Below are 54,534 nucleotides of genomic sequence, written 5' to 3'. Positions count from 1 at the left end.
GGTGAAGCGCAGCCGGATGCCGGGGGCCTCCTCGTGGAGGTGGCGGGCGAGGGCGGTGCCGAACACGGAGACCGCGTAGTCGGAGGCGACGAGCGTGAACTCGCGGTTCTCCTGCGCGGGGTCGAAGGTGGCCTGGCTGGCGAAGAGGCGCTCCAGCACGTCGTAGGCGGTGGAGGTGCGGTCGAGCAGCACCTGGCCGAGCGCGGTCAGCTCGTAGTGGCCGCCGACGCGGGCCAATAGGTCGTCGTCGAAGTGGCGGCGCAGCCGGGCGAGCGCGGCGCTCATGGCGGGCTGGCTCAGTCCGACGCGGTGTCCGGCGCGGGTGACGTTGCGCTCTTCCAACAGGGCCCGCAGGGCGACGACGAGGTTGAGGTCCAGGCGGGCCAGATTCACGGGCTTTCCTTGCTGTACGGCGTCGAGTCCGGGGCGGGCGGCGCTGACCAGGGGAAATCCACCCGACAGATACTTCTCATCCACAGAATCTATTTCCCTGATCACTGGTGGCGGGTCCAGATTAGTACCACCGCAATCAGGAGGACATGTCCGTGAATCCCGCTCCCCCGTCCGCGCCGTTCGCCGGCCCCTTCGCCCTCGCCACGCTCTCCTCTCCGGGCGGACCGGAGTTCCCCGCGCTGATCACCCCCGGCGAGCTGGTCGTGGACCTGCGTATCGCCCTGGACGACGTACAGTTGACGACCCGTCGCCTCCTGGAGGACTGGGCCGCGCTGCTGCCGCGGCTGCGCTCCCTGGCCGCCGACAGCACCGTCGCACGCGAGCCGCTCGCACGCTTCCAGGTGCACGCGCCGGTCGAGCCGCGCCAGGTGTTCCAGTCCGGTGCCAACTACCGCCGGCACGTGATCGACCTGCACGTCGCGCACAGGGCGCCCGGCGACGACCGCCCCGAGGACGTGCGGCGCGCGGAGGCGGCCGAGATCATGGACCGGCGTGCCGCGGAGGATCTGCCGTACGTGTTCATCGGACTGCCGAGCGCGATCACCGGCCCGTACGACGACGTGGTGCTGCCCTCCTGGGCCGAGAAGCCGGACTGGGAGCTGGAGTTGACGGCCGTGATCGGCAGGCCCGCGCACGGTGTGTCCGTCGAGGAGGCCCTGGAGTACGTCGCCGGATACACCATCGCCAACGACCTCACCGACCGTGCCACCGTCTTCCGCCGGGACATGCCGCAGATCGGCACCGACTGGCTGCGCAGCAAGAACGCGCCCGGTTTCACCCCGCTCGGCCCGTGGATCGTGCCCGCCGAAGCGGTCGCCGACCCGGACGGCCTCCGGCTCACCCTGAAGCTCAACGGCGAGACCATGCAGGACGAGTCCACCAAGGACATGATCTTCAACGTGGCACGGATGGTGTCCTACGCCTCCCAGAGCGCCCAGCTGCTCCCCGGCGACCTGGTGTTGACGGGCTCCCCCGCCGGGAACGGCATGCACTGGGGCCGACTGCTGCGCGACGGTGACGTCATGGACGGCTCCATCACCGGGCTCGGCGCGCAGCGCACCCGGTGTGTGGCGGGGGTGGCGTCGTGATTCCCGAGCAGCCGCCGCTGGACCGCACCGACCCCGAGGGCGCGATCGCCCGCGCCGCCAAGTCGTACTCCAACTGGGGCCGTTGGGGCGAGGACGACCGGCTCGGCACGCTGAACTTCCTCGACGAGGCCAAGCGCCGCGAGGGCGCCGCACTCGTGCGACGGGGTGTCAGCTTCTCGCTCGCCCAGAGCTTCGACATGAACGGCCCGCAGAAGGGCTGGCGGCGGCGCACCAACCCCGTGCACACCATGCTCGACACCGGCACCGACGCGGCCCTCGCCAACCAGGGCTTCCCGCACGGCATGGGCGGCGCCGACGACGTGATCGCCATGCCGCTGCAGTGCTCCACCCAGTGGGACGGCCTGGGCCACATCTTCGACCACGGCAAGGCGTGGAACGGCCGCCCGGCCGAGAAGGTCGTCACCTCCGAAGGCGACTTTGTCACCGGCATCGAGCACATGGCCCCGTACGTGGCCGGGCGCGGTGTCCTGCTCGACGTCGGCCTGGTCATCGGCGTCGACGGCGAGCTGCCCGACGCGTTCGCCGTGACCGAGGAACACCTCACCGCCACGGCCGAGGCCCACGGGGTGAGCGTCGGACGCGGTGACATCGTCGTCGTGCGCACCGGGCAGCTCGCCCGCGCCCGCCGCGAGGGCTGGAACGACTACGCGGGCGGTCCGGCCCCCGGCCTGTCCTTCACCGCGGCCGGCTGGCTGCACCGCACCGAGATCGCCGCGATCGCCACCGACACCTGGGGCTTCGAGGTGCGGCCCAACGAGTTCGACCACGCCTTCCAGCCGCTGCACCAGGTCGCGATCCCCAACATGGGCCTGCTCATCGGCGAGATGTGGGACCCGGACGCGCTCGCCGCGCACTGCGCGGCGGACGGCGTGTACGAGTTCTGGCTCACCGCCGCGCCCCTGCCCGTCACCGGCGCCGTCGGCTCCCCGGTCAATCCCGTGGCCGTCAAATAACCATCAAGTAGCCGACAAGCAGCCGACGCAGCACAGGAGTTGTTCATGAGTACCCCCAGCATTCCCCGCTCGGTCCTCGTCGTCGGCGGCGGCGCGGCCGGCAACGCCGCGACGATCCTGCTGCGCCGCGCCGGGATCGCGGTCGACCTGATCGAGGCCAAGGACGACTGGAACGCCACCGCGGGCTCCGGCATCACCCTTCAGGGCAACGCGCTGCGCGTGCTGCGCGAACTCGGTGTGTGGGAGCAGGTGGAGCGGTCCGGCTACGGCTTCGACGCGGTCGGCATCACCGCCCCCGACGGCACCGTCCTGCACGTCAGCGAGGACCTGCGCACCGGCGGCGACGAACTGCCCGCCACCGTCGGCATGCAGCGCCCGCGGCTCCAGCGGATCCTGATCGACGCGGTCCGGGCCGGCGGCGCCACCGTCCGGCTCGGTGTCCGGGCCGAGTCCCTCGACCAGGACGACACCGGCGTCTCCGTGCGCTTCAGCGACGGCACCGAGGGCCGCTACGACCTGGTGATCGCCGCCGACGGCCTGGGCTCCGCCACGCGTGCCGCGATCGGCGTCACCGACCGGCCCGAGCCCACCGGCATGGCCATCTGGCGCGTCGCCGCCCCGCGCCCGACCGGCCTGACCCGCACCGACCTCGCCTACGGCGGACCGGCCTACATCGCCGGCTACTGCCCGACCGGCGAGTCCACCCTCTACGCCTACGTCGTCGAGGCCAACCGCGACCGGACCACCATCCCGGCGCACTCCTACGCCGACGAGATGCGCTCGCTCGCGAAGCACTACGGCGGCCACTGGCCGGAGATCACCGCACACATCACCGACCCGGCGCAGGTCAACTACACCTGGTTCGACCGGATGCTGGTCGAGGGGTCCTGGCACCGCGGCCGGGTCGTCCTGGTCGGCGACGCCGCGCACTGCTGCCCGCCTACGCTCGCGCAAGGCGCGGCCCAGTCGATGGAGGACGCCTGGGTGCTCAGCCAGATGCTGTCCGCCACCGACACCTGGGACGACGCGCTGTTCCAGGCGTACTACGAGCGGCGCGTCGCGCGGGTGCGCCCGGTCGTGGAGGCGTCCGTTCAGATCGGCCAGTGGCAGCTCGACGGGGCCCGCGACGCCGATGTGCCCGGCCTCATGGGCCGCACGATGACGATGCTGCGGGAGCTGCCGTGACCGATGTGTCCGCAGCGTCTGCCAGGTCCACCGTGCCTGCCGTGCCGGCGAGCCCCACCGTGGACGTGCACGCCCATGTCCTGCTGCCCGAGATCGAGGCACTGGTGGACGGCCTGCCGGGCCACGCCGAGGCGAAGGCCCTGGACGCCCGCCGCAACGGTCCCGAGGCACTGAAGGTCAGTGGCCGGATGATCGGTGATCGGTTCGCCCGCCTCACCGATGTGTCCGCCCGGCTGGCCGCGATGGACGCCCAGGGCGTGGACGTCCAACTGGTCAGCCCGTCCCCGTCCCACTACCACTACTGGGCCGACGAGGTGACCGCGGAGAAGGCCCACCGACTCGCCAACGAGGCGACGGCCGCGCACTGTTCGGCCGCACCCGACCGGCTCCGCGGCCTGGGCCTCGTACCGCTCCAGCATCCCGAGCAGACGGTGCGCGCGCTCGACCACGCCCTCGATCAAGGGCTGCTCGGGATCGAGATCTCCAGTCACGCACCGGGCCGCGAGCTGTCCGACCCGGCGTACGAACCGCTGTGGTCACGGGCCGAGGAGAGCGGCGCGCTCGTCTTCCTGCACCCCTTCGGCTGCACCCTCGACGAGCGCCTCGACCGGTGGTACCTGTCCAACTCCGTGGGCCAGCCCGCCGAGAACGCCGTCGCGCTCTCGCACCTGATCTTCTCCGGCGTCCTCGACCGCCACCCCGGCCTGCGGATCATCGCGGCGCACGGCGGCGGCTATCTGCCCACCCACATCGGCCGCGCCGACCACGCGTGGCGGGCGCGCACGGACGCCCACGCGTGCGCGCGGGAACCGAGCGCGTACCTGCGCCGCCTGTACTTCGACTCGCTCGTCCACGACCCGTACGCACTAGGGGAGTTGGTGCGGGTCGCAGGCGCGGAACGCGTGCTGCTCGGCTCCGACTTCCCCTTCGACATGGGCGCCGAGGACCCGGTCGGCGCGCTGCGCGCGGCGGGCCTGTCCGACGCCGACCTCCGCGCCGTACGCGGCGGCACCGCGGCCGCCCTCCTCCGTCTCTGGAAGGACTGACCCCATGAGCCACCGTCTGCTCACCCACCTGCGGCACGTCGACCTCGCCGTGCCCGACTACGACAAGCAGCTCGACTTCTACTCCGGTGTCTGGGGCCTGACCAGGGTCGCCGAGGACTCCGGGATCTCCTTCCTGGCCGCCGAGGGCTCCCCCGAGCAGTACGTGGTGCGCCTGCGCGAGGCCGCGGAGAAGCGCCTTGACCTCGTCTCCTACGGGGCCGCCGACCCGGCGGCCGTGGACACGCTCGCCGAGCGACTCATCGCCGGTGGCGTTCAGTTGATCACCCAGCCGGGGAAGGTCGACACCCCCGGGGGCGGCTACGGCTTCCGCTTCTTCGACGTCGACGGGCGCACCATCGAGGTCTCCGCCGACGTCGAGGTCCGTCGGCACCGCAAGATCGAGGAGAAGGAGGCCATCCCGGTCAAGCTCTCCCACGTGGTCCTCAACTCCCCCGATCTGAACCGGACTCGGGAGTGGTACGAGCGCCACCTCGGCTTCGCCCTGTCGGACACCCTGTCGTCGCCGCACATGGGCGAGGTCATGCACTTCATGCGGATCTCCAACCAGCACCACTCGATGGCGATCGCGCAGGGCCCGCACACCGCGCTGCACCACGTCTCCTTCGAGATGCGCGGCCTCGACGAGTACATGCGGGGTTCGGGGCGTGTCATGCGCGCCGGGTACCAGAAGGTCTGGGGCCCTGGGCGGCACCTCGCCGGGGACAACACGTTCACGTACTTCCTCGATCCGCACGGCAACACCGTTGAGTACACGACCGAGTTGGAGCTGCTCGACGAGGACACCTGGCACCCGCACGTCTACGACTTCTCGCAGCCCGAGGTCACCGACCAGTGGGGCACCGCGAACGCGATGAACGAGCTCGTCGCCAAGGAGTCGTTCAACGACCCCGACCGCGGCGTTTTCATCGCCCCGCCGGTCTGATCCCACCCGATCCCCGGAGGCACCAGGAGCCCCGATGCGTTTTGCCACCTACTCCGCCTACTCCACCTACTCCGCGTACGAGCACGAACACCACACCGACGTGGGTGTCGTGGCCGCCGACGGCACCCTGTACCCGGTGCCCGGCGTCACGTCCCTCACCGACCTGATCCGCTGCTCGGGCGGCCTGCGGCCCCTCCTCGACGCCGGTACCGCCGCGCTCGACGGGCCGCCCGGCCCGCACCTCTCCCAGGTGCGGCTGCTGCCACCGCTCCAGCCGTCCTCCATACGGGACTTCGTGGCCTTCGAGGAACACGTGGAGGGTGTCCGGCGGTCCGTCGACGGGGCCAGTGGCGTCCCTGAGCAGTGGTACGCGGCGCCGACCTTCTACTTCTCCAACCCGTACGCCGTCTACGGGCCTGGCGACGACATCCCGATGCCACCCGGCTCCGCCGTCCTCGACTACGAACTCGAAGTCGCCGCCGTCATCGGCCACGAGGGGCGCGACCTCACTCCGGAAGAGGCCCGCGAACACATCATCGGCTACACCGTCTTCAACGACTGGTCGGCCCGCGACCTCCAGTCCGCCGAGATGAAGGTCGGCCTCGGCCCCTGCAAGGGCAAGGACACCGCGACCACGCTCGGCCCGTACCTGGTCACCGCCGACGAACTCGAACCGTACCGGGACGCGGACGGCATGCTGCGCCTGGCCCTGACGGCCGAGGTCAACGGCGAGACCATCGGCAAGGACCTGCTCTCCAACATGAGTTGGACCTTCGAGGAGATGGTCGCCTACGCCTCGCGCGGCACCGTCGTGCGCCCCGGCGACGTCCTCGGCTCCGGCACCTGCGGCAACGGCGGCTGCCTGGCCGAACTGTGGGGCCTGCGCGGCGAACAGACCCCGCCGCCGCTCAAGCCCGGAGACACCGTCACCCTCACGGTCGAGGCCGTCGGCACCCTCACCAACACCGTCGTCGAGGGCGCGACCCCGGCCCCACTCCCGGCCGCCCGCCGCCGCACACGCGCGCGTCCGTGACCCCGAAGCGCCTGGCGGGCAGGGTCGCGGTCGTCAACAACGCGGGCATCACCTGACGCGCCCGCGTCACAAGTCCGGGATCGAGCCCCGCCGGAAAGGCGTTCGTCACGCGTCCTGGTTCACCTGCGTGAGGTGGGTGTCCATGGCCACGCACATCTCCCCCAGCAAGTCCCGGAACCGGTCGAGGAGTTCGGGCGGGTAGCGGCCGATGACGGCGTCCATGGGCGCCGCCAAGGGGCGGAAGAACTCGTCGGCGCGCTCTTGGATGTGCGGGCTGCTGCGCAGGGTGACCACGCGTCGGTCGCTGTGTTCGCGGCTGCGGACGATGTGTCCGGCGTCCTCAAGGCGGTTGAGCAGTGACGTCGTGGCTCCCGACGACAGCAGGATGCGTTTGCTCAGGCGGGCCGGGGAGATCGGGGCGCCCCGCTCCTCGGCCGCGATGATCTCCAACAGGGCGGTCGCGTCGGTGGAGTACAGGCCGAGATGGGCGGCGAAGCTACGGCTGAGTTCCGCGTAGTGCCCGCCGTAGACCCTCAGAGCCTCCACCAACAGCTCGCGCCGCGCCGCCACGCCCTCCAGCGCCGACTCCTCCATCACCAACAGCCACCCTTTCCCTGCATCAGCGTCGCCGGACCCGCACTCGCACTCGCACTCGCACTCGCACTCGCACTCGCAGATCACCTTTGACAATCTACCCACACCTCAATACCTTCATGGTGGAATTACTTCGCCATGGAGGTATCAACATGCGGGACTCGTCAGTCACCAGGCGGTGGCTCGGACTGATCGCCATCGCCCTGGGCGTGGCGCTGATCGTCGTCGACACGACGATCGTCAACGTGATCACGCCATCGGTCGTCGAGGACCTGGGCGTCAACTCCTCGCAGGCGCAGTGGATCCAGGAGTCGTACGCGATCGTATTCGCCGCGCTGCTGCTGCTCACCGGCCGCCTGTCCGACATGCTCGGCGCCCGCCAGGTCTTCACCTGGGGCGTCGTGGTCTTCGGCGCCACCAGCGTGCTCGCCGGTCTCGCGCCGGGCGGCGGGCTGCTGATCCTGGCCCGCTTCCTGCAGGGCGCGGGCGCGGCGATGATCCTGCCGACCTCGCTGGCGCTGCTGAAGGCCAACTTCACCGGCAAGGCCCGCGGTCAGGCGTTCGCCGTCTGGGGCTCGACCATCGGGGCGGCCGCCGCGCTCGGCCCGCTGCTCGGCGGCTGGCTGTCCGAGCACGTCTCGTGGCGCTGGGCGTTCGGCATCAACGTGCCGCTGTCCGTACTGGTCGCGTTCGGTGTCGTGCGCTACCTGGCCCGCTCGCCCCGGACCAAGGGACTCATCGACGCGCCCGGCGCCGTGCTGTCCGTCATCGGTCTCGGCCTGCTCGCCTTCGGTCTCGTCGAGGGCCGCGTCTACGGCTGGGTGGCCACCGTCCACCCTCTCGACCTTCCCGGCTTCACCTGGGGCAGCGGGCCCTCGCCCGTCCTGGTCGCCCTGATCCTCGCCGCCCTCACGCTGGGCCTGTTCGTGCGCCGCCAGTCGACACTGACCCGCGGCGGCGACGCCTCCCTGGCGATGATGGACGTACGACTGTTCTCCATCGCCTCGTTCCGGGGCGGCAACATCGCCACCCTGATCATCGGTGTCGGCGAGTTCGGCATCGTCGCGGTGCTCCCGCTGTGGCTGCAGTTCACCCTCGGCTACAGCGCACTCCAGGCCGGGCTCGCCCTGGTGCCGGTGGCCATCGGCAGCTTCGTCGCCAGCGGTGCCAGTTTCGGGATGGCCGCCAAGGTGTCGCCGCTGATCCAGCTGCGCATCGGCCTCGCGCTCGAAGTCGTCGGCCTGGCAGGCGTCGCCCTCGTGGCCGCCCCCGACACCTCCTGGTGGGCCGTCTCAGCGATGCTCTTCCTCTACGGCATCGGCGTCGGCTTCGCGACCGCCCAGGTCACCAACGTCGTACTCGCCGACATCCCGGACGACAGCGGCGGCCAGGGCTCCGGCATCCAGAGCGCGTTCCGGCAGCTCGGCTCCGCGCTCGGCATCGCCGCGCTCACCACGGTCTTCTTCACGACCCTCAGTTCCAGGCTGCACGACAGCCTGGTCTCCTCCGGCCTGTCGGGCGCCGCCGCCGACAAGTTCAGCGGCGCCGTCACCGACAGCGCGGGCGCCGCGATCGGCCCGCTGTCCGGGAACCCGCACACGGCCCCGGTCGCCGACGCGGCCCGCTCGGCGATGTCCGACGGCATCACCGTGAGCGGGTACATCGCGGCGGGGTTCGTCGTTCTGGGCCTGCTCGCGTCCCTCCTCATCCCCGCGATGCCGCCACAGGCGCAGACCGGGACCGAGGACGCCGATGCCGACGTGGAACCGGCCCTGCCCTGACAGCGGCGGCCGCCCTCAACGTCCATGTGAACCCGGTCCGTTACCGCACCGACAAGCTGCAATCTGTTCAGCTGAACCGCGCCCATGACACGTGAAGTGACGTAAGTCCTGGGTGCACACTGGCTGCATGGCGGACGACGCGCGGCGGGGCGAAGCTGAGCACGCTGATGAAGAGCGTGCGCGACTGCACGCACGAGAGATCGGCGCCGACGAGCGGGACCGGACGGCGGACGGCCGCGACGAGGTGGCGGACCGGCGCGATGAGCTCGCCGATGATCGCCAGCGGCGTGCCGACCTCCGCGATCTGCGGGCGGACCAGCGGGACAAGTCGCTCGATATTCAGGGTGGTTGGCTGGACCAGCGCCACCCGGCGGGCGGCGTCGCCGACCTCGCCATCATTCAACGGGCGCTCACGACGATTGCCCGGAGTCGCGACCTGATCCGGGACAGTCAGGCCCGTCTGGACCGGGCCGAGGGTGCCGTGTCGCGGGCGAAGGCGCGTGCCCAGCGTGAACAGGAGGCCGTGGAGCGCGAGGTGAGCGCCACGGCCCGTCAGGTGGGCGATTCGGATATCCCCGGCGGCCTCGCCGCCGACGTGGAGCGGCTGCGGAAACTCGCGCTCATGTTGGTGACCGAACTGGGCGCGGCCCAGGACGCGTCGGCCGAACAGCACGAGCGGCTGGCCCACGGCAACTCACGCCACAAGGACTTCCATCGCGCCCACGCGGAACAGGCGCGCACCGAAGCCCGCCGAACACGCGAGGCCGCTCGACTCTTGAGCCCGGAGCCTTCAACCTCTGAGGACGAGGGCAGGGGCGGGGGCGCTGCCCCGTCGGACTGAGAGGCCGGCCGGGCACGCCCGCTACGGACACCCGGCCGAGAAACCGGAGGTTCCATGACCCAGCAGGCGACACCGCGGATCCACGGGCACTGCGACGCGCGGTTCGAAGGCGTCCGCGCCGCCTTTGACGACAACTTCCGTGAGCGCGGCGAACTGGGAGCCGCCGTCACCGTCCTCCTCGACGGCGAACCCGTCGTCGACCTGTGGGGCGGCTGGGCCGACGCCGCACGCACCCGCCCGTGGCAGCGGGACACCCTCGTCAACGTGTGGTCGACGACCAAGGGGGCCACGGCACTCTGCGCGCACATCCTGGCCGACCGGGGAGCGCTCGACCTGGACGCGCCGGTCGCCTCCTACTGGCCGGAGTTCGCCGCGGCGGGCAAGCGGAACGTCCTCGTACGCCATCTGCTGTCGCACCGCGCGGGCCTGGCGGGACTGCGCGAACCGCACACGCTGGCCGGGCTCTACGACTGGGAGTTGACCACCGAGCGCCTCGCGGCCACCGAGCCCTGGTGGGAGCCCGGCACCCGCTCCGGCTACCACGCCATGACCTACGGCTTCCTGGTCGGCGAGGTCGTACGGCGCATCACCGGACAGCTCCCCTCCGCGTTCCTTCGCCAAGAGGTCACCGGCCCGCTCGGCATCGACTTCTTCATCCGCCTCCCGCAGGAGGAGACCCGGCGGCCCGCCGAGCTGGTGCACCCGCCGGCCGCGTCCGGCAGCGAACAGGACGCCGCCTTCAGCCAGTTGCGGCCGGTCGCGATCGCCGCCCTCGCCAACCCGCTCACCGGCGCCGCCGACGCGAACACCGCCGAGTGGCGCGCCGCCGAGATCCCCGCCGCCGGTGGCCACGCGTCGGCCCGTGGAGTCGCCGCACTGTACGGGCTGCTCACCGGGCGCGAAGGAGCGGACGGCCGCCGGGTGTTGTCGGCTCGGGCCGCGGAGCGCGTGCGCGAGGGCCAGGGCAGCTGCCGGGACCTGGTGCTGGGCGCCGGTTTCGCGCACGACACCGAGATCGGCCTCGGTCTCTGGCTGAGCGGCGCGAACGGCTCGTACGGCCCCAACCCGCGGGCCTTCGGCCACGACGGCTTCGGCGGCTCCTTCGGCCTCGCCGACCCCGAAGCGGGCATCAGCATCGGCTACGTCATGAACCACATGGGCACACACATCGCGGACGACCCCCGGAAGATGGCCCTGGTCGACGCCGCGTACGAGGCGGGCGTGGCCTCCGCGTGAGAACCGCCCGACACGGCGGGGCGCCTGCGCCGCGGCGGCGTCAGCGTTCGGCGTCGGGTCCGAAGAGGGCGGCGAGCGCGCGGTCGACGACGGCCTCCACGTCCTCGTTGCCCGCCGGCACGAGCGCGTACGTACGCAGCAGGAAGCGGCGGAGGGCCGAGGTGTCGAACTGGAGCACGGCCATGCCCTGCGGCGCGTGCAGTTCGACGACGGTGCGCGCGCGGCCGCACGGCCACACGTGGACGTCCCCGGTCCCGGTCGGCACGCGCAGACCGTCGCCGAGGAGGGTGCGGGCGAAGGCCCACGTCACTTCGACCCCGTCGAGTGTGACCTCGGCGGGGAACGCCAGCTGGAGGGCGAGCGGATCGGCGGACCTGTAACGCAGGGTGACGGTGACGCTGCGCTCGGGGCCCTGACCCTCTGCGGTGATGAGTCGGGCGCGAGCGGACTGTTCGAGCGTGACGGGCAGTGTGGTCGGCATGGCAGGCCCCTTTCAGCACTGCGAGTTCCAGATGCCCGTTCGACGCGGCAGCGGGGCGCGGCATTACGGCGTTTCCGGAAAAGACCGTTGTGACCTGCGCCACCCACCCCTCCATAATCCGACATTTGTGAATTACGGTGTCAACTCCTCTTCAATCTCCTTGCCCGATCCGCAGTCGGGCGGAGCACCGCCGACGTCGGACGGAACGGAAGACCCCTGCCATGACCGACGGCCCCGCCGCCGCGCCGATACCCCCCGCCGCCACGGAAGGCGGCCTCAGCCCTGCCGCGTACGCGCGGATCTACGAGGCGGAACAGACTCGCCTCGTCGCGTACGCCCGCTCGCTGACCGGTAGCCCCTGGCTCGCCGACGATCTCGTCGCCGAGGCGCACTTCCGGGTCTGGCGGCGCCTCGCGGCCGGGCACGACATCGACAACGTGGCGGCGTATCTGACGACGACCGTGCGACACCTGGCCGCCTCGGCCGGGCGCGGTGCGGCGCGCGAGACACCCCTCGACCCGCACTCCGGCGTCGAGTCGGTGCAGGTGTCGAACGGTTCGTACGCCTCCGGGGCCTACGGCGACCAGGACCCGGCCGCCCGCGCCTCCGCCGTGGACCTGCTGTCCCAGGTCCTCGGGCAGCTGCCGAAGCGGTGGGTGAAGGCTCTGTGGCTCGCCGAGGCGGAGGGGCAGCCGCTGGAGGCGGTGGGCCGGGGCATCGGCGCGGGCAGCGGGGCCACGGCCGTGCTGCTGCACCGGGCGCGGGAGGGCATGCGGCAGGCGTTCCTGCGGGCGCATCCGGGAACCCCGGACGACCCGGCGTGCGAGAGTCACTGGGACCGGATGCCCGCGCATGTGCGCGGCAGCGCGTCCGCGCGCCAGTCGGAGAAACTCCTCGCGCACATCGACGACTGCGACGACTGCCGGGCGCGGCTCGCGGTCCTGCTGCGCGCCAACGACCGGCTGCCGGCCCTGGTGGGTCCGGCGCTCCTGATCTTCGTGCTCGGCGGGGCCGGGAAGTTCCTGGTGCCGCTCGCGGCCGGGGCGGGGGCGGGGGCCACCGGTGCCGCGGCGGGCGGGCACGGTGCCGGTTCCGGGCTGCTGCACGGCGTCCGACACGCGCTCACCGGCGGGGCGAAGGCGCAGGGAGCCGTGGCCGGGGTGCTCGGGGTATCGGTGGCGGGGGCCGCCGTCGCGGCCGGGCTCATGCTCGCGGGGAACAACGATTCGGTGCCGCCGCAGCGGTCGGCGGCGGTGCAGCACGAGACGCCGACCGGGCGTGACAGCGCTCCGTCGGCCCCGTCCTCGCACCCCTCAACCACCGCTTCACGTAAGCCCGTTGCACCACAGGACCGGCCGCAGCGCACGACCGAACCCGACGCCGAGGCGGCGCCGGGCGGCTCCGCGGACACGGAGGCGCCGGCCACCCCGACCACTCCCCCGGACCCGCCCGCAGCCGAGCGGTCCGTTCCGGATGAGCCCACGGCGGACGAGCCGCCGTCGGACGACACCCCGACCGAAGAGCCCGCCACCCGGGCGGCACCACCCGCTCAGACACCGACACCGACGCCGACACCCACGCCGACAGCCGAGCCCACCACCCCGACGGAGCCCACACCCACACCCACGCCCACACCCACCGAACCCGCCGAACCCACCACTCCCCCGGAGCCCAGCACGCCCACTCCCACCTGCACCCACTGGCTCGGCCCGATCTACATCTGCCGCGCCGGCTGACGCCACGGGGCGAGGTACGTGGCCGCCGACTCCGCCAGCGTGCGTACGGCCGGGTGCCAGGGACGTTGCTGTGGGCCGGACAGTACGAGGCGACGGGCGGTCTGTGGTTCCAGGGGCAGCAGGGCCAGGTCGGCGGGGATCAGCGAGCGCGAGACCTCGGACAGGACCGTGATGCCGATTCCCGCCTGCACCATGCTGATCAGGGTCGCGAGGTCCCGTACCCGGTGGGTCGGATCGAAGCGCAGGCCGGCCCGGCTGTGGATCGTACGGATCCGTGACTCGCAGCCGTTCGGCGAGATCAGGAACGGGTCGTCCTCCAGGTCACGGATGTCCACACGCTCCTCGCCCGCCAGGGGGTGGTCGCGGGGCAGGAGGGCCCGGTAGCCGTCGTTGGCGAGCTGGATGCCGGGGCCCGGTGGCGGGTCGATCAGGACGGCGGCGTCCGCGGTCCCGTTCTCCAACCAGCCCGCGACTTCGGCGCTGTCACCCTCGAAGACCCGTACCGTGACGCGGGGTTGGTCCTCGCTCCAGTGCCTGAGCAGGCGCGGGACCAGCCCCTGACACACCGTCGGCGTCGCGGCCAGGCGCACGGTGCCGGTCATGGACTCGGCCGCCTCGGCCGCCAGCTGCTCGACGGACCGGGCCGCGGCCAGCGCGGTACGGGCGTGCGGCAGCACCTGCTCACCGAGCGCGGTGGTCCGCGCCGGAGTGGCGCGGATGAGCAGCGGCGCGGTCAACTCGCGTTCTAGAGAGGCGACGGCCTGCGACACGGCGGACTGGGCCTCACATTGCCATGACATGTATGCGTTGGACCGATGCCGCCAGGTCGAGTGAGGCTTCATCATCCGTGCCGCCGGGACCGGCGGAGATCAGCCGAGTGCGTACGTGCATGCCGAGGAGAGCCATGCCCTACCTTCGTGTCACCGTGACCGACCCCGACCTCCCCGCCGGGACCCGGCACCTTCTCGCTGAGGGCCTGACCGGCCTGGCGGTCTCAGCCCTGGGCAAGGACCGCGCGCGAACCATCGTCCAGATCAACGCGGTTGAGCCCGGCAGCTATTACGTGGACGGCAGTCCCTGACCGGCGGTGCGCGCGACGCCCACGTCGAGGTCAACATCACCCTGGGCACCCTCGCCCGGGCCGGTGTCGCGCTGCATGAACTGCCGCCGGAGAGCTACGGCTACCACGGGGTGACCCAGTTCGACTTCTACCGAAGCGTGTCGGCCGCCCGCTGAGCGCGGGTCGGCACGGCTCAGCCCACGTCCGTGTCGGCGGTCAACGCGTCGACCACGTCCCGGAGTTGGGCGCGTGCGGTGATGCCGAGCTTGGGGAAGGCCCGGTACAGGTGCGAGCCGACGGTGCGCGGGGACAGGTACAGCTTCTCGGCCACCTCACGGTTGGTCAGGCCGAGGGCGGCGAGCCGCACGATCTGCTGTTGCTGCGCGGTGAGTGTCACGAAGGCGTCCGGTTCCGTCGGACCGCTGTGGGCTCCAGCGGCCCGGAGTTCGGCCTGGGCCCGCGCCGCCCAGGGCCGCGCGCCCAGTCGGCGGAGGACGGCCTCGGCCTCGACGAGCGGCCGCCGTGCGTCGGCGATCCGTCGGCGGCGGCGCAGCCACTCCCCGTACGCCAACTGCGCCCGGGCGCGCTCGAAGGGCCGGCGGCCGAGCGCCGGTTGGTCCAGGGCCGTGACGAAGTGCCGCTCGGCCTCGTCGACGGGGACGAGCACCGCCCGGCTCAGCTGGACCAATGCGCTCCTGCGCGGGGCGAGGGCGCCCGCGTCCGCCAGGGACTCCGCGACGCCGTCGACGATCCGGGCGGCCTCGTCCCGGTGTCCTGCCCGGGCCGCGGCGGCCGCCAGTTCGGGCAGCGCCGGGTGGGCGAGGTGGTAGTGGGCGGGGTTGCCGTGGTCGTCGAAGAGCACACGGTAGTGCTGGTACGCGGTCGCGTGGTCGCCTTCCGCGGTGGCGGCGGTGCCGAGCGCGCGATGGGCGAGGACGAGAACGGAACGGCTCTCGTGCGGGTCGACCAGCGAGAGGGCGTGCCCGGCCCGGGCACGCGCTCCGGCCGCGTCACCGCGCAGGGCATGCAGCAGCGCATCGGTCGAGGCGGCACAGGCCACGGCATGGTCGAGCCCGGCACGGGACGCGACGGCCTCGAGGTCGGCGCAGGCGCTCTGGGCGCGCGCCCACCGCCCCTGTTCCAGGTAGGCGAGGGCGGCGACCCCGCCGAGGCCGTCCGGCAACGGCCCCTGCGACCTCCACGAGGCGAAGGCGTCGTCGAAGGTCCGTGCGGCCGACTCGGTCTCGTCCAGCAGCCAGGCCGCGACGGCGAGCAGGGTCAGCGTCTGTGGCTCCTCGCGTGCCGCCGCGGCCAGGGCGGGCAGCCGCGGCGCGAGGTGCGCGGGGGCCGCCTCGGGGTGTGCGACGGTCTCGACCCAGTCCGCCAGGAGCCTGTCCCGCTCGCTGGACGCAGGGGCGGGGTGCGCGGAGATGCGGGGCAGCAGGCGTTCGATCTCGTACAGCTGGCCCGCGTCACCGGAATAGAAGCGGACCACCGCGGCGGCGGCCAGGGCTTCCAGCGCGGCCCCGGGCGCGCCGCTGTCCGCCAGCGCGGCGGCGGGGCGCATCAGCTGTCCGAAGGCGGCGCTGTGCGAGACGGTCAGTGCCATGAGCCGGCCGACCTCGAGGGCCGCGAGGGCCGCGGCCGTCGGATCGTCGGTGCCGGCGCGGGTGCGGGCGGCCAGCCGTTCGACCGTGTCGAGTCGGCCGGTGAGGACCGCCGCCCTGGTCGCGGCGGCGAGCAGCCGGGTGCGCTCGCCCCGGTCGGGGTGACGTTCCGCGGCTCTCTCCAGCATGTGAGCGGCGGCCTCGTAGCCGCTGCGCTGCCGTGCCCGCTCCGCGCCGGCCTCGAGTACGGCCGACACCCGCGCGCTCGACCCGGAGGTGGCGGCGGCGAGGTGCCAGGCGTGCCGGTCGGGGTCCTGCTCGCGGAAGAGCTCGGCCAGTTCGAGGTGCGCCGCCCGCCGCTCCTGCGCGGGGGCCGCCTGGTAGGTCGCGAGGCGGGAGAGCGGATGGCCGTGGCGCAGCCGTCCCCCGCCGCGCCGCACAAGCCCGGCCTCCTCGGCGGGCGTCCACACCGGGTCCGCGATGTCGGGCAGCCAGGACCGCACCGCGTACGCGGGATCCTCGGTGTCCGCGGCGGCCAGGCGCACCACGGCGCGGCGGGTCGCGTCGGGCAGGGCCGCCAGCCGGTCGGCGTAGAGCCGCTCCAGCCGGTCGGTCACCGGCAGCGGTCCTTCGGGGCCGGGCTCGGCGTCCGCGGCGGCCGTGGCGCGGGCCAGCTCCACCAGCGCGAGGGGGTTGCCCTCGGCCTGGTCGAGGACGCGGGCCCGGACGAACCCGGTCGGCACCTGTGGCTGGAGGTCCAGCAGCCGCACCGCCGCGCTCCGGTCGAGCGGCACCAGCTCAAGGGTCGCCTCCCGCGCGGTGATGTCTCGCGGCGTGCCGTCCCGGGTGGCGACCAGCAGGGTCACGGATTCGTCGGCGGCCAGGCGCCGGGCGGCGAAGGAGAGGGTGTCGAGCGAGGCGCGGTCGGCCCACTGGGCGTCGTCCACGACCACCAACAGCGGCTGCCGCGCGCCGAGTTCCGACAGCAGGGTCAGCGCGGCGATCCCGATGAGCATGGGGTCGGGCGCCCGGCTCGGCTCCGCCAGGCCGAAGGCGGCGTGCAGGGCTTCGCGCTGCCGCGGGGGCAGTGCGTCCATGTCCTTGCGGACCGGCCGCAGCAGTTGGTGCAGGCCGGAGAAGGCCAGATCGCTCTCGGAGTGGCTGCTGTGTGCCCGCAGTACGCGTCCGCCGTCCGCGGCGAATCGGTCCGCGACGGCTTCCACCAAGGTGGTCTTGCCCGAGCCCGGTGCTCCCACCACCGTCAGCAGCGGGCCCTTGGGGTGCGTCCCCGGGCGCGGCGGCCGCACCGCCGCGAGCAGTGTGCGCAGCTCCGCGTCCCTGACCACGTCGTCGTCCACCAGCTCTCTTCACCTCCCGCACATCGTACGAAGGCGGGCCCGGCGCAGGTGCAGTCAGGTGTCCGATACCGCCGAGGCACCCCCCGCCCGCAGGGTGGAAGACGTCCAAAGCCCCCCAGGCGAACGAGCCACGAAGGCGAGCGATGTCTCCTCACACCACCCCCGCGACCGGGACAGGGACCGGGACCGGGACCGGGACCGAAACACCGACGGTCAGCACCATCGAACTGGGTAACGTCCAGATCCACCGCGTCATGGAGTACTCCGACACCACCCCGATGACGACCGATGTCTTCTTCCCCAACAGCAGGCCCGACGAATGGCAGCGCCACACCGAGCTGCTGGCGCCGCACCACTGGGATCCGGCGACCGACCTCACCCGCGCCGCGACCCAGTCCTGGGTGCTGCGCAGCGAGGGCAGGATCATCCTGATCGACACGGGCGCGGGCAACGGCAAGTACCGCCCTCTGCAGCCGATCTGGTCCTACCTGAACACCGGGTACCTGGCGAATCTCGCCGCTGTCGGGGTGCGCCCGGAGGACGTCGACATCGTCGTCAACACCCATCTGCACGACGACCACGTCGGCTGGAACACCCGGCTCGTGGGCCGCGACTGGGTTCCCACGTTTCCGAACGCGACCTACCTCATGCCGCAACGCGACTTCGAGTACTGGAAGCCGGAGAACCTCCACAACACCGTGTTCGGCCGGGGCAATCAGAACGTCTACGAGGACAGCGTCACCCCGGTCGTCGAGGCCGGCCTCGTGCGGACCTGGGACGAGTCGTACACCATCGACTCCCATCTCCGTCTGGAGTCGGCACCCGGCCACACACCGGGCTCCTCGATCATCCACCTGGAGTCCGGGGGCGATCGCGCGATCTTCGCCGGTGACCTCCTGCACGGCGCGATCCAGGTGCACGAGCCGCACATCAACAGCTGCTTCGAGGAGGACGAGGACGGCGCCCGCGCCAGCCGTGCGCGCATGTTCGCGCGCGCCGCCGACACCAACGCCCTCGTGCTCCCCGCCCACCTTCCCGGCCGCGGCGCCTTCGAGCTGCGCCGGGAGGGCTCCGGCTTCCACCTCGCCAACTGGGCGCCGTTCAGCCTCACTTGACGTACGGACCGAGCGCCGGCCCCGGTCCGACGTGAGCGCAAGGACGATGCCGAACCGGCCGCACCGACGGGCGTGTCGTCCGCCCCTCAGCCCGCCATGCCGACACGCGGCCGGGGCTCCGTACGGGAGGAGTTCTGCCGGCTCAGGCCGCGGCCGATGTCCGCCGCCGTCGCCAACAGCGCGTGGATGAGCTGCTGGTCGTCGCGGCGGTCGGCCGGGACCGTCGCGGAGATCGTGGCGATGACCCGGTCACCGCCGAAGTACATGATCGGGACGGCGAAGCTCTTGTACCCGTGCATGCACGACTCCCGTTCCTGGGCCCATCGCCGCTCGCGGATCCGGGCCAACTCGGCGCGCAGCGCGGCCGGGTCGAGCCGGTCGGCCGTCGGAGAGCCGTCGGCGCGCTGCGCCTCAAGGTCCGCGATCACGTCCTCCTGGTCATCGCTGTAGGCCAGCAGGACCCGCCCGGAGACGGTGAGCGGCCGGGACACGTTCGAGCCCACGGCCGCGACGACGGCGGCCTCCCGGCGGCCGCCGAGGCGTTCCAGGTAGCAGCAGTCGGTGCCGTGCGGCACGGCCAGGTGGACGACGGCCTGGGTCGCGGCCCGCAGGTCGAGCATCGCCGGGCGCGCGACGGCCCGCAGATGGGCCGGTCCGGGGACGAGCCGGCCCAGTTCGAAGATGCGCCAGCCGAGCTGGTAGCCGTCCGGGGTGCGGCTGAGGTAGCCGAGTTGGACGAGTTCGGTGCCGAGCCGGTGCACGGTCGCCTTGGGCACGCCGGAGCGGCGGCTGAGCTCGCTCAGACCGAGGCAGGTCGAGCCGGAGGAGAAGGCTCCGAGCACCAGATGCGCCTTGCCGAGCACGGAGCTCATGTGTGGTTCGGGGACCGCGGGCTCGACGACCGGGGCGGCCTGCTCGTCGGTTTCGAGTTCTGCCTGGGCGCTCGCGCGCATACCGCTTCCCCTCGCCGATTCGGTTGGACAGGGGTGATTGTTCAAACTTCGTGAACCAGTTGGCAACCCCCATCGGTCGCGGCAGGTGGCGGCAGGCCCCCGGTGACCGCCCGGAGCGCGGCGCCGATCCGCCCAGCGGACCGAGCGGTTCCTTCCGGGACGTGCGGCGGAGAGGCTGCTGACATGAGTAGCCAAGACACCATCGACACCCTGGTCAGGCGCATCGAGGTCCTGGAGGCAGAGGCCGACATCCGCCGCCTTCAGGCCCGCTACATGTTCCTGTGCGACACACCGTGCCCGGAGTACGGGGTGGACAGCGACGAGCAGCGCATCGAGCTGATCCTCGACCTGTACTCCGACGACGCCGTCTGGGAGGGCGTCGGCGACTACTACGACAGCCAGTTCGGCCGGGCCGAGGGCAAGGAGGCGATCCGCGCGCACTTCAGCCGCTTCTGGCCGCAGGACCAGGACCCCAAGCTGCTCCTGAACGCCCACTGGCTCACCTCGGAGCAGATCCATGTGCACGGGGACGAGGCCGACGGCCAGTGGATCCACTTCCAGCCGTGGCTCTTCGAGAACGGCAAGTCCCTGATCCGCGCCAGCCGGCTCAACAACGCCTTCCGCAAGGTCGACGGCGTGTGGAAGGTCACCCGGACCCGGACCGAGAACGTCGCCATCGCCGACCTGCCCGACTTCTTCGCGAGCAGCTACCCGAAGCGCTCCGTGCTGCTCAAGGCGCCGGGTACGAACCACACCAATGAGCACGCGGCCGGCGCCTGAACGGCTCCCCCTCACCGTGGGAGCGTCCCCGCGAGGCACGCTGGAGGCGGCACCTGCTCGGGAAAATGTCGCAGTCATACGTGTAACTGCGACATTTTCCCGAGCACACCTCCCGCCGCGGGCCGGAGTCCCCTCACCCGTTGAGGCTTCGCTCCACCCAAGCCGCAGCACGCAGGGCTGCCGCCTCGGATTCCGCGATCACCTGGAGTCCGAGCGGCAGCCCTGCCGCGTTCCGCAGGCCCGGCACGGCCACCGTGGGCAGACCGAGGGCCTGCCACGAGCGGCTGAGTACGGGGTCGCCGGTGGCGTCGAGCCCCTGAGGGGCCGCCCCGGGCGCGGCCGGGCCGAGCACCGCGTCGTACTGGGTGAGGAGCGCACCGAGTTCGGCGCGTGCGGCGGCGACCAGCCGGCGCGCGGCGAGGTAGTCGGCTTCCGGGGTGTCCGCGCCGGTTCGCAGCAGCCCGGCCAGGGGCGCGCTGAGACGGTCGGCCCGCTCCAGCTCGGCGGAGCGTTCGCGCGCGGCCTCGTACGCCATCACCACCGGGTGCGCCGCGGTCACTTCGGCGATCAGTGCCTCCAGCGGGAAGGCGTCGACCTTCGCGCCGCGGTCGGTGAGCCGAGCCTCGGCGGAGGCGAGCGCCGCGCCCATCTCGTCGGACACGGCCGCCAAGGGGGCGGCGTCCCAGAGCGCGATCCGCGGGGCGCTGGACGCGGCGTCGCGGGCCGGGTCCGGCTCGCCGGTGAGGGCCGCCCAGGCGAGGGAGACATCGGCGGCGGTGGCCGCGTACACGCCGTGGGCGTCGAGGCTGGGGCTGAGGCCGGCGACGCCGTCGGTGGGCAGGTGACCGTGGCGCAGGACGAGCGAGGCGACGCCGCAGTACGCGGCCGGGCGGGTCACCGATCCCGCGGTCTGGGAGCCGATGGCCAGCGGGACCTGCCCGGCGGCCACCGCGGCGGCCGAGCCGCTGGAGGAACCGCCGGGTGTGTGCCCAAGGTTGGCGGGGTTGCGGGTCGGGCCGGGCGCGAAGAAGGCGAACTCCGTGGTCACGGTCTTGCCGAGGGGAATCGCCCCGGCCGCCCGCCAGGCCGCCACGACGGGGGCGTCCCGCTCGGCGGGTCCCGCGTCGGCACGCAGCACCGAGCCGCACCTGGTGGGCAGCCCGGCCAGGTCGATGATGTCCTTGACGCCCATCGGGACGCCGCCCAGGGGGCCGGTGCGTACGGCGGCGGGGGTGTCCTCGAAGGCCACCCAGGCGCGTACCCGCTCCTCGGTCCGCGCGATGCGGTCGCGGCTGCGCCGCAGGGCCGCCTCGGGCGTGGTCCGTCCCGATCGCAGCTCGGCGACGAGTTCGCTCAGGGACCAGGGCTGTCGGACGGTGTCGTTCACTTGCTCTCCCATTGCGCGTCGGCCTCCCAGAAGTCCATGCCGCCGGCGCTCACGCCGTGGCGCCATTCGGAGGTGCGCCGCAGGGCGGGTTCGACCCGGGCGGTCTCCTCGTCCGCCGCGTCCGGGCCGTCCTGGGGAACTCCCCAGTGCACCCAGCCGAGTTCGCGGCCCGCCGCGTCGTGGACGAACAGGTCGACGTGCTTCCACCCGTAGCCGTGGTTGTCGTTGTAGCAGGTGAGGGTCATCCGCGGGGTGCGGTCGACCGGCTCGGTTTTCTCCATGCTCGGCCACTCCTCCTTTGGGGTCGTGCCTGTGGCGGCGCGTCCGTTCCGCCACAGGATCCGACCACATCGCCCTGCCACTTCCGCCGCGTCGGTCCACTCACCGGTCCGACCCGTCGCATCGGCACATCCCATGGCTGAGCATCCCGTTGGGCCTTGAACCAGCCGGAAGGAGCCGACATGGGTGACGCCCCCGAGCCGATAGCGGGCGCGAAGTGGCAGGCGGTGCTCGCGGAGCTCACCGAACGACGGGCGGAGTTCAACGCCCAGGGGTACGTCCCCCGTGACTTCATCGAGAAGCTCATGCCGTTCGGCGTCTACCGGCACGCCACCCCGATCCGGTTCGGCGGAAGTGTGCTGCCGCCCCATCGATTCCTCAGGCTCGTCGAGGAGGTGGGCCGCATCGACGGGTCCACCGCCTGGGTGGTGGGCTTCGCCTCCGCCAACACCTACCTCGGCGCGCTCCCCGTCGGGACGCAGAAGGAGATCTACCGCGACGGCCCGGATGTCGTCGTGGCAGGTGGTCTCTTCCCGATGCAGCGGGCCGAGCGGACCAAGAACGGGTTCCGGGTGAGCGGCCGGTGGAAGTTCGCCAGCGGCTGCATGGCCGCCGACTACATCAACGTAGGTCTGCTGGACGAGTCCGCGGGCGGGCAGCCCCGCGCGGCCCTCCTCCCCGCCGATCAGGTCACCATCGTCCAGGACTGGGACGTGAGCGGGATGCGCGCCTCGGGCTCCTTCGACACGGTGATCGACGACGTCGAGATCCCGCTGGAGTGGACCTACATCCGCGGCGGCGCCTCCCGGATCGACGAGCCCCTCTTCCGCTACCCGCTGCTGGCGTACCAGGCGCAGTGCCATGCGGCCATCGGGCTCGGCGTGGCCCTGGGCGCCCTCGACCACGCGCAGCACTCCGGCTCCTACCGGGGCATCACGGGCGCGCCGCCGGTCGGCGAACGGGCCTACTACCGCACGGAGTTCGCTCGGGCGTACGTGGCGTTGCAGTCGGCACGCCGCTACTTCCTGGACGTCGCCGAGGAGGTGTGGGAGACCGTCAGCGCCGGGGAGGAGGCGAGCGCGGAGCAGGTCGCGCGCAGCCGCCTCAGCGCCGTCCACATCGCCGACACCGCCGCCCAGGTCGTCCACGACCTGTCCAAGGTGTCCGGGGCGGCGATCATCCAGAACTCCCACCCGCTGAACCGGATCCGCCTCGACGCCCAGGTCCCCCAGCTGCACGCGTCCCTCAGCCAGCACATCTACGACGACGCCGGGGCCGTCCTGCTGGGCCTTGACCCGACCACCCCCGGCTTCCTGGGCCCCGCGGACCCGCGTGGCGACCGGGACCGCTCCAGGAGCAGCAACACCGAGGAGAAGACACCATGACCATCGAGTTCACCCCGGCCACCATCCATCAGCTGGAACCGTCCGATCTCGTCCAGGACGATCGCGTCGCCGCGCGGGTCTACACCGACCCGGAGATCTTCGAGCGCGAGATGACCGAGATCTTCGAGAAGACCTGGATCTGGGTGGCGCACGAGAGCGAGCTGCCCAAACCGGGCAGCTTCAAGTCCACCTACGTGGGCCGCAATTCGGTGATCGTCACCCGGGACCGCAAGGGCGCCATCCACACCCTGGTCAACCGCTGCCGGCACCGCGGAGCCAGCCTGTGCGAGAAGCCGCGCGGCGAGGCCAACGGCTTCACCTGCCCCTACCACGCCTGGTCCTACGGCCTGGACGGGCGGCTGCGCGGCATCCCCTACCCCGACGGCTACGAGGGGGTGCTGAGCAAGGACGAGATGGGCCTGCGCAAGCTGCGCACCGAGAGCTACCAGGGCCTGATCTTCGCCACCTTCGACCACGACGCGGAGCCGCTCGAGGAGTTCCTCGGCGATGTGCGGCAGTGGGCCGACCGCTTCATGAAGCAGGGCGGCGGTCTTCCGCTCAAGGTGATCGGCACCCACCGCTTCAGGTTCCGGGGCAACTGGAAGATCCAGCTGGAGAACACCACCGACGGCTACCACTTCCCGATCGTGCACCGCTCCTGGATGAGCTCCGTGGACGGTGAGACGGCCGACATGCTGAGCTTCATGACCGACCCTGCCTCCACCTGCCAGGACCTCGGCAACGGGCACAGCGTGATGCACATGGTGCCGGCGCACATGGACCTCGACGCCGACGACGGCAGCGAGCCCCTGCAGCCCCGATTCGACGGTCTGGTGGCCGAGTTGAGGCAGGGCGGGGCCGACGACGCGCAGATCCGCAAGCTGGTCCGCTCGATGCACGGCACCGGGTCGAACCTCAACCTGTTCCCCAACGTCGGCCTGTCCTCGGCGTTCTTCCGGGTGCTGCGCCCGGTCAGCGTGGACGAGACGATCATCGAGCACGTGGCGCTCGGTGTGGACGCCCCGGAGGAGATCGCGGGGCCGATCCGCCGCGAACGGCTGCGCATCCACGAGCACTTCCAGGGCCCCTTCGGCTTCGGTACCCCCGACGACGCCGAGGGCTGGGACCGCGTCCAGCGCGGCGCCCAGGCCTGCCCGGAGATGCCGATCATGGTGAACCGCGGCCTGAAGCGCGAGACCGAGGCCCCCGAGGGCTGGCCCACCTCGCACAGCACCGACGAGACCGGTATGCGGGCCGCGTACCGGATGTGGAAGAAGATGATGAGCAATGGCTGACACCGCCACCACCCCCGCCACCCTTGCCCCCGCCGCTCCGCTCGACGACCCGCGCGTCGTGCGGGCCATCGAACTGGCCTGGCGCGAGGCCGATCTCCTCGACCGCAAGGAGTACCGGGCCTGGAACGAGCTCTACACCGAGGACGGCATCTACGTCATCCCGCTCGATGCCACCACCGAGGACTTCGACGACCAGCTGAACATGGTCTACGACGACGCCCGGATGCGGGCCATGCGCGTGGCGCGCCTCACCGAGGGGTACGCCATCGCGGCGGTCGACTCGGCCAGGACCGCGCGCACCGTGTCGCGCTTCGTGCCCGTGGAGACCACCGACGGATCGGTGTCGCTGCGCGCCGCCCAGGTCCTGGTCGCCTACAAGCGGGGCCGCCACCAACTGTGGGCCGGGGACGTCGAGTTCACGGTGCGGCTCGGCGCGGACCGGTCCGGGGACCGGATCGTGCGCAAGGTGATCCGGCTGGTGGACTCCGAGGACGCCGTGCCCGCCGCGGGGTTCCTGCTGTGAGCGTCGCCGTCCAGGTGTCCGAGATCGTGGAGGAGAGCGCGGCGGTCCGCACCCTGCGGCTGCGCAGGGCCGACGGCGCCGCGTTCGGCCCCTTCGCCGCGGGCGCGCACATCGATGTGACCGGCCCGACCGGGGTCCTGCGCCAGTACTCGCTGGCGGGGGACCCGGCCGACCGCTCGTCCGTCCTCATCGCCGTGAAACGGGAGACGGAGTCCCGGGGCGGCTCGGCCGCGCTGCACCGCACGGCGGTCGGCGACCGGTTGACGATCGGCCCGCCGCGCAACCTGCTGGGCATCGCCGACGCGGCCGACCGGCACCTGCTGGTCGCCGGCGGCATCGGCGTCACCCCGCTGCTGAGCATGGCCTACGAACTCGACCGCCGCGGCGCCGACTTCGCGCTGCACTACTTCGTCCGCTCACGCGCCGAACTCGCCTTCGGCGACCTGCTGGAGCGCCGCGCCGAGTTCCGCGACCGGGTCACCGTCCACGTCGGCAGGCCGCGCGCCGAGCACCCGGACATCCTCGCTCCCGCGGCGGCCACGCTGAGCGCCGACAGCCATGTCTACACCTGCGGCCCGGTCGGCTTCATGGACCAGGTCACCGCCGTCCTCGCCCCGGTCGTGGGCGCGGCGCAGGTGCATGTCGAGCACTTCTCGGCGGAGCCGGTCGACGCCTCGGACAACAGGCCGTTCACGGTGGAACTCGACACCGGCGAGGAGTTCGAGGTCCCCGCGGACCGGTCGATCCTGTCCGTGCTGGAGGAGGCGGGCATCCCGGTCGGCAAGTCCTGCGAGGAGGGCATCTGCGGGTCGTGCGTCTCCGGCCTGCTGGAGGGCACCGCCGACCACCGCGACCACTGCCTGTCCGCCGCCGAGCACGCGGCCGGCACGGAGATCGCGCTCTGCGTCTCACGGGCACGCTCCGACCGGCTCCGCATCGAGCTGTACTGACCGTCGGCCGGTGCTCACCGGCCACATGCCGCAACTCCCCTGCCGACAGGCCCAGAGGTAGAAACATGACCGAGCAGATATCAGCGGCGGCCACCACGGGTTCGCCACCGCCGCAGCGCACCGGCATCGTCCGTATCGCCATGGCCAGTGGCGTGGGCACCTCCCTGGAGTTCTACGACTTCGCCATCTACGGGACGGCGACCACGCTGGTCCTCACCGACACCTTCTTCAGGACCGACGACGCCTGGTTCGGCACCTTCCTCGGGCTCGCGACCTTCGCCATCGGCTTCCTGATGGCCCCGCTCGGCGCCGCCGGGTTCGGCTGGCTCGGCGACCGGTACGGCCGGCGCTTCGCGCTGCTGCTCACCTTCATCGGCATGGGCGCGGCGACCGTCGCGATGGGCGTACTGCCGACGTACGCCCAGATCGGTGTCGCGGCGCCCCTGCTCCTGGTGGTCCTGCGGATGGCACACGGCCTGTTCCGCGGCGGCGAGACCGGCGGCGCGGCCGCCCTGGCCATCGAGCACGCCCCTGATGAGAAACGGGCCCGGTACGGCGTGTTCGTCGCCCTCGGCTCGCCGTTCGGGACGATCCTCGCCAACCTGGCGTTCGCCGCCGTGCTCTTCCTGCCGGACTCCAGCGTCGCGTCCTGGGGTTGGCGGCTGCCCTTCCTCGCCGGTGGCATCGCCATCGTCATCGGCATCTGGATCCGCCGGGGCGTGGCGGAGAGCCCGGTCTTCCAGCAGATGGTGCGCGAGGAGGGCGAGGGGCTCAAGGCCCGGCGCCCGGTGGCCGATGTCTTCCGCTCCAACTGGCGCCGGGTGCTGCTGGCGGCGGGCGTGAACATCGGCCTGAACTCCTGCACGTTCGCGCTGGTCACCTTCATGATGTCCTACGCGACCGCGGCCGCGCCGGACGGTCTCGGGCTGCCCCGGCAGGCGGTGGTCAACGCCAGCACCCTGGGCCTGCTGGTCCACGCGGCGAGCAACGTCCTCGGGGCGTTGGCCTCGGACCGGTTCGGCCGGCGGCCGGTCATGTTCGCCGGTGCGCTCTCGTCGCTGGTCGCGGCGCTGGTCATCTTCCCCGTCGCGGGAGCGGGCACCATCGGCGCCCTCACCGCGGCGCTGATGCTCGGCTTCGCGACGACCGGGCTGCTCTTCGGCCCGATGTACACCTTTTTCACCGAGCTGTTCCCCCGCGACCAGCGGCAGTCCGGGATGGGTATCGCCTTCCACCTCGGGGCCGTCCTCGGCGGCGGCATCTCCCCGCTGATCGCGAACCGGATCGTCGCCGCCACCGGCAACGCGGTCAACGTCGGCTACTACCTCGCCGGAACCTGCGTCCTGTCCCTGGTGTGTCTGATGGCCCTGCCGGAGACGGCGCCCCGGGCGCTGCGCCGCCTGCAGCTGAAGCAGGCCGGGGGCGCGCTGCCCACCGACGTCCCGTAGCGGTGCGCTCAGGCCCCGGGGTCCGGGGCGACGGCGCGGCTCACGCAGTCGCGGAGCAGGGTGCGCCGCTGGTCGTGCAGGCTCGCGGGCTCCTCGGCGGTGGCGGCGTAGACGTTGCTCACCGGGGACCAGGCCATGGACATGGCGATGACCATGGCCAGCACGTCGAAGGGGTCTCCCTTTCGGATGCGCCCGGCGGCCTGCGCCTCGGCGATGGCGCGGAGTTTGTGGTCGTCGTAGTGGTCGTGGTCCGCCACGAGATGCCCGGCCGGGCGCCGCTCCAGGCGGGCCCAGGTCGCGAGCCGGATCAGGTCCGGGCGGCTGAGGTACTCGTCGTAGAGGCGCACCGACCAGTCGGCGAGGTCCGTGGCGTCGATGGAGACGACATTGGTGATGCGCTCCAGCGAGGCGAAGAAGATCGCGTCGAAGAGCTGCTCCTTGTTGCCGAAGTAGCCATAGAGCTGCGCCTTGTTGGTGCGTGCGGCGGCGATGATCCGCTCGACGCGGGCACCGGCGATGCCGTACTGGGCGAATTCCTGGGTCGCGACGTCGACGATGCGCTGATACGTCGCCGCTCCGCGGCTGCTGGACGGCTGTTCGGGCATGCATCGCACCGTAACAGACCGACTCGTCTGTTTGCTTCTCGGCCCGGATGCGCCTACCGTCAAACAGACCGAACAGTCTGTCTTGGATCCGTCCTGGATCCGTCTGAGGAGTTGGCGATGCGTTCCACGACCGGATGGCAGGCGGACGGCGCGACGGGGACTCTGCGCCGTGCGGCGCTGGAGCGCCGGGACCTGCGCCCGGACGACATCGCGGTACGGATCGAGTACTGCGGCGTCTGCCACACGGACCTGCACGCGCTGCACGCGCACGGGAGCGACGCGAACGGTGCACTGGTCCCCGGGCACGAGTTCACGGGCGTGGTGACCGAGGTGGGCGGCGCGGTGGCCGACTTCTCGCCGGGCGACCCCGTGGCCGTAGGCAACATCGTCGACTCCTGCGGCACCTGCCCCATGTGCGAGGCGGGACAGGAGAACTTCTGCCGCGAGTTCCCGACGCTGACCTACGGCGGGACCGACCGCCAGGACGGATCGACCACGCTGGGCGGGTACGCACGCGAGTACGTCGTGAACCACCGGTTCGCCTACCGACTCCCCGCGGGCCTCGACGCGGCCGCCACGGCCCCGCTGCTCTGCGCCGGCGTCACCGTCTGGGAACCGCTGCGGGCGCTCGGCGTGGGACCGGGCAGCACCGTCGCCGTGGCGGGGCTTGGCGGCCTGGGCCACCTCGCGGTCAAGATGGCGGCCGGGCTCGGCGCCACGACCTCCGTCATCAGCCGGACCCCGGACAAGGCGGAGGAGGCACGCGACCTGGGGGCACAGGGGTTCGTCGTGTCCACCGATCCGAAGCAGATGGAGGCGGTCCGCGACCGGTTCGATGTCATCGTCGACACCATCTCCGCTCCCCACGACCTGGCCCCGTACCTGCGGGTGACCGCGATGGACGGCACACTCAGCCGGCTCGGCGATCTCGGGCCGGTCACCGTGGACACCATGGACCTGCTCATCGGCCGCAAGAAGCTCAGCTCCGCGGGCAGCGGCGGCCGCCCGTCCACCGCCGCCATGCTGCGCTTCTGCGCGGAACACGGCATCACCGCCGACATCGAGCTGCTGCCGTCGTCCCAGGTGAACACGGCCCTCGAACGCCTGGAGCGGAACGACGTGCGCTACCGGTTCGTGCTCGACATGTCCGACCTGGACTGAGCGCTATCCGGCGTGCAGTTGCCGGTACTCGTCGAGCAGGCGGCGCAGCTGCCGCACCATGAAGTCGTAGTAGGTGTGCATGTCGCGCAGTCGCGCCTGCTGCACCTCCGGCATGCCGGCTCCCCGTTCCTGCGCGGTCTGGGCGAGTTCGAGCAACTGCTCGGTCTGGGCGAGCTGGTGCTGGAGGCAGCCGCTCCACGCGTCGTCACGCCAGACGTAACCGGCCTGGCGCACGCCGGGCACCTTGACCCGTTCGACCGTGCCGTTCGCGATGAGCAGGCGGGTCATCTCCGATGTCGACCCCTTGCTGGCCCCCAGCGTCTCCTGGAGTTCCGACAGGGTCATGGGGTCGGGGCTGAGCATCAGGACGCCCGCCATCCGCCCGGCGATCGGCGGCCACCCCATCGCACCCCCGATCCGCCGGCCGAAGTCCTCGACGAGCGGCCCGTTGTCGGCGGGTGGCGGCACCGAATCCTCCCTGTACGGAAAAAACTGAAAATTCATTCTTGACTGAACTTTCCTTGGTGCGTCAGATTACCAGCATCCGCCCTGGAGTCACCGGTGCGGGACGCTCCCGCATCAAGGAGTAGACATGTCAGAGCACGAGAAAGCTCAGGACGTTCGCGACCTGATCGTCGTCGGGGCGGGCTCCGCGGGTGCGGCGCTCGCCGTCCGCGCCGCCGCTCGCGGCCGGCGGGTCCTCCTCCTTGAGGCGGGCCCCGACTACCGCTCGGCACAGATGCCGGAGGCGTGGCGCTCCCCCAACCCCGTGGTGGCCCTCATGGATCCCGCGGCCTCGGAACATCTCGTATGGACCGGTCTGAACTCCTCGCGCACCGAGAGGCAGCCGCAGGCCCCGTACTGGCGAGGCCGCGGGGTGGGCGGCAGTTCGTCCGTCAACGGCCAGATCGCGATCCGGCCGCCCATGGCGGACTTCGAGGAGTGGGCCCGGCTCGGCTGTACCGGATGGGCGCCCGATGACGTGCTGCCCTACTTCGCCAAGCTGGAGGACGACGAGGAGTTCGGCGACGAGGCCCACCACGGCCGTGGCGGACCGACCCCGATCCACCGGACCCCGAAGGACGCCTGGGGAAGCATCGACCGGGCCCTGGCCGACTCGGCCCTGGCGGCGGGGTTCGGCTGGGCGCCCGACGTCAACGCCCCCGGCGCCACCGGTGTCTCGCCGTATCCGATCAACTCCCGTGGCGGGCGCCGCGTCAGCGTCAACGACGCCTACCTCGAACCCGCACGCGACCTGCCCGGCCTCACCGTCCGCGGCGACGCACTGGTCGACACCGTCATCTTCGAGAACGACCGCGCCGTCGGTGTGCGTGCGGTGATCGACGGATCCGTCGTCACCGAGTACGCGGACGAGGTGATCCTCAGCGCCGGAGTCATCCACTCCCCCGCGATCCTGCTGCGCTCGGGCATCGGCCCCGCCGAACAGCTACGGGCACTGGGGATCGAGGTGCGCCAGGACCTGCCGGTCGGTGTCGGCATGCAGGACCACGCGATGACGGTGCTGTCGCTGCCGTTGCGGGCCGAAGCCGCCATCACGTCACCGCACGACCGGCACACCAACGTCTGCGTGCGCTGGTCCAGCGGGACGGGCACGCACACCGACGACCTCATGTTCGTCTCGCTCAACCAGAACGTGCTGGCCATGGCCACGGCCAACACCCAGGCGCACGCGGGTGCGTTCGGTGTCTGGCTGAACCGGACCCACTCGCGCGGCGAACTCAGCCTCGTCTCCACCGACCCCACGACCCACCCGTACGTCGCCCAGCGCATGCTGTCCGACGAACGCGATCTCGCCCCGATGAGGGAAGGGGTGCGCGCCCTCGTCGAGTTGAGCGGCAGCGCCGACACTGCCGCCGTCCTGGGCGGATCGATCGAGGAGGCGAACGGCCCGCTGTTCGCGGCCCTCGCGAACGACAGCGACCTCGACGACCACCTGCTCTCCACCGTCATCGACGCCCAACACGGCACGAGCACCTGCCGGATGGGCGCCCCCGGCGCCGCCGGGACGGTCGTCGACCCGGCGTGCCGGGTGCAGGGTGTGCGGGGCCTGCGGGTCGTGGACGCCTCGGTCTTCCCTTCCGTGCCCCGGGCCAACACCAATCTCGCCGCCATCATGACCGGCGAACTCATGGCCGACCGGCTCGACGCCTGACACCGCCCCGTGATGCACGGAGTCCCGTACCGAACAGAAACGGCCCCACCCATGGAAACCCTCCAGAACTTCATCGGCGGATGGTGGGAAGAGCCGGCCGGCGAGGACGTCGCCGCCGTGGTCAACCCCGCCACCGAGGAAGCCATCGCGCGGTTCCGCGCGGGCAGCGCCGCCGCCGTCGACCGCGCCGTGGCCGCGGCAGGCGCCGCACAGCGCGCGTGGGCCGCGCGCACCGTGGCCCGGCGCGTGGAACACCTTCACGCCTGGGCCGACACGATCGCGGCACACGCCGCGGAACTGGCCGAACTGGAATGCCGGGAGATGGGCAAGCCGGTCGGCGGCATGGGAGCCACCGGAGCGCATGCCGCGTACGACGCCGCGACCCGGCCCGCCGCCGTGCACATCGCCGACACCGCTCCGGCGGGCGCCCTGTGATCGCCGCCAAGGAGGCCGCGGCGCAGCACATCCGTGCCGCGGAAGACGACCTGATCGCCCTGTCCCACCGCATCCACGCCCACCCGGAACTGGCCTTCGAGGAACATCGCGCCAGCCGCTGGGTCGCCGACGCCCTGAGCGAGGCGGGGTTCGAGGTGCGGCACGGCTACTGCGATCTGCCGACCGCCGTGGAGGCGACGATCGGCACCGGGCCGACCCACATCGCGATCTGCGCGGAGTACGACGCCCTGCCCGACATCGGACACGCCTGCGGCCACAACATCATCGCCGCCGCGGCCGTCGGCGCCGGTATCGGCCTCGCCCCCTTGGCGGACGAACTCGGCCTGACCGTACGGGTGTTGGGCACCCCCGCCGAGGAAGGAGGCGGCGGCAAGGTGCTGATGCTGGACAAGGGCGCCTTCGACGGCGTGGATGCGGCCATGATGGTGCATCCGGCCGCGGTCGAGATGGCGGCGATGCCGGGCCTGGCCGTCACCCAGTTCGACGTGACCTACCAAGGCAAAGCGGCGCACGCGGGTGCCTACCCCGAGTTGGGCGTCAACGCGGCGGACGCCATGACCCTCGCCCAGATGGGCATCGGGCTGCTGCGCCAGCAGACCGCCGCCTCCGACCGCATCCACGGCATCGTCACCCAGGCCGGCTCCGCCGCCAACATCATCCCCGAGGTCAGCCGCGGCCACTGGATCGTGCGCAGCGACAGCCTGGACGCCCTGCGGCCGCTGGCGGAGCGGGTGCACCGCTGCTTCGAGGCGGGCGCGCTGGCCACCGGCTGCGAACTGTCCACCACACCGGTCGGCCCCGACTACGCCGACCTGCGGCCGGACCGGGACCTGCTCGACCTGTGGGTCGCCAACGCGACGGCACTCGGCCGCCGTTTCCCCGAACTGCCGAAGAGCGTCGCGGGCGCCGCCACCGACATGGGAAACGTCTCCCATGTCGTACCCACCATCCACCCCATGCTCGGCCTCGACTGCGGGCCGGCGGTCAACCACCAGCCGGAGTTCACCGCGGCGTGCACCATCGAGACGGCGGACCGGGCCGTACTCGACGGGGCGACCGGCATGGCCTGGACGGCCATCGACGTCGCGCTGGCGGCCGAACGCGGACGGAGGTTCGCCGACAAGAGCTAACCCAGGTCCAACGCAGGTTCAACGTAGATTCTCCCTCGCCCAGTCCTCGAAGCGGGTCAGCGGCAGGCCCAGCGCACGCGCGAACTCCGGGCGGCCCGGCTGGCCCGCGGCGTTGATGAAGGCACCGGAGGCACCCATGGGCGGCATTCCGGCGGCGAGGGCCTGCTCCAGGGTCAGGTCCGGCGCGGTGATGTGCCGGTCGAGCACGCGGCCGAGGACCTCGGCGACCTCCGCCATCGACCGGTACTCACTGGCCAGTTCGAGCTCCACCTCGTGGAAACGGTCCGGGTCCGCGAGGGCGGCGGCAGCCGCGGTGCCGATGTCGGTGACCGCGGTGAGGGAGAGCCGGGTGTCGGGCTTGATGAGGGTGATCAGGCCGCCCTCGATGCCGCGCGGGAAGAGGTAGGCCATGGAGGGCAGCAGGTTCTCCATGAAGAAGCCCGGCTTGAGGAGGGTCCAGCGCGGGAAGCCGGCCTTGCGGACCAGGTCCTGGATGGCGGCCTTGGTGTCGAAGGTGGGAGCCATGAAGTCCCAGCGGCCCTCGGCCCAGCCGGGGACCTCGGTGTGCTGCCCCGCGCCGGCGACGGTGGTCTGCACGAACTGCTCGATCCCGGCGGCCCGGGCGCCTTCGACGAGGTTGGTGGCCTGGGTCAGCTCGTTGTCGAAGTCGGCGCCCTCGGCGGTGAAGGCGGGCATCTGGACCGAGAAGACGGCGCGGGCCCCCTCGGCGGCGCGCGTCACGGAGGCGCGGTCCAGGAGATCGCCGGTGACGAGCTGGGCGCCGAGTGCGGCGACGTCGCGGGCCCGGTCGGTGCCGGGGTCCCGGACCAGGGCGCGCACGGGGACACCCGCGGCGAGCAACGCGCGGGCGGTGGCTCCGCCCTGGCGGCCGGTGGCGCCGGTGACGAGTACGTGGGCGTGGGCCAGTGGCGGGTTGGTGGGCGGTGTGGTCATGAGAGAACTCCTTCGGCATACGCAACGCATACGCAGCGCATGCGCACACGCATACGGCCGTCCGCCGACAGGCGTCGGCCAACGAAAACGGCGGGGCCCGCCGTTTCTGTTGGGATACGATATGGCGGGCCCCGCCACTTAGCAATCCTGGAGCTGATCACATGGTCGAGCGGCAGCGTGCCGACGCCCGGCGCAACTACGAGCGGATCCTCGCCGTGGCCGAGGAGGAGGTCGCCGCGCGGGGTGCGGACGCCTCGCTGGAGCAGATCGCACGCGTGGCAGGGGTCGGCTCAGCGACCGTACGCAGACACTTTCCGACCCGGCGGGCCCTACTGGAGGCGGTCTCCCAGCATCGAATCGAGGCGCTGTGCGCACGGGCACGAGAGCTCGATGCCCGGAAGGGCGACGACGGGGACGACGACAGCGGGAAAGGCGACGGCCGGAAGGGCGACGGTCGTGAAGCGCTGCTGGAGTGGCTGGGCGACGTGGTCGCCTACTGCGTCACCGCACGCGGGCTGGCGGCGGCCCTCTCGTACGACGAGGGACACGACCCCGTAGGGGGCAACTCCTGCGCGGCAGCGCTGATCGAGGCGGGCGAGCCACTGCTGCGCGGCGCCGCGCGGGAGGGCGCGGTGACGCCGAAGGTCACGGTCGAGGACCTGATCACCCTGGCCGTCGGCCTCGCCCTCGCCACGGAACACCACCCCGACCCCACCGCCCGCGCCGACGCACTGCTCGGCCTCGCGGTGGCGGGGATCAGCCCGGAACGGGACTGACCACAGGCGGTCGAGGACTCAGACAGGGCTGCTAGTCACGGGCGCGCCTCTCGGGGCAGCCCGAGGACGCGCTCGGCGATGATGTTGCGCTGGATCTCGTTCGAGCCAGCGTAGATGGTGTCGGACCGGGAGAACAGGAACAGCCGCTGCCAGTCGTCGAGATCGTAGGGTTCGCCGGCGGCGAGCAGCCCGTCGGCGCCGCACACGTCCATGGCGAGTTCGCCGAGTTCACGGTGCCAGGTGGCCCAGTAGATCTTCCCGATGGAGGCTTCGGGGCCGGGGGCCCCGGCCGCGGCTCCGTCGAGCATGCGCAGCGCGTTGAACCGGATGGTCTCCAGGCCGATCCAGGCGCGGGCGAGCCGGTCGCGGATCAGGGGGTCCTCGGCGCTGCCGTTGCGGCGGGCCAGGTCGATCAGGGTCTCCAACTCCCGGCGGAAGCCGACCTGTTGGCCGAGCGTGGACACGCCGCGCTCGAAGCCGAGCGTGGCCATGGCGACCTTCCAGCCCTCGCCGGGTGCGCCGACGATGTTCGACGCGGGCGTGCGGGCCTGGTCGAAGAAGACCTCGTTGAACTCGCTGGTGCCGGTCAGCTGGGTGATGGGCCGGATGTCGACGCCCGGCTGGTCGAGCGGGACCAGCAGGTAGGACAGCCCCTTGTGGCGTACGGATCCGGGGTCGGTGCGGGCCACCACGAAGCACCAGTCGGACTCGTGGGCGAGCGAGGTCCAGATCTTCTGTCCCGTCACCGTCCATGTCTCGCCGTCACATTCGGCCCTGGTGCGCACATTCGCCAGGTCCGATCCGGCGTCCGGCTCGCTGTAGCCCTGGCACCACAGCTCCTCGGCCCGCACGATCGGCGGCAGGAACCGGGCGCGCTGTTCAGGGGTACCGAAGGCGATGAGGGTCGGGCCGAGGAGCTGTTCGCCGATGTGGTTGACCCGGGCGGGGGCGTCGGCGAGGGCGTACTCCTCGTGGAAGGCGACCTGCTGTTCGAGGGTGGCGCCGCGGCCTCCGTGCTCCACCGGCCAGCCCACGCAGGTCCAGCCGGCGGCGGCCATGTGGCGCTCCCAGCCGAGCCGTTCGGCGAGCACCTCGTGCTCGCGGCCCGGCCCGCCGCGCCCCCGCAGGGCTGCGAACTCGCCGGTGAGGTTGGCCCGCAGCCAGCTGCGAACCTCGGCACGGAACTCCTCGACGCTGGTCATGGACGTACGCTAACCTACCAAACACTTGTTAGGGAAGGAGAGGCGGATGTCTGCTGTCCAGGACACGAGCCAGGGCATGAGGCTGACGCGCGAGCACGAGGAACTTCGTTCCGCTGTCCGGTCACTGCTCGGCCGGCACGAGGGCGCGGACGCCTGGCAGCCGCTGACCGAGCAGATAGGCGTCGCGGCGCTCGCCGTACCGGAGAAGTACGCGGGGGCCGGGTGCGGGGCGGTCGAAGTGCACGTCGTGATGGAGGAGTTGGGCCGGGCCCTGAGCCCCGTCCCCCTTCTGGGCTCGGCCGTACTCACCGCGCAGGCCGTCCTCGCCACCGGGGACGACGACGCCTGCGCGCGACTGCTCCCCGGCATCGCCGACGGCAGCACCGTCGCGTCCCTGGCCTGGGCGGAGGACGGCTCGTGGGACCCGGCGCGCATCAGTTCGCGGGCCACGCCGGGCGCCGAGGGGACCTGGCGGCTGCACGGCGTCAAGCAGCGTGTGCTCGACGGAGCCGAAGCCGATGTGCTGCTCGTGACCGCCCGCACCGACCGCGGCGTCTCACTCTTCGAGGTGGCACCACGGCAACCGGGCGCGCGGGTCGAGCCCTGCGTGACCATGGACCAGACCCGGCCGCTGGCCCGGTGGCGGTTCGAGGCTGCCGAGGCGCGGCTCGTCGGGACGGACGGCGAGGGGACCCTGGCGCTGGAGCGTGCCCTGGACCTCGCCTGCGCGGCCCTGGCGGCCGAGCAGGTCGGGGCCGCCGAGAGATGCCTGGAGCTGACGGTCGCGTACGCCATGGAGCGTGTCCAGTTCGGCCGGCCCATCGGCTCCTTCCAGGCCGTCAAGCACCGACTGGCGGACGCCTACGTACTGGTGGAGTCGGCGCGGTCGGCGGCTCTGGGCGCCGCGTTCGCGGCGGCGGACTCACCCGACTTCACCAGGTACGTATCGGTCGCCAAGTCCGCGTGTTCGGAGGCCTTCTCGGCGGTGGCGGGCGAGATGATCCAGCTGCACGGCGGCATCGGCATCACCTGGGAACACGACGCCCACCGCTACTTCAAGCGGGCACACGGATCCTCCCAACTCTTCGGAACACCGGCGTGGCACCGCCGACGACTCACCGAAAGCCTCGGCCTCCTCCCCTAGCAGGAGCAGGAGCAGGAGCAGGAACGAGAGCGGGCCCGGGCTCACCCCTGCGGCGTCCACACCTTCGGTCAGTCACGCCGGAAGCGTCCCCGTCGCGACCACCTGCGCGTACCAGTGGGCGCTGGCCTTCGGGGTGCGGGTGCCGGTCGGGTAGTCGACGTGGACCATGCCGAAGCGCTTGCTGTAGCCGTAGCCCCACTCGAAGTTGTCAAGGAGAGACCACAGGAAGTAGCCGCGGACGTCCGCGCCTGCGGACATCGCGCGGTGCACGGCGGCCAGGTGGTCGCGGACGTAGGCGATGCGTTCCGGGTCGTTGACGTTGCCGTCGGGGCCCGCGTAGTCGTGGAACGCGGCGCCGTTCTCGGTGATCACCAGAGGCAGACCGGAGTGCTCGGCGCCCAGGCGGAGCAGGAGTTCTTCGAGCCCCGAGGCATCGATCGTCCAGCCCATCGCGGTCTTGTCACCGGGCGTCGGGTGGAAGGCGACCCGGTCCGCGCCCACCCAGGGGCTGTGCGTACTGGCACCGTGGCCGTCGCTGCCGTGCGCCGGGTCGCCCTCGGAGACCAGGGTCGGCGAGTAGTAGTTGACGCCCAGGAAGTCCAGCGGCTGGTGGATCGCGGCCAGATCGCCGTCCTCGACGAAGGACCAGTCGGTCAGCGGCGCGGTGTCCTTCAGCAGGTCCTCGGGGTACTCGCCGCGCAGCATCGGGCCGGTGAAGACCCGGTTGGCCAGCGCGTCGATGCGTCGGGCGGCGTCCGTGTCCCCATCAGCGTCGGTCAGCGGGCGCACGTGGTGCACGTTGAGCGTCACCGAGACCTCGGAGGCCGGGCGCAGGTGCGAGCGCAGTGCCTGAACGGCGAGGCCGTGGCCCAGGTTGAGGTGGTGGGCGGCGCGCAGGGCGGCGACCGGCTCGGTGCGGCCGGGGGCGTGCACGCCGGACGCGTAACCGAGGAAGGCGCTGCACCAGGGCTCGTTGAGAGTGGTCCAGGTGTCGATGTGGTCGCCCAGGCCCTCGGCGGCCAGCGCCGCGTACTCGGCGAACCGCTCGGCGGTCTCCCGGACCGGCCAGCCGCCCAGGTCCTCCAACTCCTGTGGCAGGTCCCAGTGGTAGAGCGTGGCGACCGGCTTGATGCCCTGCTCGCGCAGCGCGTCGGCCAGGCGCCGGTAGAAGTCGAGGCCCTTCTGCAGGGCCGGGCCGCGGCCGGTCGGCTGGATGCGCGGCCAGGCGAGCGAGAAGCGGTACGCCTTGACGCCCAGGCCGGCCATGATGTCGACGTCCTCGGCCCAGCGGTGGTAGTGGTCGCAGGCGATGTCACCGGTGTCGCCGTTGAGGACCTTTCCGGGAGTACGCGCGTAGGTGTCCCAGATGGACGGGGTGCGGCCGTCCTCCTGGGCGGCTCCCTCGATCTGGTACGAGGCGGTCGCCGTGCCCCACAGGAAGTCGGCGGGGAACGTGAGCGCGGATGACATAGCGGGCTCCTACGGGGTGAACAGGCGGGAAGAGAAGGGGAGTTGAGATGGCAGTGTGTCTACGGGGGCCGTGGCTCAGCCCTTGACGGCGCCCTGCATGATGCCGCCGACGATCTGCCGGCCGAAGACCACGAACATCGCGAGCAGCGGCAGCGTGCCGAGCAGCGCGCCCGCCATGATCAGGGACTGGTCGCGGACATAGCCGGCGCTCAGCTGCGTGAGCGCCACGGGCACGGTCGGGTTGGTCATGTCGAGGGCGATGAACGGCCAGAAGAAGTCGTTCCAGGCGTGCACGAACGTGATCATGAAGATCACGGCCATGGGGGCGCGGGCGATCGGGAGCACGATGGACCAGAAGATGCGCAGCGAGTGCGCGCCGTCGACCCGGCCCGCCTCGACGAGCTCGTCGGGCAGTGCCTCGGCGAAGTACTGGCGCATGAAGAACACGCCGACCGCGCTGACCAGCGTCGGGAAGATGACGGACGGCAACTGCTGACCCCAGCCGAGGTCGCTCATCATCATGAACAGCGGCACCACGCCCAGTTGGGGCGGCACCATCATGGTTCCGATGACGACCATGAGCAGGGCGTTGCGGCCCTTGAAGCGGAGCTTGGCGAAGGCGAACCCGGCCAGGGTCGCGAAGAGCACGGTGGACAGCGAGATGGCGCCGGCCACGATCAGCGAGTTCATCATCGCCTTGCCCATGGCGGCCTCGGTCCAGGCCCGGGAGAGATTGCTGAAGAGGTTCGGTCCCGGCAGGAACGGCGGCGGGGTCCGCGAGATCCGGGCGCTGTCGGAGGAGGCCGCGACCAGCGTCCAGTAGAGCGGGAAGAGCGAGACAAGGGCGGTGAATCCGAGCAGGACGTAGGTGAGGGGTCCCGCGTGGTGCTGTTTGCCCGCGCCCTGCCTCAGGCGCCTGCGGCGGGCGGGTGCGGAACGCTCGACGGCGCTGCGGCCTGCGGCGCCGGTGCGGACCGGAGCGGTGTCGGTGGTCATGGCGTGACTCCCCGGTCAGTGCTTGCGGTTGCGCAGGCGCGAGATGACGCGCTGCAGGACGAAGACGAGGACGAGCAGCAGGAACATCGCCCAAGCCACGGTGGCCGCCCGGCCCATCTGGTAGTTCTTCCAACCCTCTTCGTAGAGCAGCAGGCCGAGCGTCTGGTACTGGTTGTTGGTGCCACCGGTGACGCCGTTGGGGCCCTGGCCGAAGATCAGTGGTTCGCCGAAGAGTTGGGTGGCGCCGATCGTCGAGAGGACGATGGTGAAGACGATCGTCGCCCTGATGCCGGGGACCGTGACGGTGCGGAACTGCTGCCAGCGGTTGGCCCCGTCGATGGCGGCGGCCTCGTAGCGCTCCAATGGCACGGCCTGCATGGCGGCCAGGTAGAGCAGGGCGTTGTAGCCGGTCCAGCGCCAGATCACGATGGCGGAGATGGCGGTCTGGGAGGCCCCGGTGGAGTTCTCCCAGTCGATCGGGTCGATGCCCACCAGGCCGAGACCCCAGTTGATCATGCCGAAGTCGCGCTGGAAGAGCATCGTGAAGACGAGCGCCGCGGCGCCGACCGAGGTGGCGTACGGGGTGATGGCGGCGACCCGGAAGAAGGTCGAGCCGCGCATCCGGTAGTTGAGCAGGTGCGCCAGGCCCAGGGCCATGAGCAGCTGCGGGACCGTGGAGATCACACCGATGGTGATGGTGTTGCGCAGCGCGTTCCAGAACCGGTCGTCGGCGAGCAGCGCGGTGTAGTTGTCCAGGCCCCGCCATGTCATGACGTCGAAGGTGGACAGCTCGACCTGGTGGAGGGAGATCCAGGCGGTGTAGATCAGCGGGTAGAAGCTGAACGCCGCGAAGATGACGAAGAAGGGGGCGATGAACGCGTACGGTGCGCCCTTCACATCGAGGCGGTGCAGCAGCGGAATCTTCGAACGGGCCTTGCTGGAACCGTCCGGCCGCACGGGCGAGCCGTGTGCCGGAGGCGGCTCGGCGGACGAGCCAAGCTGGGTGGAGGTGGCCACCGGGGTCCTTCCGTCGGACGGGTGGGCTGGCGGGATGGGCGATGCGGCGGCGGGGTGAGCGATGCGGCGGCGGGTGGGTGCGGCCGGCAGGACCCGGCCGCACCCACCCGGTGCCGTACGCGTCAGCCGACGGCCTTCTTGACGCGCTCGTCGGTGGTCTTCCAGGCCTGAGCCGGGGACTTGCCGTTCTCGACCAGCTGGAGGCCCTGCGAGAAGGCGTCCTTGATGGTGCCGTCCTTGCGGCCGAGGACCTGTTCGGCGGGCACCTCGTTGGCCGCCTCCCCGAAGATCCGGCCGGTCGGGGCGCCGGAGAAGTACTCCGACTTGGCGTCCTTCACCTTCGGGTCCTCAAGTGCGGTCTTGGAGGACGGGAAGTTGCCCAGCTTCTCGAAGAGGTAGGCCTGCTGCTCGGGGGCGGTCAGCCACGCCACGAGCTTCTTGGCCTCGTCCTTCACCGGGCTCTTCTCGGTGACCCCGAGGAAGGAGCCGCCCCAGTTGGCGCCCTTGGGGGCCTTGGCCACGTCCCACTTGCCCTTGTTGGCATCCCCCGCCTTGTCGCTGATGTGCGCGAGCATCCAGGCCGGGCAGACGGTGGTGGCGAAGGTGCCGTTGGCGAGCCCCGGGTCCCAACCCGGCTGGAACTGCGGCAACTTGGCGGTCAGGTCCTTCTGGGCGGCCTCGGTCGACAGGTCCCAGGCCGCCTTGATCGCCGGGTTGGTCTTGTAGATCAACTGGCCGGACTTGTCGTAGTACTGCTCGGAGTTGCCGTAGACCATGGCGTTGAACAGGCCGGACGCCGAGTCCAGATACGAGACCTTCTTGTCCTTGTTGCCCTTGGCGAACTTCTCGCCGGTCTCGACGTACTTGGCCCAGTCCCCCGCCCACAGCTTGCCGACCTTCTCGCGGTCGGTGGGCAGCCCGGCCTGCTCGAACAGGTCCTTGCGATAACAGACCGCCATCGGCCCCGTGTCCGTGCCGAGGCCGAGGACCTTGCCGTCCTTCGTGGTGATCTGGCCCTGCTTCCACGGCTGGAAATGGCTGATGCCCTTGGTGCCGGCGAAGTCCGTGAACTTGTCGGCCTGCGTCTCGGTCATCTCCTTCGCCCGCGCCACCTCGATGCCCTGGACGTCCTTGAGTCCCGAACCGCTGGCGAGGTGGGTCTGGAGGGCGGTGTAGTACGTCTGCTCGTCGCCGGCCGCCTCGGCCTTGACGGTGACGTTCGGGTGCGCCTTCTCGTACTTCTCGATCAGGCCGGTCTCCTTGAAGCCCATCACCCCGTACAGCCCCATGGTGATGGTGACCTTGCCGTCCTCGACGCCGCCGCCGGTGGCGCTCGCGCCCCCTCCGCCGCAGCCCGCGAGCAGGGCGCTCGCCGCCGTGCAGGCCAGCACAGCTGTGACTTTTGTACGCAGTTTCCGCTCGACCTTGAGCATGAACGTCCTCCCTGAGACGGCGCCGACGCACCGGTGGCACGAGTCGGCCCGAAGCCCGGCCGACCGCGGCAGGCACCATCAAGTTCCCAGCTCAGAGCAGGTTTACCGGAGGCCGACGAACATGGTTCACGGCCTCTGGTGCACCTACTGAAGAGCTGGTGGGAACGTGCCCACTGAGTTGCTGGAAGACTGGCTGCCCGACAACTCCCGTGTCAAGAAGTCGAATCCAGCTCGTTTCCAGCTCGTTATCGACGGGCGCTTCCGGGAAGGGGCCACGGAGCGGGCAGAATCGGGCCGACAACTGGCAGAATGCGCAGGCCGGGAGGGGGCCGGGAGGGCCGAGCACCCAACAGGGCGGCCCTGAAGGGGAATTGGAGGATCCGGAACGATGAGCGGCGACGCGAAACGAGAGTCGACGGGCCGGGGGCAGGCTCGGCAGGACAGTCGGGAACAGGTCGCACACCGGGAACAGGTCGCGCGCGGGGAACAGGGCACGCGCGAGGGGCACGGCAGGCACGAGGAGCACGGCACGCACGAGGAGCACGGCACGCGCCCGCACCCCGAACCGGCCAAGGCGACCGGTTCCCGGCCGACCATCAAGACCGTGGCGGCCCTTGCCGGTGTCGGGCGCACCACCGTCTCCCGCGTGGTGAACGGCTCGGAGCTGGTCAGCGAGAAGGCACGGGAGGCCGTACTCAGCGCCATCGCGGAACTGGGCTACGTTCCCAACTCGGTCGCCCGCGGCCTGGTCACCAGCCGGACCAACGCCGTCGCCCTGGTCATCCCCGAGTCGGAGAGCCGGCTCGGCTCGGAGCCCTACTTCTCGGCAGTGATCCGCGGGGTGAGCGCCGCGCTCGCCGACACGCGCACCCAGCTCCAGCTGACGCTCGTCCGCGACCAGGCCGAACGCGACCAGCTCACCCAGTCCGTCGCCGAACGCCGGGTCGACGGCGTGCTGTTGGTCTCGGTGCACGAACACGACGCGCTGCCGGGCCTGTTGGAATCGGCCGGCCTGCCGACCGTCCTCGCGGGCCGCCGCCGCGAGGACGACCCGCTCAGCTACGTCTGCGCCGACAACCGGGGCGGGGCCGCCACCGCCGTGCGCCACCTCCTGGACCGCGGTCGGCGCCGCATCGCCACCGTCGCGGGCCCCCAGGACATGGAGGTCGGCCGCGGCCGGCTGCGCGGGTGCCAGGAAGCGCTCATGGAGGCCGGCATCCCGACCGAGGAACACCTGGTCGCGGTCGGGGACTTCACCGAGGAAGGGGCCCGCACGGCGATGCGTTCGCTACTTGAACGCGCCCCGGACCTGGATGCGGTGTTCGCCGCCTCCGACCTGATGGCCGCGGGCGTCCTCCTCGAACTGCGTGCCCAGGGGCGCCGTGTACCGGAGGACGTCTCGGTCGTCGGCTTCGAGGACTCCTACCTCGCCCGCCACACCAATCCGCCGCTCACGACGGTCCGCCAGCCCACGGAGGAGATCGGCGGCACGATCGCGCGCACCCTTCTGCACGAGATCGAGAACCCCGCCGTTCCTCGCACCCGGCTCGTGCTCGATACGGAGCTGGTGGTGCGGGAGTCGTCGTGACTCGGTCGGGCGCACCTCGCCCGGCCGGGTGCGGTGTCAGTTCAGCAGGGCAGCCGCATGAAGAGGGTGACGGTCGCGCCGCCCGTCTCAGCGGAGATCGTGAGTTGGTCCGTGACGAGGGTGGCGATCCACAGTCCGCGTCCTGCGGCATGACCCCCGATGCCGGGAGCCAGGGAAGGGATGACATCCGCGGTGAAGCCGGGCCCGGTGTCATGGATGCGGCATTCGAGGTGACCGTCGGCGCGTCGCAGGAACAGCGTGCCGCTACCGGTGGCGTGCTCGATGGCGTTGGTGGCCACGGCGTCGACGGCCACGATGAACTCGCCGCGCCGTGGCTCGGGCAGCCCTTCGCGATCCGCGTACTGGTCGACGAGCATGCGCAGCCGGGGCAGGTCGTCTTGAGTGAAGGGACAGTCCAGCAGAGTGACGGTGGGATGATCGCGGGGTCCGGGCGATTCCATCAGCGGCTCACCTCACTGATGAGCAGGTTGGGCAGGCTCTCGGCGTGTACCCGGCGCAGTATGCGGGCCGCTGTCGGATGGCAGCGCACCTCGATGAGGTCGTGCGCGGCGGACACGGCCAGCCGCAGCAGGTCCACGGCGCACGCGGCGCTCAGGAAGATGACCTGGGACAGGTCCACCGTCAGCCGCCCCGCATCCGCACTGCGCGCCAGTCCCTCGCGGACGGCGACGATGAACTGGTCACGGGTGGCGATGTCCGCCTCACCGGCCAACCGCACGATGGTGCCCACCTGTTCGGTGTGCAGGGCTCCGAGGCGGGGCAGCAGCCGGCACGGGTGCGCCTCGTGCATCGCGGTGAGGACTTCGGGGGCGAACCAGCGGCTGTCGTAGGCGCAGATCTCGGTGTAGGGGCGGCCGGTGAACAGATGGTGTGCGTGGGACTCGCGGTGCATCATGACCGCGACGTCGGCGTTCAACTCCCCCACCCAGTGCATGTCGATATAGGTGCGAAGACCGCGGTAGCCCTCCTTCAGTGCGAGGTCGGTCTCCTCTTCGATGCGCTCCCACTGCCGTTCGGGGGTGAAGTCGTGGGCGGGGTGGATGAGCGTGCGCATGCTCGTCACCACCAACTGTCCGCGGTCGCGGGCGGCGCCCAGCAACGGTCCCGGGGCATCAAGGCGGTTCCACACCTCGTCCTCCGCCAGCTGCGGGGCGGCGAAGACCATCACCTTCTCGCGCTGGGCGAGCCCCGACCACGCGAACGCGGACGCCACGTCGCGGCCCGCGTCATCGTCGTCGTAGCCGACGAAGGCATGGTCGCCCGCCCGCAGCTGCTGCACCGGAATCGTGCCGACGGTCACCGCATCCTCAGCGTCGGCCACCACTCACCTCCAAGCCTCAGGAATGCTCCGGGCCTACGCTAGCGAGCCACTCTGCACGAGGAGACATCGTCCCGAGCAGCAGCACCTGAACGACTGAACGACCGCTGGAGGTGACCAGACAGGCATGAAAATGTGCGAACTTCACCGACTTCTGTCGGTGGTGGGTCCGATGCGGGCCAGTGCGCCTGTCTCCAGGGCCGTCCACAGGGCGCCGTCCGGGCCCACCGTGATGCCGTGCGGTTCGCAGGCCGGGGTGGGCAGGTCGTGGGAGGTGATCTTGCCGTCGGGGGTGATCGAGCCGACGCGGTTGCCGCCCCACTCGGTGAACCAGGCGGTTCCGTCGGCGTCGGTGGTGACGGCGTGCGGGCGGGCCGAGCGGTCGGGCAGCGGGTACTCGGTGATCCGGCCGTCGGGCGCTCTGCGGCCGATCTGGCCGGCCGCGATCTCGGTGAACCAGACGGCGCCGTCCGGGCCCACGACGACACCCACCGGCGCGGCCGCGGCAGTGGGCAGTTCGTGGACCGTGATGCGGCCGTCCATGTCGATGCGGCCGATGGCGTTGGCCTGATTCATGGTGAACCACATGGCGCCCCCGCCTCCGTCCCTGTCCCCGTTCACGTCCGCCGCGATCGCGGAGGGGAACGCGCCGGTCATCGGCAGCGGGTACTCCGTGACCGTTCCGTCAGTGGTGAGGCGGCCGATGCGGTCGGCGGTGGTCTCGGTGAACCACAGCGCGCCGTCCGGCCCCGCGGCGATCCCGAAGGGGCCGCACTGCGCGGTCGGCGGCGCGAACTCGCTCACCTGGCCGGCCGTCGTGATCCGGCCGATCCGGTGCGCCTGGTATTCGGTGAACCACAGTGCTCCGTCGGGCCCGTTGGTGATGACCGTCGGGCCGCTGTCCGGGGCGAGTTGATGACTCGTCGGCTCCTGTCCCGGGACGAGCCTGCCGATCCGGCCGCTGTGCACCATGGTGAACCACAGCGCGCCGTCCGGTCCTGTGGTGATCGCGTACGGGCCGCTGTCGCGACCGGACACCACGTACTCCTCGATGGCCCAATTCGTCATAGCTGCTCCAGTCCTTCGGCGGCGGTGACCACCGTGTCCCCGATGGCACGGTACTTGCCGATGATCAGCCGTTCCGGACCATAGGCATACAGCACGTTGCGCCGCACGAAGTCGGTCGCGCCATCGGGGTCGTCGTCGTAGGTGAAGTCGGGCAGCGGGTGGAGGGTGGCCGGGTCGGGGGTCCGGGAGGTGTTCGGGTGTGAGGTCACGCGGGAGTCTCTCCAGGGTGGTTCGTGTGCGGCGGTCGGAGCACCGGAACCGATGAGGCACGCGCCTTCCTCACGGCCCGGCAGGCCGGTACTCGGCATGCGGAGCGAGCGGCCCGGGAACAACGGCCGGTCCTGTCGCGGCCGTTGACCCTGAGGTTCATGATGCGGGGCCGTGAGGGGAACCGGGGGTGGGTTCAGGAATGTCGGCGTGCCCCAGGCACGGTCCTCACTGCCCGGAACCCGGTCCGGAGGCGCCGGGGATACGGACGCCGGCGGCGCGGAGCCTTGCCTCGACGAACGCGGCGAGGCGGGCTGTGGCCGGTGCCTGTTCCTCGCCGAGGTGGGCGATCAGTTTGTACCGGGTCGCGGCCTCGGTCCGGGCCTGGAGGCCGGTCACGATCTTCAGTTGGGCGGGGCTGGCGAGGTAGTGGTCGGCCATGTCGGTGGCGAGTTCAGCGATACGCGGGTCGTCGGGGGCCCAACTCACGGACTCCGCGGCGCGTTTGCTCAGGGCGAGGAAGCGGGAGTCCTCCAGGGCGTGCTCGACATCGGCGAGGTAGTCGTCGAAGCCGTCGGGGACCAGGGCCTTGGCGAGTACGAGACCGTCCCGGGCGGCCTCCACCTCCGCCGGGGTGAACCCCAGCTCCGCCATGCGCTCCAGGAGCACCACGGCACGGTCGGGCAGCAACGCCCGGTTGCCGTCGGCCAGTCGGTGCAGGGTGTCACGTCGGGTGGTCAATTCCGCGATGCGCTGGGTGAGTTGCTGCTCCACGTCGTCGAGTGCGGCCGCGAACCGCGCCGCGTCGGCATCGAGCAGCGGGCCTATCTCGGCGAGCGGCACCCCGGCGGTGGCCAGCGTGCGGACCTGGACCAGCCGCAGCAGATCGTCCGATCCGTAACGCCGGTATCCGGAGGTGTCTCGTTCCGGTTCCTCTGCCAGTCCGAGCTTGTGGTAGTGCCGCACCGTCTTCACCGTGACACCGACGAACACCGCCGCCTGCCCGATCGTGACACCGTTCCGCATCCGTTCGACCCACCCTGTTCTCGAGGTTCAGACCGACGGCCGGTCGGCGTCGGTGCTCCCGCCGACGAACACCTCGTCGACCAGCCGCTGCGTCGCCTGCTGGAAGGCCAGGGCCGCGGAAAGATCGGCGTCGTCCGCGTAGTTGACCGCGGCGGTCATGGTAGTGCCGCCATCGGGCGTGCTGTACATCAACGCCGCGTGACCTGCAGCGCCACCGTTGTGGGTGATGACGGTGCCGCCTTCCCCTGTGTCCTGCACGAACACGCCCAAGCCGTAGCCCATGCCCGGAGCGGGCGTCGGGCGCGTCGCGCACATCTCGGCCAGCAGATGGGCCGGCAGCAGCTTGCCGCTCACCAGCGCGGAGATGAACGTGCGCAGGTCCTCGGTGGTCGACACCATGTCGCCGCCGCTGGAGATCCAGGAGGGGTTCTGGCTGGTGACATCGACCGTCCGCACCTCGCCGGCCTCCTCGTACCGGTAGTAGGCGTGCGCATGCGGCTCCGCGATCTCCGTCTGGGTCGTCGGTGCCATGGTGCCCGAGAGCCCGAGCGGCTCCAGGATCAGCCGCCGCATCTCCTCGGCGACCGGGCGGCCCGCCACCCGCTCGATCAGGAGCCTGGCCAGCACGTAGTTGGTGTTGGAGTAGCTCCAGTCCGCACCCGGTTCGAACCGTGCCGGCTTCGACAGCGCCAGCCGTACCAACTCCTCCGGCCGGTACGTCGCGAAGCGGTTGTCCACCCACTCCTTGCCGGCGGTGGTGGCGGGGATACCCGGCACGACCGTCCCGTCCGGGTAGTACTCGCCGGTGAAGTTGAACACCCCGCTCGTGTGCTGGAGCAGCATCCGGACCGTGATCCGCCGGTCCAGGCCGAACTCGGGCAGGTAGTCGGCCACCGGGGTGTCGAGCCCGATCCGGCCCTCGGCGACCAGTTGCAGTACGAGAGTCGCGGTGAACGTCTTGGTGTTGCTGCCGATCCGGACGTGGCCGTCGACCGGCGGCTTCGCGGCCTCGCCCAGCTTGCTCACCCCTGCGCTGCCGACCCACTCGCCCCGCTCGTCGTGCACGCGGAGCGTGATCCCGATGATGCCGGAGTCAACGATGTCCTGCAGCGCCTTGCGGAGTTCCGGACGGTCCTGGCCGGTCGCGGCGAGGCCCTCAGCGGTGTTGCGTGTCGTCTTCGACATGGCGGTTGCTCCCTTGAAGGTCAGGTTCTGCGCCCCGTGGTGTGGCGATACGGGGAGCTTGCACCCTGACCCAAGGTCAACCTCAACTGTGACGTGGGTCACTCCCTGGGGGCCGCGCGGCAGTCAGGATGCGTTCAGGTTTCTCCTGGCAGCGTCTGCGCGCATGACATCCGAAATCTCCGAGACCTCATCCGTCACAGGTGCGCCGTCGGCGTCCGTGGGTCGCCGCCTGCGCTGGAACAAGGTTCCCGAAGTCACCGCCTACTTCTGGATCATCAAGGTGCTGTGCACCACGGTCGGCGAGACCGCCGCCGACCTGCTCAACGAGCAGCTCGGGCTCGGCCTGACCGGCGTATCGCTGCTGATGAGCGTGGTGTTGGCGGTCGCGCTCGTCGCCCAGTTCCGCACCGGTTCCTACCGGGCCGGCGTCTACTGGACGGCGGTCGCCCTGATCAGCATCGTCGGGACCCTGGTCAGCGACAACCTCACCGACAACCTCGGTGTGCCGCTGGAGGCGAGCACCGCGGCGTTCGCCCTGTGCCTGGCCGTCGTCTTCGCGCTCTGGTACCGCAGCGAGCGGACCCTGTCCATCCACAGCGTCGACACCGTCCGCCGCGAGTGCTTCTACTGGCTGGCCGTCCTGTTCACCTTCGCGCTCGGCACCGCCGCGGGGGACCTGGTCGCCGAGCGGATGGCCGTGGGGTACTGGCTCTCCGCGGTGCTGTTCGCCCTGGCGATCGCCGCCGTCGCGGTGGTGCACTTCGCGCTCGGCCTGAACGCGGTGTGGAGCTTCTGGATCGCCTACGTACTCACCCGCCCGCTGGGCGCGTCGATGGGCGACTATCTCTCGCAGCCGACCGCGGGTGGCGGCCTCGGCCTGGGCACGGTCGTGACCAGTGTGCTGTTCCTGGCGGTGATCCTTGCCCTGGTCGTCCGTCTCGCCGTGACCCGCAGGGACGTCACCGAGCCGGCACGAAGGGCCCAGCAGGCCACCTGACCTCGGCGCCCCCGGGAGCCCGGTCAGGCCGGCGGCAGCCGCACGGTGAACCGGGCCCCGGGAGTGTGCTGTTCGTCGAAGTGCACCTCGCCGCCCACGGAGCGGGCCAGGCGCCGCGCCAGCGGCAGGCCGAGGCCCGCTCCGCCGTGCCCGTCGCCGGGATCGGCGCGGCGGCCGGGGACGAAGAGCTGCCCGGCGAACGGCGGCGGCACCCCCGGCCCGTCGTCGCTGACGTCGATGCGTACGCCGTCGCCTTCGGACCGGGCATGCACCGACACCTGCGCGTGGGCGTGGCGCAGGGCGTTGGCCAGCAGCGGGCTGACGATCCGTTCGAGCAGGGCGGCGTCGACGCCGGCCTGAAGGCGCGGCTCCTGGCTCGTCACGGTGAGCGTCAAGTGGCCCGGTGGGTGGAGCCGTTGGGCCGTGCGGCGCAGCGCGGGCAGGGCCTCGGCGGTACCCGGGGCGGCGGACGCCTCCTCGCGGGCATCGCGCAGCAGGGTGTCACAGATGGTGTGCATGCATGTCGCCGCGTCGGAGATCGCCAGATGGGTGGCCCGGGTGTCGGCGGGCGTGCGGGGGCGGGCCTGCCACCAGTCGAGTTCGGCGATGATCCGGCTGAGCGGGGTACGCAGTTCGTGCGAGAGCTCCGCGGTGAGCTGCCGCTCGTGGCGCAGCAGGGCGCGGATGCGGTCGAGCAGCGCGTCCAACGACCAGCCCAGGCGGGCGAGTTCGGCGGGGAGCCGCGGCGGCGATCCGAAGCGTTCCCCGGCAGCGACGGCGCCCCACTGGGTGGCCTGGTCGGTCATCGCGCGCACCGGGCGCAGTGCGCAGCCGACGGCCAGCCGGGTCAGGGCGTAGGTGCAGGCGAGCATCACGGCGTCCAGCGCGAGCGAGCCGTACAGCAGGGTGTCCGCCGACGTCCGGTACGGGGTCAGGTCGAGGGCGGTGACGATGGTGGCACCGCCCGTCCGGGCCGCGCCGCCCGTCCGCCCTCGGAGGGGAAACGCGCACAGCCGCACCTCTCTCGGATCACCGGCGTCGACGCACGGGCGTCCGCCTTCGGTGACCAGGGCACGGACCCGTCGGCCGACGGGGCTGTCCGGGGTGGCGTTCGGGGGCCGCTCGATCAGGCGACTGCCGTCGTAGATCCATACGTTGCTGTCGAGGAGGTCGTCGTGGGCGCCCTCGTGGACCCGGACGGCGGGCCCGCTCGTGTCGACGGTGGTGGCGACGGCGGCGGCGCGGGTCGTCAGTTCGTCGTCCGCCTGGTGCTGAAGGTGCTGTTGGGCCACCGCGTTGAACGCGACGGTGAGGACCGTGATGAGGAGGGTGGCGCTGGTGAGTGCCACCAGGGAGAGGCGGCCGCGCAAGGTGCGGGGCCCGAAGCGGGGCAGCGGTCTCATGACAGGCGGTGGCCGACCCCGCGGGCCGTGCCGATGGTGCGGGTGCTGCCCGCGTCCCGCAGCTTGCGGCGCAGCCGGGTGAGGTACTGGTCGAGGGTGTTGTCGTTGACCCGGGCGCCGTCCGGCCAGGCCGCTCGGACCAGGTCGCGGCGGCGCACCAGGTCCCCGGAGGCTGCCATGAGCGCGGCCAGCAGGCGGAACTCCGTTGGCGTCAGGCCGAGTTCGCTGCCGTCGACGGTGCAGCGGTGCCGCACCGCGTCCAGCGTCAGGCCGCCGCGGTCCACCGCCTGTGCGGGGGCGGATCGTCTGAGCGCGGCGCGGAGCCGGGCGGCGAGTTCGGTGAGGTGGAACGGCTTGGGCAGGTAGTCGTCGCCGCCCGCCGAGAAGCCCGAGAGGCGATCGGTCAGCCGGTGATGGGCAGTCAGGAAGACGACGGGGAAGGTGAGTCCGTTCGCCCGCATCGCCTGGCACACGTCGCGGCCGTCCGCGTCGGGCAGCCCCACGTCAAGCACGGCGGCGGCGAGATCGGCGGAGGCCAGGCGCAGCGCGGTCGCGCCGTCCGGAGCGGGCAGCGGCTCGAACTCCTCGTCGCGCAGGCCGCGTAGCAGCACGTCGCGCAGCGCGTGATCGTCCTCAACGACCAGGATCTTGTGGCGCATGGCCCTCCACCGATTCGCTCGACGTGTGCGCCACACTGGGGATGAACCGCTCGGGCAGCCACCAGGATGCGGCGCACAGGCACAGCCCGGCCCAGCCGATGGCGAACAGCCAGCCGCCGAGCACATCGGTGCCCCAGTGCACGGCGAGCGTGGTCCGGGTCAGCCCGACCGCGATGCCCCAGACCGCGACCACGCCGGTGAGCGGGTTCTTGCCGCGCGGCGCCCGGATGCGTACGGCGAGGATGACGAGGCCCGCGGCGAGGGCTGCCGTGGCGCTGTGTCCGGAGGGGAAGGCCCAACCGGAGGCGTGCGCCGCCCAGTCGGCGTGCGGCGGGCGGGGCCGCTGGACGAGCATCATCACGCCGAAGCGCAGGGCCTGGCCCGCGGCGAGGCATGCCAGTGCGAGGACGGCGGCGGCCAGCCGCTGCCGCGCCGTGTGCCCGACGAAGAGGGCCGCCAGGACGACCAGGGCGTAGGGGATGACGCCGGTGCCGGTGGCGCTCACGCCACGGGCGAGCGCCTCCACCTCGGCCGGGCGGTGGTGCAGGGACCAGGTCAGCACCGCGTCGTCCGGCGCCAGTGGGGCACCGGAGCGACCGATCACGATCATGGCGAGGAGGCCGAAGGCGACCCAGGCGCCGAGCCCGACGCTGCCCGCGAAGTCCGCGGCTTCTTTGCGGTTCATGGCGCCGTGAGCAACAGAAAGCGCAGCCGGGAGGTGGCGAGCCGCTGGGCCAGGGACGGTCGTCGCCGCAGCACGGACATGCCTACCAGGGCGACACCGGCGCCGACGGCGAAGCCTGCCGCGACGTCGTGCGGGTAGTGCGCCCCCACCCAGACCCGGGACGCGGCCATGGCCAGCGCGGCGACGGCGGCGAGCGCGCCGAGCCGGCGCGAGACGAACCACACCGCGACCGCGGCCGCCGCGGCGATGGCCGCGTGATTGCTCGGGAAGGACCAGTCGTCCGGCGCCGGGCAGGCCTCCAGCGTGGTCAGATGCAGGCTGCGGCAGGGGCGCGTCTCACGCACCGCCGACTTCACCAGCAGGTCCACGGCGAACGCCACGACCACCAGCACCGGTGCGGCCAGTGCCGTGACCGCCGCCTCGGCGCTCACCGTGCGCGCCCTCCACCACCCCCAGACCATGAGCAGCGCGAACAGCACCAGACCGTAGGTCGACCAGAGGGCGACCGCCCCGTCCAGCCAGCCCGGCGTCCGCCCGGCGAGGCGCACCACGTCCGCGTACACGGAGCCGTCGACCGACGACCCGTCGAAGCCCGCGCTCATCGCTCAGCCACCTTGGCCGAGCGGCGTGCGCGGTACAGCTCCGCGGCGAGCGGCAGCAGCGAGACGACGACGATCAGCGCGACCAGCGGCAGCAGGTAGCGGTCCACGTTCGGGACCGACGAGCCGAGCGCGTACCCGGCCAGCGTCAGCCCCAGGGACCAGACCAGGCTGCCGACCACCTGCCACAGTGTGAACGTGCGCAGCGGCACCCCCAGGGCACCCGCCATCGGGTTGAGCACGGTGCGCACCACCGGCACGAACCGGGCCAGCACCACCGCTCTGCCGTGCCCGTACCGCTCCAGGAGTTCCTCGGCCCGCCGCGCCCCTTCGTGCAGCCGCTGCGAGTGGCTGCGCTCCAGCAGCGCCCTGCCGCCCTTGCGGCCCAGCAGGTAGCCGGCCTGCGCACCGGCCAGAGCGCCGACGGCGGCCGCCGCCAGGAGGGGGCCGAGTGGCAGGTGCAGGCTGCCGCCGGTGTCGGTGGCGAGCAGTCCGGCCGTGAAGAGCAGCGAGTCGCCGGGCAGGAAGAACCCGATCAGCAGCCCGGTCTCCGCGAACAGTACGACCGCCACCCCGAGCACGCCGAAGGCGGACAGCAGGGAACGGGCGTCCAGCACATTGACAGCGAGCTGCGACGATAGGTGGATGGCTGGGGTCATCGCCGTGAGCCCTCGCATTCTGCTCGTGATCGGCCGGAGGCAGCACACGGCGCCCGGCAACGACTACAATCGTGTAGACGGTCTACTTGACTGTAGACGATAGCGGGGTGAGGACCGTTCCATGACCGACACCGACAGCAACGACGAACGCCGACCGGCCGGCGAACTGGAGGCCGCCGTCATGGCCGCCCTGTGGGCCGCGGGCAGCCCGCTCACGCCCGGCCAGGTACAGGCCGACCTCGCGCGCGGGCTCGCACGCACCACGGTGACGACGATCCTCACGCGGCTGTTCGACAAGGGCGTGGTCGGGCGCGACCGCCAGGGGCGCGGCTTCGCCTACTTCCCGGTGCAGGACGCGCCGGGGCTGACGGCGCGGCGCATGCACACGGCGCTCGACCGGGACGCCGACCGGGCATCGGTCCTGGCGCGCTTCGTCGACCAACTCAAGCCGGATGACGAGCAGTTGCTGCGCCGGCTCCTCGAGGGCGAGGACTCGTGACCCCACTGATCCTGCTCCTGGTGCCGCTGCTCCTGCCATTCGCGGCCCGGCCACTGGCCCGGTACGCCGTTCAGCGCCTGGCCCCGGCCGCGGCGCTGTACGTACTCACCGCGTGCTCCCTCCTCCTGGCCGCCGCCTCGGTGACCGCACTGGGCACCCTCGTGCTCACCGGGCTCCTCACCCTCCCCGGCCTGGCCCCCCTGGCCGAACTCGTCCACCCCCTGCACACCCCCTCCAGCCTGATCGTCCTGCCCGTGGCCGCCGCGGCCACGGGCGCACTTGCCATCAGCGCGTGGACGCTGACCCGATGGACCGTGCGCCAACTGCGCGCCTTCCGCTCGGCGACCCGCGCGGCCGACCATCGCCCCACCGCCGGCGACCTGTGCGTCATCGAGTCTCCGCACCCCGACGCGTACGCCCTGCCCGGCCGCCCGCACCGCGTCGTCGTCACCACCGGGATGCTGCGCAGCCTGGACGCCGCCGAACGCGACGCCCTCCTCGCCCTGACCGGCGACGGCACCGCCGCCAACCCGCTTCACGTCAAGGAGACCCTGCGATGAGCACCCTCACGT

The 54,534-nt window shown here is 71.6% G+C and carries 54 protein-coding genes and 1 pseudogene (1 of these 55 only partly in view); 28 read left to right on the top strand and 27 right to left on the bottom strand.

Going from position 1 to position 54,534, the window contains the following annotated elements; genetic code table 11:
* Window positions 1–393 carry the 5' portion of a LysR family transcriptional regulator gene (locus tag OKJ99_RS17900; RefSeq protein ID WP_326017539.1) on the bottom strand. It extends 546 nt beyond the left edge of the window, so the window shows 393 of its 939 coding nt (coding positions 1–393); its start codon is at window positions 391–393; the stop codon falls past the left edge of the window.
* A 146-nt stretch (window positions 394–539) separates the two neighbouring features.
* On the opposite strand from OKJ99_RS17900, the gene OKJ99_RS17895 reads away from it, so the two are divergent.
* From OKJ99_RS17895 to OKJ99_RS17870, 6 genes are read left to right on the top strand one after another with little or no spacing between them, the layout of a single operon-like run.
* Complete coding sequence (locus OKJ99_RS17895; protein ID WP_326017458.1) at window positions 540–1,541, top strand: fumarylacetoacetate hydrolase family protein; 1,002 nt, start codon at window positions 540–542, stop codon at window positions 1,539–1,541.
* Complete coding sequence (locus OKJ99_RS17890; protein WP_326017456.1) at window positions 1,538–2,515, top strand: cyclase family protein; 978 nt, start codon at window positions 1,538–1,540, stop codon at window positions 2,513–2,515. The genes OKJ99_RS17895 and OKJ99_RS17890 overlap by 4 nt, the downstream gene beginning before the upstream one ends.
* A 45-nt stretch (window positions 2,516–2,560) precedes the next feature.
* The gene (locus tag OKJ99_RS17885; protein ID WP_326017454.1) at window positions 2,561–3,700 is read left to right on the top strand and encodes an FAD-dependent oxidoreductase; all 1,140 of its coding nucleotides are present in this window, start codon (window positions 2,561–2,563) and stop codon (window positions 3,698–3,700) included.
* A 41-nt stretch (window positions 3,701–3,741) separates the two neighbouring features.
* Window positions 3,742–4,746 carry an amidohydrolase family protein gene (locus OKJ99_RS17880; RefSeq protein ID WP_326017452.1) on the top strand — a complete coding sequence of 335 codons (1,005 nt, stop codon included), beginning with the start codon at window positions 3,742–3,744 and terminating at the stop codon, window positions 4,744–4,746.
* Between the two features lie 4 nt (window positions 4,747–4,750).
* Window positions 4,751–5,689, top strand: coding sequence for a VOC family protein (locus tag OKJ99_RS17875; RefSeq protein ID WP_326017450.1), 939 nt, complete (start codon window positions 4,751–4,753; stop codon window positions 5,687–5,689).
* Window positions 5,690–5,723: 34 nt separating this feature from the next.
* A complete protein-coding gene (locus OKJ99_RS17870) occupies window positions 5,724–6,722 on the top strand; it encodes a fumarylacetoacetate hydrolase family protein (protein ID WP_326017448.1) in 999 nt (332 codons plus the stop codon).
* Window positions 6,723–6,827: 105 nt separating this feature from the next.
* On the opposite strand, the gene OKJ99_RS17865 is transcribed toward OKJ99_RS17870, so the two are convergent.
* Window positions 6,828–7,316, bottom strand: coding sequence for a MarR family winged helix-turn-helix transcriptional regulator (locus tag OKJ99_RS17865; RefSeq protein ID WP_326017446.1), 489 nt, complete (start codon window positions 7,314–7,316; stop codon window positions 6,828–6,830).
* A 152-nt stretch (window positions 7,317–7,468) separates the two neighbouring features.
* On the opposite strand from OKJ99_RS17865, the gene OKJ99_RS17860 reads away from it, so the two are divergent.
* The 3 genes from OKJ99_RS17860 to OKJ99_RS17850 all read left to right on the top strand — a co-directional run bounded on the left by OKJ99_RS17860 (window position 7,469) and on the right by OKJ99_RS17850 (window position 11,174).
* Entirely contained in the window at window positions 7,469–9,097 is a 1,629-nt protein-coding gene (locus OKJ99_RS17860) for a DHA2 family efflux MFS transporter permease subunit (protein WP_326017444.1), read from the top strand.
* A gap of 127 nt (window positions 9,098–9,224) precedes the next feature.
* Complete coding sequence (locus OKJ99_RS17855; RefSeq protein WP_326017442.1) at window positions 9,225–9,938, top strand: coiled-coil domain-containing protein; 714 nt, start codon at window positions 9,225–9,227, stop codon at window positions 9,936–9,938.
* 54 nt (window positions 9,939–9,992) lie between these two features.
* On the top strand, window positions 9,993–11,174 hold the full coding sequence (locus OKJ99_RS17850; RefSeq protein WP_326017441.1) for a serine hydrolase domain-containing protein: 1,182 nt from the start codon (window positions 9,993–9,995) through the stop codon (window positions 11,172–11,174).
* A 40-nt stretch (window positions 11,175–11,214) separates the two neighbouring features.
* Here the strand turns inward: OKJ99_RS17850 and OKJ99_RS17845 are convergent, their stop codons facing one another.
* On the bottom strand, window positions 11,215–11,655 hold the full coding sequence (locus OKJ99_RS17845; RefSeq protein ID WP_407700716.1) for an SsgA family sporulation/cell division regulator: 441 nt from the start codon (window positions 11,653–11,655) through the stop codon (window positions 11,215–11,217).
* A 221-nt stretch (window positions 11,656–11,876) separates the two neighbouring features.
* On the opposite strand from OKJ99_RS17845, the gene OKJ99_RS17840 reads away from it, so the two are divergent.
* Window positions 11,877–13,391 carry a sigma factor gene (locus OKJ99_RS17840; protein WP_326017439.1) on the top strand — a complete coding sequence of 505 codons (1,515 nt, stop codon included), beginning with the start codon at window positions 11,877–11,879 and terminating at the stop codon, window positions 13,389–13,391.
* Here OKJ99_RS17840 and OKJ99_RS17835 read toward each other — a convergent pair.
* The gene (locus OKJ99_RS17835; protein ID WP_326017437.1) at window positions 13,370–14,191 is read right to left on the bottom strand and encodes a LysR family transcriptional regulator; all 822 of its coding nucleotides are present in this window, start codon (window positions 14,189–14,191) and stop codon (window positions 13,370–13,372) included. The genes OKJ99_RS17840 and OKJ99_RS17835 overlap by 22 nt on opposite strands.
* Before the next feature lie 104 nt (window positions 14,192–14,295).
* On the opposite strand from OKJ99_RS17835, the gene OKJ99_RS17830 reads away from it, so the two are divergent.
* Window positions 14,296–14,472 (top strand): tautomerase family protein, encoded by a 177-nt coding sequence (locus OKJ99_RS17830; RefSeq protein ID WP_326017435.1) that lies wholly within the window; start codon window positions 14,296–14,298, stop codon window positions 14,470–14,472.
* A gap of 172 nt (window positions 14,473–14,644) precedes the next feature.
* Here OKJ99_RS17830 and OKJ99_RS17825 read toward each other — a convergent pair whose 3' ends face one another.
* Window positions 14,645–17,416, bottom strand: coding sequence for a helix-turn-helix transcriptional regulator (locus OKJ99_RS17825; RefSeq protein ID WP_326017433.1), 2,772 nt, complete (start codon window positions 17,414–17,416; stop codon window positions 14,645–14,647).
* Window positions 17,417–17,559: 143 nt separating this feature from the next.
* On the opposite strand from OKJ99_RS17825, the gene OKJ99_RS17820 reads away from it, so the two are divergent.
* Window positions 17,560–18,531: an MBL fold metallo-hydrolase gene (locus OKJ99_RS17820; RefSeq protein ID WP_407700715.1), complete on the top strand. Its 972-nt coding sequence runs from the start codon at window positions 17,560–17,562 to the stop codon at window positions 18,529–18,531.
* Window positions 18,532–18,617: 86 nt separating this feature from the next.
* Here OKJ99_RS17820 and OKJ99_RS17815 read toward each other — a convergent pair whose 3' ends face one another.
* The gene (locus OKJ99_RS17815) at window positions 18,618–19,484 is read right to left on the bottom strand and encodes an IclR family transcriptional regulator (protein WP_326017432.1); all 867 of its coding nucleotides are present in this window, start codon (window positions 19,482–19,484) and stop codon (window positions 18,618–18,620) included.
* A gap of 183 nt (window positions 19,485–19,667) precedes the next feature.
* On the opposite strand from OKJ99_RS17815, the gene OKJ99_RS17810 reads away from it, so the two are divergent.
* Window positions 19,668–20,264 (top strand): nuclear transport factor 2 family protein, encoded by a 597-nt coding sequence (locus tag OKJ99_RS17810; protein ID WP_326017431.1) that lies wholly within the window; start codon window positions 19,668–19,670, stop codon window positions 20,262–20,264.
* Between the two features lie 133 nt (window positions 20,265–20,397).
* On the opposite strand, the gene OKJ99_RS17805 is transcribed toward OKJ99_RS17810, so the two are convergent.
* Both OKJ99_RS17805 and OKJ99_RS17800 read right to left on the bottom strand, forming a co-directional pair.
* Window positions 20,398–21,651, bottom strand: a complete 1,254-nt coding sequence (locus OKJ99_RS17805) for an amidase (RefSeq protein WP_326017429.1) — start codon at window positions 21,649–21,651, stop codon at window positions 20,398–20,400.
* Window positions 21,648–21,932 carry a hypothetical protein gene (locus OKJ99_RS17800; RefSeq protein WP_326017427.1) on the bottom strand — a complete coding sequence of 95 codons (285 nt, stop codon included), beginning with the start codon at window positions 21,930–21,932 and terminating at the stop codon, window positions 21,648–21,650. The genes OKJ99_RS17805 and OKJ99_RS17800 overlap by 4 nt, the downstream gene beginning before the upstream one ends.
* A 180-nt stretch (window positions 21,933–22,112) precedes the next feature.
* Here OKJ99_RS17800 and OKJ99_RS17795 point away from each other — a divergent pair, with 180 nt between their 5' ends.
* From OKJ99_RS17795 to OKJ99_RS17775, 5 genes are all read left to right on the top strand, one after another.
* Window positions 22,113–23,315 (top strand): acyl-CoA dehydrogenase family protein, encoded by a 1,203-nt coding sequence (locus tag OKJ99_RS17795; protein WP_326017425.1) that lies wholly within the window; start codon window positions 22,113–22,115, stop codon window positions 23,313–23,315.
* Entirely contained in the window at window positions 23,312–24,610 is a 1,299-nt protein-coding gene (locus tag OKJ99_RS17790) for an aromatic ring-hydroxylating oxygenase subunit alpha (protein ID WP_326017423.1), read from the top strand. The genes OKJ99_RS17795 and OKJ99_RS17790 overlap by 4 nt, the downstream gene beginning before the upstream one ends.
* Window positions 24,603–25,133 (top strand): aromatic-ring-hydroxylating dioxygenase subunit beta, encoded by a 531-nt coding sequence (locus tag OKJ99_RS17785; protein WP_326017421.1) that lies wholly within the window; start codon window positions 24,603–24,605, stop codon window positions 25,131–25,133. The genes OKJ99_RS17790 and OKJ99_RS17785 overlap by 8 nt, the downstream gene beginning before the upstream one ends.
* Window positions 25,130–26,083 (top strand): PDR/VanB family oxidoreductase, encoded by a 954-nt coding sequence (locus tag OKJ99_RS17780; RefSeq protein WP_326017419.1) that lies wholly within the window; start codon window positions 25,130–25,132, stop codon window positions 26,081–26,083. Before OKJ99_RS17785 ends, OKJ99_RS17780 begins: the two co-directional genes overlap by 4 nt.
* A gap of 65 nt (window positions 26,084–26,148) precedes the next feature.
* Window positions 26,149–27,531 (top strand): MFS transporter, encoded by a 1,383-nt coding sequence (locus OKJ99_RS17775; protein ID WP_326017417.1) that lies wholly within the window; start codon window positions 26,149–26,151, stop codon window positions 27,529–27,531.
* 8 nt (window positions 27,532–27,539) lie between these two features.
* Here the strand turns inward: OKJ99_RS17775 and OKJ99_RS17770 are convergent, their stop codons facing one another.
* Entirely contained in the window at window positions 27,540–28,136 is a 597-nt protein-coding gene (locus tag OKJ99_RS17770; RefSeq protein WP_326017415.1) for a TetR family transcriptional regulator, read from the bottom strand.
* A gap of 117 nt (window positions 28,137–28,253) precedes the next feature.
* On the opposite strand from OKJ99_RS17770, the gene OKJ99_RS17765 reads away from it, so the two are divergent.
* Window positions 28,254–29,297 carry an NAD(P)-dependent alcohol dehydrogenase gene (locus OKJ99_RS17765; RefSeq protein WP_326017413.1) on the top strand — a complete coding sequence of 348 codons (1,044 nt, stop codon included), beginning with the start codon at window positions 28,254–28,256 and terminating at the stop codon, window positions 29,295–29,297.
* A 3-nt stretch (window positions 29,298–29,300) separates the two neighbouring features.
* Here the strand turns inward: OKJ99_RS17765 and OKJ99_RS17760 are convergent, their stop codons facing one another.
* Entirely contained in the window at window positions 29,301–29,765 is a 465-nt protein-coding gene (locus tag OKJ99_RS17760) for a GbsR/MarR family transcriptional regulator (RefSeq protein ID WP_326017411.1), read from the bottom strand.
* A 124-nt stretch (window positions 29,766–29,889) separates the two neighbouring features.
* On the opposite strand from OKJ99_RS17760, the gene OKJ99_RS17755 reads away from it, so the two are divergent.
* From OKJ99_RS17755 to OKJ99_RS17745, 3 genes are read left to right on the top strand one after another with little or no spacing between them, the layout of a single operon-like run.
* Window positions 29,890–31,470, top strand: coding sequence for a GMC family oxidoreductase (locus OKJ99_RS17755; protein WP_326017409.1), 1,581 nt, complete (start codon window positions 29,890–29,892; stop codon window positions 31,468–31,470).
* A 51-nt stretch (window positions 31,471–31,521) separates the two neighbouring features.
* Complete coding sequence (locus tag OKJ99_RS17750) at window positions 31,522–31,905, top strand: aldehyde dehydrogenase family protein (RefSeq protein WP_326017407.1); 384 nt, start codon at window positions 31,522–31,524, stop codon at window positions 31,903–31,905.
* On the top strand, window positions 31,902–33,056 hold the full coding sequence (locus tag OKJ99_RS17745) for a M20 family metallopeptidase (RefSeq protein ID WP_326017405.1): 1,155 nt from the start codon (window positions 31,902–31,904) through the stop codon (window positions 33,054–33,056). The genes OKJ99_RS17750 and OKJ99_RS17745 overlap by 4 nt, the downstream gene beginning before the upstream one ends.
* 18 nt (window positions 33,057–33,074) lie before the next feature.
* Here OKJ99_RS17745 and OKJ99_RS17740 read toward each other — a convergent pair whose 3' ends face one another.
* Window positions 33,075–34,010, bottom strand: a complete 936-nt coding sequence (locus OKJ99_RS17740; protein ID WP_326017403.1) for an NmrA family NAD(P)-binding protein — start codon at window positions 34,008–34,010, stop codon at window positions 33,075–33,077.
* A 161-nt stretch (window positions 34,011–34,171) separates the two neighbouring features.
* Between OKJ99_RS17740 and OKJ99_RS17735 the strand changes: the two genes are divergently transcribed.
* On the top strand, window positions 34,172–34,786 hold the full coding sequence (locus tag OKJ99_RS17735; RefSeq protein ID WP_326017401.1) for a helix-turn-helix domain-containing protein: 615 nt from the start codon (window positions 34,172–34,174) through the stop codon (window positions 34,784–34,786).
* Window positions 34,787–34,821: 35 nt separating this feature from the next.
* Here OKJ99_RS17735 and OKJ99_RS17730 read toward each other — a convergent pair whose 3' ends face one another.
* A complete protein-coding gene (locus OKJ99_RS17730; protein ID WP_326017399.1) occupies window positions 34,822–35,988 on the bottom strand; it encodes an acyl-CoA dehydrogenase family protein in 1,167 nt (388 codons plus the stop codon).
* A 46-nt stretch (window positions 35,989–36,034) separates the two neighbouring features.
* On the opposite strand from OKJ99_RS17730, the gene OKJ99_RS17725 reads away from it, so the two are divergent.
* Entirely contained in the window at window positions 36,035–37,132 is a 1,098-nt protein-coding gene (locus tag OKJ99_RS17725; RefSeq protein ID WP_326017397.1) for an acyl-CoA dehydrogenase family protein, read from the top strand.
* Between the two features lie 72 nt (window positions 37,133–37,204).
* On the opposite strand, the gene OKJ99_RS17720 is transcribed toward OKJ99_RS17725, so the two are convergent.
* The 4 genes from OKJ99_RS17720 to OKJ99_RS17705 all read right to left on the bottom strand — a co-directional run bounded on the left by OKJ99_RS17720 (window position 37,205) and on the right by OKJ99_RS17705 (window position 42,048).
* Window positions 37,205–38,602, bottom strand: a complete 1,398-nt coding sequence (locus OKJ99_RS17720; protein ID WP_326017395.1) for a GH1 family beta-glucosidase — start codon at window positions 38,600–38,602, stop codon at window positions 37,205–37,207.
* 75 nt (window positions 38,603–38,677) lie between these two features.
* Window positions 38,678–39,598: a carbohydrate ABC transporter permease gene (locus OKJ99_RS17715; protein WP_326017393.1), complete on the bottom strand. Its 921-nt coding sequence runs from the start codon at window positions 39,596–39,598 to the stop codon at window positions 38,678–38,680.
* 15 nt (window positions 39,599–39,613) lie between these two features.
* Window positions 39,614–40,615: a carbohydrate ABC transporter permease gene (locus tag OKJ99_RS17710; protein ID WP_326017391.1), complete on the bottom strand. Its 1,002-nt coding sequence runs from the start codon at window positions 40,613–40,615 to the stop codon at window positions 39,614–39,616.
* Between the two features lie 122 nt (window positions 40,616–40,737).
* Window positions 40,738–42,048, bottom strand: a complete 1,311-nt coding sequence (locus tag OKJ99_RS17705) for an extracellular solute-binding protein (RefSeq protein ID WP_326017389.1) — start codon at window positions 42,046–42,048, stop codon at window positions 40,738–40,740.
* Between the two features lie 388 nt (window positions 42,049–42,436).
* Here OKJ99_RS17705 and OKJ99_RS17700 point away from each other — a divergent pair, with 388 nt between their 5' ends.
* Window positions 42,437–43,636, top strand: a complete 1,200-nt coding sequence (locus OKJ99_RS17700; protein WP_326017387.1) for a LacI family DNA-binding transcriptional regulator — start codon at window positions 42,437–42,439, stop codon at window positions 43,634–43,636.
* Window positions 43,637–43,677: 41 nt separating this feature from the next.
* Here the strand turns inward: OKJ99_RS17700 and OKJ99_RS17695 are convergent, their stop codons facing one another.
* From OKJ99_RS17695 to OKJ99_RS17670, 6 genes and pseudogenes are all read right to left on the bottom strand, one after another.
* A complete protein-coding gene (locus OKJ99_RS17695; protein ID WP_326017385.1) occupies window positions 43,678–44,097 on the bottom strand; it encodes an ATP-binding protein in 420 nt (139 codons plus the stop codon).
* Complete coding sequence (locus tag OKJ99_RS17690; protein ID WP_326017383.1) at window positions 44,097–44,978, bottom strand: MEDS domain-containing protein; 882 nt, start codon at window positions 44,976–44,978, stop codon at window positions 44,097–44,099. Before OKJ99_RS17690 ends, OKJ99_RS17695 begins: the two co-directional genes overlap by 1 nt.
* Before the next feature lie 141 nt (window positions 44,979–45,119).
* Window positions 45,120–46,043, bottom strand: coding sequence for a virginiamycin B lyase family protein (locus tag OKJ99_RS17685; protein ID WP_326017381.1), 924 nt, complete (start codon window positions 46,041–46,043; stop codon window positions 45,120–45,122).
* A 38-nt stretch (window positions 46,044–46,081) separates the two neighbouring features.
* A pseudogene (locus OKJ99_RS17680) lies at window positions 46,082–46,252 on the bottom strand (antibiotic acetyltransferase); the annotation flags it as partial.
* 226 nt (window positions 46,253–46,478) lie between these two features.
* The gene (locus tag OKJ99_RS17675; RefSeq protein ID WP_326017379.1) at window positions 46,479–47,276 is read right to left on the bottom strand and encodes a MerR family transcriptional regulator; all 798 of its coding nucleotides are present in this window, start codon (window positions 47,274–47,276) and stop codon (window positions 46,479–46,481) included.
* A gap of 27 nt (window positions 47,277–47,303) precedes the next feature.
* Entirely contained in the window at window positions 47,304–48,461 is a 1,158-nt protein-coding gene (locus OKJ99_RS17670; RefSeq protein ID WP_326017377.1) for a serine hydrolase domain-containing protein, read from the bottom strand.
* Between the two features lie 163 nt (window positions 48,462–48,624).
* Between OKJ99_RS17670 and OKJ99_RS17665 the strand changes: the two genes are divergently transcribed.
* Window positions 48,625–49,458, top strand: a complete 834-nt coding sequence (locus tag OKJ99_RS17665; protein ID WP_326017375.1) for a COG4705 family protein — start codon at window positions 48,625–48,627, stop codon at window positions 49,456–49,458.
* A 23-nt stretch (window positions 49,459–49,481) separates the two neighbouring features.
* Here the strand turns inward: OKJ99_RS17665 and OKJ99_RS17660 are convergent, their stop codons facing one another.
* From OKJ99_RS17660 to OKJ99_RS17640, 5 genes are read right to left on the bottom strand one after another with little or no spacing between them, the layout of a single operon-like run.
* The gene (locus tag OKJ99_RS17660) at window positions 49,482–50,861 is read right to left on the bottom strand and encodes a sensor histidine kinase (protein ID WP_326017374.1); all 1,380 of its coding nucleotides are present in this window, start codon (window positions 50,859–50,861) and stop codon (window positions 49,482–49,484) included.
* Window positions 50,858–51,520, bottom strand: coding sequence for a response regulator transcription factor (locus OKJ99_RS17655; protein WP_326017372.1), 663 nt, complete (start codon window positions 51,518–51,520; stop codon window positions 50,858–50,860). The genes OKJ99_RS17660 and OKJ99_RS17655 overlap by 4 nt, the downstream gene beginning before the upstream one ends.
* The gene (locus tag OKJ99_RS17650) at window positions 51,495–52,205 is read right to left on the bottom strand and encodes a phosphatase PAP2 family protein (protein WP_326017370.1); all 711 of its coding nucleotides are present in this window, start codon (window positions 52,203–52,205) and stop codon (window positions 51,495–51,497) included. The genes OKJ99_RS17655 and OKJ99_RS17650 overlap by 26 nt, the downstream gene beginning before the upstream one ends.
* Window positions 52,202–52,807, bottom strand: coding sequence for a phosphatase PAP2 family protein (locus OKJ99_RS17645; protein WP_326017368.1), 606 nt, complete (start codon window positions 52,805–52,807; stop codon window positions 52,202–52,204). Before OKJ99_RS17645 ends, OKJ99_RS17650 begins: the two co-directional genes overlap by 4 nt.
* Window positions 52,804–53,463, bottom strand: coding sequence for a DedA family protein (locus OKJ99_RS17640; protein WP_326017367.1), 660 nt, complete (start codon window positions 53,461–53,463; stop codon window positions 52,804–52,806). Before OKJ99_RS17640 ends, OKJ99_RS17645 begins: the two co-directional genes overlap by 4 nt.
* Before the next feature lie 121 nt (window positions 53,464–53,584).
* Here OKJ99_RS17640 and OKJ99_RS17635 point away from each other — a divergent pair, with 121 nt between their 5' ends.
* Window positions 53,585–53,962, top strand: a complete 378-nt coding sequence (locus OKJ99_RS17635; protein ID WP_326017366.1) for a BlaI/MecI/CopY family transcriptional regulator — start codon at window positions 53,585–53,587, stop codon at window positions 53,960–53,962.
* On the top strand, window positions 53,959–54,522 hold the full coding sequence (locus OKJ99_RS17630; RefSeq protein WP_326017365.1) for a M48 family metalloprotease: 564 nt from the start codon (window positions 53,959–53,961) through the stop codon (window positions 54,520–54,522). The genes OKJ99_RS17635 and OKJ99_RS17630 overlap by 4 nt, the downstream gene beginning before the upstream one ends.
* Window positions 54,523–54,534 lie beyond the last annotated feature (12 nt).

It is taken from the genome of Streptomyces endophyticus (genome assembly GCF_035798155.1).
In the GTDB taxonomy this organism is placed as follows: domain Bacteria; phylum Actinomycetota; class Actinomycetes; order Streptomycetales; family Streptomycetaceae; genus Streptomyces; species Streptomyces endophyticus.
The sequence above is the reverse complement of the archived record's forward strand: the minus strand, read 5'-3'. Positions and strand labels throughout refer to the sequence as shown.

What these genes read in the sequence shown, in the direction of transcription:
- OKJ99_RS17820 (WP_407700715.1), top strand. Translation starts at nt 17,560, where the DNA reads ATGTCTCCTCACACCACCCCCGCGACCGGGACAGGGACCGGGACCGGG.
- OKJ99_RS17715 (WP_326017393.1), bottom strand. Translation starts at nt 39,598, where the DNA reads ATGACCACCGACACCGCTCCGGTCCGCACCGGCGCCGCAGGCCGCAGC.
- OKJ99_RS17830 (WP_326017435.1), top strand. Translation starts at nt 14,296, where the DNA reads ATGCCCTACCTTCGTGTCACCGTGACCGACCCCGACCTCCCCGCCGGG.
- OKJ99_RS17800 (WP_326017427.1), bottom strand. Translation starts at nt 21,932, where the DNA reads ATGGAGAAAACCGAGCCGGTCGACCGCACCCCGCGGATGACCCTCACC.
- OKJ99_RS17660 (WP_326017374.1), bottom strand. Translation starts at nt 50,861, where the DNA reads ATGAGACCGCTGCCCCGCTTCGGGCCCCGCACCTTGCGCGGCCGCCTC.
- OKJ99_RS17860 (WP_326017444.1), top strand. Translation starts at nt 7,469, where the DNA reads ATGCGGGACTCGTCAGTCACCAGGCGGTGGCTCGGACTGATCGCCATC.
- OKJ99_RS17785 (WP_326017421.1), top strand. Translation starts at nt 24,603, where the DNA reads ATGGCTGACACCGCCACCACCCCCGCCACCCTTGCCCCCGCCGCTCCG.
- OKJ99_RS17795 (WP_326017425.1), top strand. Translation starts at nt 22,113, where the DNA reads ATGGGTGACGCCCCCGAGCCGATAGCGGGCGCGAAGTGGCAGGCGGTG.
- OKJ99_RS17735 (WP_326017401.1), top strand. Translation starts at nt 34,172, where the DNA reads ATGGTCGAGCGGCAGCGTGCCGACGCCCGGCGCAACTACGAGCGGATC.
- OKJ99_RS17655 (WP_326017372.1), bottom strand. Translation starts at nt 51,520, where the DNA reads ATGCGCCACAAGATCCTGGTCGTTGAGGACGATCACGCGCTGCGCGAC.
- OKJ99_RS17865 (WP_326017446.1), bottom strand. Translation starts at nt 7,316, where the DNA reads ATGGAGGAGTCGGCGCTGGAGGGCGTGGCGGCGCGGCGCGAGCTGTTG.
- OKJ99_RS17695 (WP_326017385.1), bottom strand. Translation starts at nt 44,097, where the DNA reads ATGGAATCGCCCGGACCCCGCGATCATCCCACCGTCACTCTGCTGGAC.
- OKJ99_RS17670 (WP_326017377.1), bottom strand. Translation starts at nt 48,461, where the DNA reads ATGTCGAAGACGACACGCAACACCGCTGAGGGCCTCGCCGCGACCGGC.
- OKJ99_RS17665 (WP_326017375.1), top strand. Translation starts at nt 48,625, where the DNA reads ATGACATCCGAAATCTCCGAGACCTCATCCGTCACAGGTGCGCCGTCG.
- OKJ99_RS17870 (WP_326017448.1), top strand. Translation starts at nt 5,724, where the DNA reads ATGCGTTTTGCCACCTACTCCGCCTACTCCACCTACTCCGCGTACGAG.
- OKJ99_RS17720 (WP_326017395.1), bottom strand. Translation starts at nt 38,602, where the DNA reads ATGTCATCCGCGCTCACGTTCCCCGCCGACTTCCTGTGGGGCACGGCG.
- OKJ99_RS17730 (WP_326017399.1), bottom strand. Translation starts at nt 35,988, where the DNA reads ATGACCAGCGTCGAGGAGTTCCGTGCCGAGGTTCGCAGCTGGCTGCGG.
- OKJ99_RS17635 (WP_326017366.1), top strand. Translation starts at nt 53,585, where the DNA reads ATGACCGACACCGACAGCAACGACGAACGCCGACCGGCCGGCGAACTG.
- OKJ99_RS17815 (WP_326017432.1), bottom strand. Translation starts at nt 19,484, where the DNA reads ATGCGCGCGAGCGCCCAGGCAGAACTCGAAACCGACGAGCAGGCCGCC.
- OKJ99_RS17685 (WP_326017381.1), bottom strand. Translation starts at nt 46,043, where the DNA reads ATGACGAATTGGGCCATCGAGGAGTACGTGGTGTCCGGTCGCGACAGC.
- OKJ99_RS17640 (WP_326017367.1), bottom strand. Translation starts at nt 53,463, where the DNA reads ATGACCCCAGCCATCCACCTATCGTCGCAGCTCGCTGTCAATGTGCTG.
- OKJ99_RS17775 (WP_326017417.1), top strand. Translation starts at nt 26,149, where the DNA reads ATGACCGAGCAGATATCAGCGGCGGCCACCACGGGTTCGCCACCGCCG.
- OKJ99_RS17770 (WP_326017415.1), bottom strand. Translation starts at nt 28,136, where the DNA reads ATGCCCGAACAGCCGTCCAGCAGCCGCGGAGCGGCGACGTATCAGCGC.
- OKJ99_RS17810 (WP_326017431.1), top strand. Translation starts at nt 19,668, where the DNA reads ATGAGTAGCCAAGACACCATCGACACCCTGGTCAGGCGCATCGAGGTC.
- OKJ99_RS17850 (WP_326017441.1), top strand. Translation starts at nt 9,993, where the DNA reads ATGACCCAGCAGGCGACACCGCGGATCCACGGGCACTGCGACGCGCGG.
- OKJ99_RS17675 (WP_326017379.1), bottom strand. Translation starts at nt 47,276, where the DNA reads ATGCGGAACGGTGTCACGATCGGGCAGGCGGCGGTGTTCGTCGGTGTC.
- OKJ99_RS17840 (WP_326017439.1), top strand. Translation starts at nt 11,877, where the DNA reads ATGACCGACGGCCCCGCCGCCGCGCCGATACCCCCCGCCGCCACGGAA.
- OKJ99_RS17740 (WP_326017403.1), bottom strand. Translation starts at nt 34,010, where the DNA reads ATGACCACACCGCCCACCAACCCGCCACTGGCCCACGCCCACGTACTC.
- OKJ99_RS17755 (WP_326017409.1), top strand. Translation starts at nt 29,890, where the DNA reads ATGTCAGAGCACGAGAAAGCTCAGGACGTTCGCGACCTGATCGTCGTC.
- OKJ99_RS17705 (WP_326017389.1), bottom strand. Translation starts at nt 42,048, where the DNA reads ATGCTCAAGGTCGAGCGGAAACTGCGTACAAAAGTCACAGCTGTGCTG.
- OKJ99_RS17725 (WP_326017397.1), top strand. Translation starts at nt 36,035, where the DNA reads ATGTCTGCTGTCCAGGACACGAGCCAGGGCATGAGGCTGACGCGCGAG.
- OKJ99_RS17700 (WP_326017387.1), top strand. Translation starts at nt 42,437, where the DNA reads ATGAGCGGCGACGCGAAACGAGAGTCGACGGGCCGGGGGCAGGCTCGG.
- OKJ99_RS17790 (WP_326017423.1), top strand. Translation starts at nt 23,312, where the DNA reads ATGACCATCGAGTTCACCCCGGCCACCATCCATCAGCTGGAACCGTCC.
- OKJ99_RS17650 (WP_326017370.1), bottom strand. Translation starts at nt 52,205, where the DNA reads ATGAACCGCAAAGAAGCCGCGGACTTCGCGGGCAGCGTCGGGCTCGGC.
- OKJ99_RS17845 (WP_407700716.1), bottom strand. Translation starts at nt 11,655, where the DNA reads ATGCCGACCACACTGCCCGTCACGCTCGAACAGTCCGCTCGCGCCCGA.
- OKJ99_RS17855 (WP_326017442.1), top strand. Translation starts at nt 9,225, where the DNA reads ATGGCGGACGACGCGCGGCGGGGCGAAGCTGAGCACGCTGATGAAGAG.
- OKJ99_RS17875 (WP_326017450.1), top strand. Translation starts at nt 4,751, where the DNA reads ATGAGCCACCGTCTGCTCACCCACCTGCGGCACGTCGACCTCGCCGTG.
- OKJ99_RS17885 (WP_326017454.1), top strand. Translation starts at nt 2,561, where the DNA reads ATGAGTACCCCCAGCATTCCCCGCTCGGTCCTCGTCGTCGGCGGCGGC.
- OKJ99_RS17835 (WP_326017437.1), bottom strand. Translation starts at nt 14,191, where the DNA reads ATGTCATGGCAATGTGAGGCCCAGTCCGCCGTGTCGCAGGCCGTCGCC.
- OKJ99_RS17645 (WP_326017368.1), bottom strand. Translation starts at nt 52,807, where the DNA reads ATGAGCGCGGGCTTCGACGGGTCGTCGGTCGACGGCTCCGTGTACGCG.
- OKJ99_RS17895 (WP_326017458.1), top strand. Translation starts at nt 540, where the DNA reads ATGTCCGTGAATCCCGCTCCCCCGTCCGCGCCGTTCGCCGGCCCCTTC.
- OKJ99_RS17750 (WP_326017407.1), top strand. Translation starts at nt 31,522, where the DNA reads ATGGAAACCCTCCAGAACTTCATCGGCGGATGGTGGGAAGAGCCGGCC.
- OKJ99_RS17765 (WP_326017413.1), top strand. Translation starts at nt 28,254, where the DNA reads ATGCGTTCCACGACCGGATGGCAGGCGGACGGCGCGACGGGGACTCTG.